The 56,301-nt window shown below is 66.5% G+C and carries 54 protein-coding genes and 1 riboswitch (2 of these 55 cut by a window edge); of the genes, 29 read left to right on the top strand and 25 right to left on the bottom strand.

Features of this window, described 5'->3' with window-relative positions; all coding sequences use genetic code 11:
* Positions 1-998, bottom strand: partial view of a CaiB/BaiF CoA transferase family protein gene (locus tag VCS63_RS09220; RefSeq protein WP_063642071.1) — the 5' portion only. Its footprint begins 211 nt before the window's first position; only the first 998 of its 1,209 coding nucleotides appear in the window; the start codon lies at positions 996-998; the stop codon falls past the left edge of the window.
* Positions 999-1,154: 156 nt separating this feature from the next.
* Between VCS63_RS09220 and gcvA the strand changes: the two genes are divergently transcribed.
* Entirely contained in the window at positions 1,155-2,066 is a 912-nt protein-coding gene (gcvA, locus tag VCS63_RS09215) for a transcriptional regulator GcvA (RefSeq protein WP_042796742.1), read from the top strand.
* Positions 2,067-2,114: 48 nt separating this feature from the next.
* Here gcvA and VCS63_RS09210 read toward each other — a convergent pair whose 3' ends face one another.
* The 3 genes from VCS63_RS09210 to VCS63_RS09200 all read right to left on the bottom strand — a co-directional run bounded on the left by VCS63_RS09210 (position 2,115) and on the right by VCS63_RS09200 (position 5,276).
* Entirely contained in the window at positions 2,115-3,362 is a 1,248-nt protein-coding gene (locus VCS63_RS09210; protein ID WP_112966515.1) for a metal-dependent hydrolase family protein, read from the bottom strand.
* A 64-nt stretch (positions 3,363-3,426) separates the two neighbouring features.
* Positions 3,427-3,921: a hypothetical protein gene (locus tag VCS63_RS09205; protein ID WP_042796739.1), complete on the bottom strand. Its 495-nt coding sequence runs from the start codon at positions 3,919-3,921 to the stop codon at positions 3,427-3,429.
* A complete protein-coding gene (locus tag VCS63_RS09200) occupies positions 3,918-5,276 on the bottom strand; it encodes an MFS transporter (RefSeq protein WP_042796737.1) in 1,359 nt (452 codons plus the stop codon). Before VCS63_RS09200 ends, VCS63_RS09205 begins: the two co-directional genes overlap by 4 nt.
* A gap of 124 nt (positions 5,277-5,400) precedes the next feature.
* On the opposite strand from VCS63_RS09200, the gene VCS63_RS09195 reads away from it, so the two are divergent.
* Positions 5,401-6,339 carry a LysR family transcriptional regulator gene (locus tag VCS63_RS09195; protein WP_112966517.1) on the top strand — a complete coding sequence of 313 codons (939 nt, stop codon included), beginning with the start codon at positions 5,401-5,403 and terminating at the stop codon, positions 6,337-6,339.
* 14 nt (positions 6,340-6,353) lie between these two features.
* Here the strand turns inward: VCS63_RS09195 and VCS63_RS09190 are convergent, their stop codons facing one another.
* From VCS63_RS09190 to VCS63_RS09140, 11 genes are all read right to left on the bottom strand, one after another.
* Positions 6,354-7,700, bottom strand: a complete 1,347-nt coding sequence (locus VCS63_RS09190; protein WP_323879401.1) for an alpha/beta fold hydrolase — start codon at positions 7,698-7,700, stop codon at positions 6,354-6,356.
* 17 nt (positions 7,701-7,717) lie between these two features.
* Positions 7,718-8,170 carry a VOC family protein gene (locus VCS63_RS09185; protein ID WP_042796734.1) on the bottom strand — a complete coding sequence of 151 codons (453 nt, stop codon included), beginning with the start codon at positions 8,168-8,170 and terminating at the stop codon, positions 7,718-7,720.
* Between the two features lie 28 nt (positions 8,171-8,198).
* The gene (locus VCS63_RS09180; RefSeq protein WP_323879398.1) at positions 8,199-10,427 is read right to left on the bottom strand and encodes an alpha-ketoacid dehydrogenase subunit alpha/beta; all 2,229 of its coding nucleotides are present in this window, start codon (positions 10,425-10,427) and stop codon (positions 8,199-8,201) included.
* Positions 10,428-10,438: 11 nt separating this feature from the next.
* Positions 10,439-11,257, bottom strand: coding sequence for an ABC transporter ATP-binding protein (locus VCS63_RS09175; RefSeq protein WP_042796733.1), 819 nt, complete (start codon positions 11,255-11,257; stop codon positions 10,439-10,441).
* A gap of 36 nt (positions 11,258-11,293) precedes the next feature.
* The gene (locus VCS63_RS09170) at positions 11,294-12,376 is read right to left on the bottom strand and encodes an ABC transporter substrate-binding protein (protein ID WP_323879395.1); all 1,083 of its coding nucleotides are present in this window, start codon (positions 12,374-12,376) and stop codon (positions 11,294-11,296) included.
* Positions 12,377-12,445: 69 nt separating this feature from the next.
* Positions 12,446-13,264: an ABC transporter permease gene (locus VCS63_RS09165; protein WP_323879392.1), complete on the bottom strand. Its 819-nt coding sequence runs from the start codon at positions 13,262-13,264 to the stop codon at positions 12,446-12,448.
* Positions 13,252-14,142: an ABC transporter permease gene (locus VCS63_RS09160; protein ID WP_323879390.1), complete on the bottom strand. Its 891-nt coding sequence runs from the start codon at positions 14,140-14,142 to the stop codon at positions 13,252-13,254. Before VCS63_RS09160 ends, VCS63_RS09165 begins: the two co-directional genes overlap by 13 nt.
* 1 nt (position 14,143) lies before the next feature.
* Positions 14,144-15,133, bottom strand: coding sequence for an alcohol dehydrogenase catalytic domain-containing protein (locus tag VCS63_RS09155; RefSeq protein ID WP_238912879.1), 990 nt, complete (start codon positions 15,131-15,133; stop codon positions 14,144-14,146).
* Positions 15,134-15,157: 24 nt separating this feature from the next.
* Entirely contained in the window at positions 15,158-15,931 is a 774-nt protein-coding gene (locus VCS63_RS09150; RefSeq protein ID WP_063642075.1) for an SDR family NAD(P)-dependent oxidoreductase, read from the bottom strand.
* Positions 15,932-15,938: 7 nt separating this feature from the next.
* Positions 15,939-17,252, bottom strand: coding sequence for a histidinol dehydrogenase (gene hisD, locus VCS63_RS09145; protein WP_112966522.1), 1,314 nt, complete (start codon positions 17,250-17,252; stop codon positions 15,939-15,941).
* A gap of 30 nt (positions 17,253-17,282) precedes the next feature.
* Positions 17,283-18,335, bottom strand: a complete 1,053-nt coding sequence (locus tag VCS63_RS09140) for an ABC transporter substrate-binding protein (RefSeq protein WP_042796724.1) — start codon at positions 18,333-18,335, stop codon at positions 17,283-17,285.
* Between the two features lie 221 nt (positions 18,336-18,556).
* Here VCS63_RS09140 and VCS63_RS09135 point away from each other — a divergent pair, with 221 nt between their 5' ends.
* The 4 genes from VCS63_RS09135 to VCS63_RS09120 are packed head-to-tail and all read left to right on the top strand — an operon-like array spanning position 18,557 to position 22,136.
* Complete coding sequence (locus VCS63_RS09135; protein WP_042796722.1) at positions 18,557-19,609, top strand: substrate-binding domain-containing protein; 1,053 nt, start codon at positions 18,557-18,559, stop codon at positions 19,607-19,609.
* Positions 19,610-19,628: 19 nt separating this feature from the next.
* On the top strand, positions 19,629-20,552 hold the full coding sequence (locus VCS63_RS09130; RefSeq protein ID WP_323879387.1) for an NAD(P)-dependent oxidoreductase: 924 nt from the start codon (positions 19,629-19,631) through the stop codon (positions 20,550-20,552).
* Positions 20,545-21,354, top strand: coding sequence for an ABC transporter permease (locus VCS63_RS09125; protein ID WP_042796720.1), 810 nt, complete (start codon positions 20,545-20,547; stop codon positions 21,352-21,354). Before VCS63_RS09130 ends, VCS63_RS09125 begins: the two co-directional genes overlap by 8 nt.
* Entirely contained in the window at positions 21,342-22,136 is a 795-nt protein-coding gene (locus VCS63_RS09120) for an ABC transporter permease (RefSeq protein ID WP_063642079.1), read from the top strand. Before VCS63_RS09125 ends, VCS63_RS09120 begins: the two co-directional genes overlap by 13 nt.
* A gap of 130 nt (positions 22,137-22,266) precedes the next feature.
* Here the strand turns inward: VCS63_RS09120 and VCS63_RS09115 are convergent, their stop codons facing one another.
* Entirely contained in the window at positions 22,267-23,154 is an 888-nt protein-coding gene (locus tag VCS63_RS09115; RefSeq protein ID WP_301877640.1) for a LysR family transcriptional regulator, read from the bottom strand.
* Positions 23,155-23,253: 99 nt separating this feature from the next.
* On the opposite strand from VCS63_RS09115, the gene VCS63_RS09110 reads away from it, so the two are divergent.
* Both VCS63_RS09110 and VCS63_RS09105 read left to right on the top strand, forming a co-directional pair.
* On the top strand, positions 23,254-24,585 hold the full coding sequence (locus tag VCS63_RS09110; RefSeq protein ID WP_112967167.1) for an arylsulfatase: 1,332 nt from the start codon (positions 23,254-23,256) through the stop codon (positions 24,583-24,585).
* 41 nt (positions 24,586-24,626) lie between these two features.
* The gene (locus VCS63_RS09105; protein WP_076815918.1) at positions 24,627-25,592 is read left to right on the top strand and encodes a tripartite tricarboxylate transporter substrate-binding protein; all 966 of its coding nucleotides are present in this window, start codon (positions 24,627-24,629) and stop codon (positions 25,590-25,592) included.
* Between the two features lie 10 nt (positions 25,593-25,602).
* Here VCS63_RS09105 and VCS63_RS09100 read toward each other — a convergent pair whose 3' ends face one another.
* On the bottom strand, positions 25,603-26,343 hold the full coding sequence (locus tag VCS63_RS09100) for an SDR family oxidoreductase (RefSeq protein ID WP_042796717.1): 741 nt from the start codon (positions 26,341-26,343) through the stop codon (positions 25,603-25,605).
* A 39-nt stretch (positions 26,344-26,382) separates the two neighbouring features.
* Positions 26,383-27,723 carry a CitMHS family transporter gene (locus VCS63_RS09095; RefSeq protein WP_063642089.1) on the bottom strand — a complete coding sequence of 447 codons (1,341 nt, stop codon included), beginning with the start codon at positions 27,721-27,723 and terminating at the stop codon, positions 26,383-26,385.
* Positions 27,724-27,889: 166 nt separating this feature from the next.
* On the opposite strand from VCS63_RS09095, the gene VCS63_RS09090 reads away from it, so the two are divergent.
* The 5 genes from VCS63_RS09090 to VCS63_RS09070 all read left to right on the top strand — a co-directional run bounded on the left by VCS63_RS09090 (position 27,890) and on the right by VCS63_RS09070 (position 33,092).
* The gene (locus VCS63_RS09090; RefSeq protein ID WP_042796715.1) at positions 27,890-28,597 is read left to right on the top strand and encodes a response regulator transcription factor; all 708 of its coding nucleotides are present in this window, start codon (positions 27,890-27,892) and stop codon (positions 28,595-28,597) included.
* Positions 28,554-30,026: a sensor histidine kinase N-terminal domain-containing protein gene (locus VCS63_RS09085; protein WP_323879381.1), complete on the top strand. Its 1,473-nt coding sequence runs from the start codon at positions 28,554-28,556 to the stop codon at positions 30,024-30,026. Before VCS63_RS09090 ends, VCS63_RS09085 begins: the two co-directional genes overlap by 44 nt.
* Complete coding sequence (locus VCS63_RS09080) at positions 30,016-31,104, top strand: ABC transporter substrate-binding protein (RefSeq protein ID WP_323879378.1); 1,089 nt, start codon at positions 30,016-30,018, stop codon at positions 31,102-31,104. Before VCS63_RS09085 ends, VCS63_RS09080 begins: the two co-directional genes overlap by 11 nt.
* Before the next feature lie 284 nt (positions 31,105-31,388).
* Complete coding sequence (locus tag VCS63_RS09075; protein WP_149065072.1) at positions 31,389-32,474, top strand: helix-turn-helix transcriptional regulator; 1,086 nt, start codon at positions 31,389-31,391, stop codon at positions 32,472-32,474.
* Between the two features lie 297 nt (positions 32,475-32,771).
* Positions 32,772-33,092 (top strand): hypothetical protein, encoded by a 321-nt coding sequence (locus VCS63_RS09070; RefSeq protein ID WP_042796713.1) that lies wholly within the window; start codon positions 32,772-32,774, stop codon positions 33,090-33,092.
* A 6-nt stretch (positions 33,093-33,098) separates the two neighbouring features.
* On the opposite strand, the gene VCS63_RS09065 is transcribed toward VCS63_RS09070, so the two are convergent.
* Positions 33,099-34,064, bottom strand: a complete 966-nt coding sequence (locus VCS63_RS09065; protein ID WP_042796712.1) for a helix-turn-helix domain-containing protein — start codon at positions 34,062-34,064, stop codon at positions 33,099-33,101.
* Positions 34,065-34,230: 166 nt separating this feature from the next.
* On the opposite strand from VCS63_RS09065, the gene VCS63_RS09060 reads away from it, so the two are divergent.
* From VCS63_RS09060 to VCS63_RS09020, 9 genes are all read left to right on the top strand, one after another.
* Positions 34,231-35,079, top strand: a complete 849-nt coding sequence (locus VCS63_RS09060) for a phytanoyl-CoA dioxygenase family protein (protein WP_063642092.1) — start codon at positions 34,231-34,233, stop codon at positions 35,077-35,079.
* The gene (locus VCS63_RS09055) at positions 35,076-36,620 is read left to right on the top strand and encodes a class I adenylate-forming enzyme family protein (protein WP_323879375.1); all 1,545 of its coding nucleotides are present in this window, start codon (positions 35,076-35,078) and stop codon (positions 36,618-36,620) included. Before VCS63_RS09060 ends, VCS63_RS09055 begins: the two co-directional genes overlap by 4 nt.
* A gap of 22 nt (positions 36,621-36,642) precedes the next feature.
* Complete coding sequence (locus VCS63_RS09050; protein ID WP_063642094.1) at positions 36,643-37,572, top strand: phytanoyl-CoA dioxygenase family protein; 930 nt, start codon at positions 36,643-36,645, stop codon at positions 37,570-37,572.
* Position 37,573: 1 nt separating this feature from the next.
* Positions 37,574-38,800: a serine hydrolase domain-containing protein gene (locus VCS63_RS09045; RefSeq protein ID WP_323879372.1), complete on the top strand. Its 1,227-nt coding sequence runs from the start codon at positions 37,574-37,576 to the stop codon at positions 38,798-38,800.
* Positions 38,801-38,847: 47 nt separating this feature from the next.
* Positions 38,848-40,107, top strand: coding sequence for an ABC transporter substrate-binding protein (locus VCS63_RS09040; RefSeq protein WP_323879370.1), 1,260 nt, complete (start codon positions 38,848-38,850; stop codon positions 40,105-40,107).
* A gap of 66 nt (positions 40,108-40,173) precedes the next feature.
* Positions 40,174-41,055 (top strand): branched-chain amino acid ABC transporter permease, encoded by an 882-nt coding sequence (locus VCS63_RS09035; protein ID WP_063642097.1) that lies wholly within the window; start codon positions 40,174-40,176, stop codon positions 41,053-41,055.
* Positions 41,052-42,068 carry a branched-chain amino acid ABC transporter permease gene (locus VCS63_RS09030; RefSeq protein ID WP_313379452.1) on the top strand — a complete coding sequence of 339 codons (1,017 nt, stop codon included), beginning with the start codon at positions 41,052-41,054 and terminating at the stop codon, positions 42,066-42,068. The genes VCS63_RS09035 and VCS63_RS09030 overlap by 4 nt, the downstream gene beginning before the upstream one ends.
* Positions 42,065-42,781 (top strand): ABC transporter ATP-binding protein, encoded by a 717-nt coding sequence (locus VCS63_RS09025; RefSeq protein ID WP_063642099.1) that lies wholly within the window; start codon positions 42,065-42,067, stop codon positions 42,779-42,781. The genes VCS63_RS09030 and VCS63_RS09025 overlap by 4 nt, the downstream gene beginning before the upstream one ends.
* Positions 42,781-43,485: an ABC transporter ATP-binding protein gene (locus VCS63_RS09020; RefSeq protein ID WP_042796709.1), complete on the top strand. Its 705-nt coding sequence runs from the start codon at positions 42,781-42,783 to the stop codon at positions 43,483-43,485. The genes VCS63_RS09025 and VCS63_RS09020 overlap by 1 nt, the downstream gene beginning before the upstream one ends.
* A gap of 78 nt (positions 43,486-43,563) precedes the next feature.
* On the opposite strand, the gene VCS63_RS09015 is transcribed toward VCS63_RS09020, so the two are convergent.
* Positions 43,564-43,992, bottom strand: a complete 429-nt coding sequence (locus VCS63_RS09015; protein ID WP_042796708.1) for a VOC family protein — start codon at positions 43,990-43,992, stop codon at positions 43,564-43,566.
* A 149-nt stretch (positions 43,993-44,141) separates the two neighbouring features.
* Positions 44,142-45,527, bottom strand: coding sequence for a PLP-dependent aminotransferase family protein (locus tag VCS63_RS09010; RefSeq protein WP_323879602.1), 1,386 nt, complete (start codon positions 45,525-45,527; stop codon positions 44,142-44,144).
* Positions 45,528-45,645: 118 nt separating this feature from the next.
* On the opposite strand from VCS63_RS09010, the gene VCS63_RS09005 reads away from it, so the two are divergent.
* The 5 genes from VCS63_RS09005 (at position 45,646) to VCS63_RS08985 (ending at position 49,765) form a co-directional block, all read left to right on the top strand.
* On the top strand, positions 45,646-46,506 hold the full coding sequence (locus VCS63_RS09005) for a DMT family transporter (RefSeq protein ID WP_323879367.1): 861 nt from the start codon (positions 45,646-45,648) through the stop codon (positions 46,504-46,506).
* Positions 46,507-46,582: 76 nt separating this feature from the next.
* Positions 46,583-47,458, top strand: coding sequence for a leucine-rich repeat domain-containing protein (locus VCS63_RS09000; RefSeq protein WP_164793324.1), 876 nt, complete (start codon positions 46,583-46,585; stop codon positions 47,456-47,458).
* Between the two features lie 14 nt (positions 47,459-47,472).
* Complete coding sequence (locus VCS63_RS08995; RefSeq protein ID WP_323879365.1) at positions 47,473-47,952, top strand: hypothetical protein; 480 nt, start codon at positions 47,473-47,475, stop codon at positions 47,950-47,952.
* 67 nt (positions 47,953-48,019) lie between these two features.
* The gene (locus tag VCS63_RS08990; protein ID WP_323879364.1) at positions 48,020-49,240 is read left to right on the top strand and encodes a hypothetical protein; all 1,221 of its coding nucleotides are present in this window, start codon (positions 48,020-48,022) and stop codon (positions 49,238-49,240) included.
* 153 nt (positions 49,241-49,393) lie between these two features.
* Complete coding sequence (locus VCS63_RS08985) at positions 49,394-49,765, top strand: hypothetical protein (RefSeq protein ID WP_112966531.1); 372 nt, start codon at positions 49,394-49,396, stop codon at positions 49,763-49,765.
* A gap of 14 nt (positions 49,766-49,779) precedes the next feature.
* On the opposite strand, the gene VCS63_RS08980 is transcribed toward VCS63_RS08985, so the two are convergent.
* Complete coding sequence (locus tag VCS63_RS08980; RefSeq protein ID WP_323879362.1) at positions 49,780-51,099, bottom strand: D-serine ammonia-lyase; 1,320 nt, start codon at positions 51,097-51,099, stop codon at positions 49,780-49,782.
* Between the two features lie 91 nt (positions 51,100-51,190).
* Here VCS63_RS08980 and VCS63_RS08975 point away from each other — a divergent pair, with 91 nt between their 5' ends.
* Complete coding sequence (locus VCS63_RS08975) at positions 51,191-52,141, top strand: LysR substrate-binding domain-containing protein (RefSeq protein WP_323879359.1); 951 nt, start codon at positions 51,191-51,193, stop codon at positions 52,139-52,141.
* A 36-nt stretch (positions 52,142-52,177) separates the two neighbouring features.
* Here VCS63_RS08975 and mntP read toward each other — a convergent pair whose 3' ends face one another.
* The 3 genes from mntP to VCS63_RS08960 all read right to left on the bottom strand — a co-directional run bounded on the left by mntP (position 52,178) and on the right by VCS63_RS08960 (position 55,585).
* Positions 52,178-52,750, bottom strand: a complete 573-nt coding sequence (gene mntP, locus VCS63_RS08970) for a manganese efflux pump MntP (protein ID WP_238912866.1) — start codon at positions 52,748-52,750, stop codon at positions 52,178-52,180.
* Positions 52,751-52,757: 7 nt separating this feature from the next.
* A riboswitch (yybP-ykoY riboswitch) is annotated at positions 52,758-52,947 on the bottom strand.
* 36 nt (positions 52,948-52,983) lie between these two features.
* Positions 52,984-53,952 carry a tripartite tricarboxylate transporter substrate binding protein gene (locus tag VCS63_RS08965; RefSeq protein WP_323879356.1) on the bottom strand — a complete coding sequence of 323 codons (969 nt, stop codon included), beginning with the start codon at positions 53,950-53,952 and terminating at the stop codon, positions 52,984-52,986.
* Between the two features lie 49 nt (positions 53,953-54,001).
* Entirely contained in the window at positions 54,002-55,585 is a 1,584-nt protein-coding gene (locus VCS63_RS08960) for a sulfatase (RefSeq protein ID WP_238912864.1), read from the bottom strand.
* Positions 55,586-55,718: 133 nt separating this feature from the next.
* On the opposite strand from VCS63_RS08960, the gene VCS63_RS08955 reads away from it, so the two are divergent.
* Positions 55,719-56,301 carry the 5' portion of a LysR family transcriptional regulator gene (locus VCS63_RS08955; RefSeq protein ID WP_042796699.1) on the top strand. 323 nt of this gene lie beyond the right edge of the window, so 583 of the gene's 906 nt are visible here — the first part of the coding sequence; it begins with the start codon at positions 55,719-55,721; the stop codon falls past the right edge of the window.

The raw sequence follows: 56,301 nt of genomic DNA, 5'->3' as shown, positions 1-56,301 counted from the left end.
TCTTCCACCATGCCGCGCGACGCCGCCAGCGGATGGGCCAGCGCTTCATCCACGCCCAGCACCAGCGCGGCGGGCACGCGCCGCGCCTCGAAGATGTCCAGCCATTGCTGCGCGCTGCGCGCGCCGATGGCACCCGACAAAGCCTCGGTCAGCGCGTCCACGTTGGCCACGCGCGCCGCGGGCGTGGCATAGCGCGGGTCGGCGGCGAGTTCGGGGAGCCCGATGGCGCCACACAAGGCCTGCCAAAATGCCTCGCCCGTGGGCGCCAGCGCGATCCACCGTCCGTCCGAGGTGCGATAGATGTCGCTGGGCGCGATCATTCCGTGGCGCGCGCCCGCCGCGCGCGGCACGTGCCCGCCTTGCAGATAGCCCTGGGCCTGCCACGTCAGCATCGCCATCTGCGCGTCGAACAGCGACACCTGCACAGCCTCGCCCGCGCCGCTGGCCTGCGCCTGTGCCAAGCCGGCCGCCACGCCCAGCGCGAGGTACAGCCCGCCCGCCAGGTCCGCCACCTGATAACCCACGCGCACCGGCTTGCCGCCCGCCTCCCCCGTGATGCTCATCAGCCCGGACATGGCCTGCAGCATCAGGTCAAATGCGGGCGCGCCCGCATAGGGCCCGCGGTCGTCCAGACCGATCAACTGGCCGACCACAATGCGCGGATTGATCGCGGCCAGGGTCGCGTGGTCCAGCCCCAGCCGAGCCGGAACGTCCGAGGCGAAACCGTAGATCACCGCGTCCGCCTCGCGCACCAGATCCTGGAACGCCTGCCGGCCCAGCGGATGCTTCAGGTCCAGCGCCACGCTGCGCTTGCCCCGGTTTACCGACAGGAAGAACGGCGAATCCTGCGTTTCGGTGACCGGAGGCACCGAGCGCGCGTAGTCGCCGCTGACGGGCTCCACCTTGATGACCTCGGCGCCCAATTGCGCCAGCAACTGGCCGGCGAATGGTCCGCCCAGCACCCACGTCAGATCCAGTATGACCTTGCCCTGCAGCATGCCCGCTCCCTTACGGTGAGTTAAATTCACAGCGTTCCCGGGCGCGACATCCATTGCCGCGTTTTTCCGGCCTGCAACCATGCGGCGTATTCCAGCACGGGAGCGGGCGCCGGGGCCAGGCATCATTTCTCGCGACTGTTGTGAGGTAATTTCACAATGAAACCCAGACTGCCGCCCTTGACCTCCATCCGCGCCTTTGAATCCGCGGGCCGTCAGCTGAGCTTCACGCAAGCCGCCGACGAGCTCTCCGTCACGCATGGCGCAATAAGCCATCAGATCAAGGCGCTGGAAGATTGGCTGGGCGTGAAGCTGTTTCGCCGCCTGGGGAAGAAGATCGAGCTGACCGACCAGGGGCGTCTCTATCTGGACACCATCAGCCCCGCACTGAACGCGATCGCATCGGCCTCCCGAAGCCTGCGCACACGCGAAGTGCTGCGCGTGAACGCGCTGCCCACATTCACCATGCGCTGGCTGTTTCCTCGGCTGGCGCGCTTTCGCGAGCATTACCCCGAAGTGGAGGTGGAAATCTCCACCGGGCTGGAGCCCTACAGCCGCCTGCCCTCGAACCTGGACGTGGTGATCCGGCGCGAGGCCGAACCCGTGCCCGGCCTCTACAAGCGCCGCGTGCTGAACGAGAGTTTCTTTCCTGTGTGCGCCCCCGGCCTGCTGCAGCGGCTGCCGCTGGAACGCATCACCGACCTGTCGCGCCACACCTTCCTGCATTGCCGCGCGCGGCGCAGCGCCTGGAACGACTGGCTGGCCAGCGTGCAGCACAGCCGCGTCGTGCCGGCCGAATCGCTGGAGCTGGAACACCTGTATTTCGCATTGCAGGCCGCGCTTGACGGGCTGGGCATGACCATCGGCTATTCCTCGCTGGTGGCCAGCGACATCGAGGACGGAAGGCTGCTGGCGCCGTTCGGCCCGCTGACCGTGCAGTCGCCCGGCTACTTCCTCATCATCCGCGAGGACCGGCGCCACGATCCGTTGCTGAAGACCTTCTGCGACTGGCTGATGGTCGAAGGCGAGCGCTTCAACAAGCACATGGAAACGCTGGTGCCCGGAGGCTGAAGTCCGCCGCCCTGCCCGCCGCCGCGGCGCAGGGCGTTGCGGCAGACCTCAAACCGCGAGTTCGTCGAACTGTACTTTGCCGCCCTGCATCACCAGCGGAATATGCTCGCCCTGGCCCAGCAGGCAAGACAGGTCGCGCAGGGGGTTGCCGTCCACCACCAGCATGTCGGCGAACGCGCCCGGCGCGATGCGGCCCAGCTTGTCCTGCATGCCCAGCACCTCGGCTCCCACCAGCGTGGCGCTGGCGATCACGGCCTGCGGTCCCAGCACCTCGGCGCGCAGGCGGAACTCGTCGCTCTGCAGTCGGTGCGACGGCCCCAGCAGGTCCGTGCCGAAGCCCATGGAGACGCCCGCGTCGCGGTAGATTTCCAACGAGCGCAGGCCGGCGTTGCGCACCTGCGCGATCTTGGCCACGCTGTCCGCGGGCAGGCCGAGATCCGCGCCTTCCGTGGCCAGCGCCTCGTAGGTCACGAGCGTAGGCACCACGTAGGCCCCGCTATCCGCCATCAGCCGCGCGGCCTCGGCGTCGACCAGATTGCCGTGCTCGATGGTGCGCACGCCGCAGCGCACGGCCCGCGCAATCGCGTCCGCGGTGTAGGCGTGGGCCAGCACGTAGGTTTGACGCGCGCGGGCCTCGGCCACGATCGCGCGGATCTCGTCTTCCGAATAGCCCCAGGCGCCCACCGGATCGGTCGGGGAAGCCACGCCGCCCGATGCCATGATCTTGATCTGGTCCGCGCCCATCTGCAGCTCCTGGCGCACCGCGCGGCGCACCTCGTCCACGCCGTCGGCCACGCGCGCCAAAGCTCCGACCCGCACGCAACAGGGGCAAGGTGAATCGCCCGGCATGAAGTCGGTGCGTGCGCGCCCGTCGCCATGGCCGCCCGTCTGGCTCAAGGCCCGGCCGGACACGAACAGGCGCGGCCCCTGCACCAGGCCCTGCTCCACTGCCTGCTTGAAGGCATGACCCGCGCCGCCGGCGTCGCGCACCGTGGTGAAGCCGCGCCGCAGCATGTCGCGCAGTATGGGCGCGGAGCGGAACGTCACCAGCACATTGGGCATCGCCATTTGTTGCGGCAGATTGAGCTGCACCGCGATTACGTGCACGTGCAGGTCGATCAGGCCGGGCATCAGCGTCTTGCCCTTCAGGTCGATGACGCGCGCCCGCGCCGCGGACAAGGGCCGGTCCGAGACTTCCTTGACCAGGCCGCCCTCGACCAGCACGTCGTGGCCTTCCAGCAGCTCGGACCGGGCCGGATCCAGCAGCGCGGCGTTCTTGAACAATATGCTTTCCATGATGCTCCCTTGGTTCGGATGATGAATGCGTGTAGAAGTCCTGGCCGGCGTTGCGGCGGCCGCGTCAGGCGCAGCACAGCGCCGGCAGCACCAGCTGGGCATAGGGGCGGCACGCGGCCGCGTCTTCCGCCCCGTACCAGTGCGCGGCGTGCAGCAGGTTCAGCGAGCCCACGGTGCGGCCGCGCCAGCGTATCGGCATGTTCAGCACGCTCTGGCAATCCAGCGATGCGATCAGCGCATGGTCGGAAAAGACCGCCTGCAGATCGGCGGGCGTGCGGCCGATATAGGGCTCGCCCCGGTCCAGCACAGTTTCGGTCCAAAGCCCCGGAGCCAGCGTCTTGCTGCCGCCGGCGGGATAGGCCTCGGGCAAATTCGAGTACAGCCGTGTCGCCACGCCGGTGCGCGGATCGTAGGAGAGGATGGTGAACAGGCGGTGGCCGATGGCGGCGGCCAGGGCCTGGTCCACCGCCGCGTACACCGCCTGCGGCTGGGCGACCTCGGCATGCGCGCGCGCCAGGGCGTCCAGTGTCGGAATCACGCCCGCGCGGGTGCCGCTCATTTCACGCCTCCGGCCGCGATTTCCTCCAACGAGCGTCCGCGCGTGGGCACGCCCATCAACACCACCACCAGCGCGCCCAGCAGCAGGGTCACCGTGGTGGTTCCAAACACGCCCAGGAAGCCGAAGTTCGGGTACAGATACCCCACCAGGATGGGCGAGACGATGGCTCCTACCCGACCGATGGCGGACGCCAGCCCCGCGCCGGTGGTCCGCACCGCCGTGGGAAACACTTCCGCGGTGTAGGCGTACACGCCCGCATAGGTGCCGTTCATAAAGAACGACATAAGCACGCCGGCCAGCATGATCTGCCCGTCGCTGTGCGACAGCGCCAGGCCCAGCGCGCTGGCACCGCCCAGCAGCATGTAGCTGGCGATGGTGGCCTGTCGGCCGATCTTCTCGTTGAGCCAGGCGGCGCTGAAATAGCCCGGCACCTGCGCGCAATACATGGCCAGCGAATACGAAAAGCTCTTGGTGATGCTCATCCCGCTCTCGACCAGCAGGCCGGGAATCCAGACGAAGAACGAGTAGTAGCTGAACGTGATGGACAGCCACATGATCCAGGTCATGAAAGTGATGCGGGCCTGCCGGCCGGTGACCAGCAGCGCGAAGTTCTCGCGCAGGCTGCCGCCGCCGCGCGCGGGCTCGGCCGGCTCGGGCCGTGGCTCGGCCAGCGCGTGGCCGCGCCGCGTGAAGTCGGCCTCGATGCGGTCCAGGATGACGCCGGCCTCCTGTTCGCGGCCCCGGCTTTCCAGCCAGCGCGGCGACTCGGGCAGCGCCCGCCGCCACCACAGCAGCATCACGACGGGCAACGCCGTGATCACCAGCACAATGCGCCAGCCGCTGGCGTGCGCCGGCACGATGAAATAGCCCAGCAACGCGGCCGCCACGAAGCCGAACGAGAAGAAGCCCGCCAGCGCCCCGGTGAAGCTGCCGCGAAAGCGCCGCGCCACGAATTCCGCAAGATAAGGCGCGATGATCGCGCTCTCGGCGCCCGTGCCCATGCCCGCGACCACCCGCGCCACAAAGAACGGCGGCCAGCTGTCCACCCAGGCGCTCACCAGCGACGCCACGCAATACAGCGCCAGCGCCCACATCATCACCGCGCGCCGGCCGATCAGGTCGCCCAGCGTGCCTGCCAGCAGCGCGCCGAAGAAGAAGCCGATGAAAGTGCTGCTGCCCAGCAGGCCGATCTGCACGCTGCTCAAGCCCCACTCCGTGCGCAGCACCGGCAGGATGAACGCCAGCACGGCGGCGTCCATGGCGTCGAACATATAACCCAGGCCGCCCATCAGCAGCAGGTGTTTATGAAAACGTGCGAAAGGCAGGCGCTCAATCCGCGCCGAGATCATGGACATGCGATTCCCCTGTAGCCGACGGTTCGGACCGTACTTGATGAGAAAGCGCATGATAGGCACGCGTGATTTCATGAATCCAATTTATAGTAATGATGCCCTCTATCATTGATGTGAATATCCTTCCATGACCTTCCGCACCCTGGACCTGAACCTGCTCAAGGTCTTCGAAGCCCTGATGACCGAGGGCAGTGTCACGCGCGCGGCCAATGCGCTGTTCATGACCCAGCCCGCCGTCAGCAATGCGCTGGCCCGTCTGCGCGAAAGCCTGGGCGACCCGCTGTTCGTGCGTGCCGGCAACGGTGTCATGCCGACCCAGCGCGCGGCCGTGCTGTGGAACGAGCTGGCCGAGGCGCTGGACCGCATGCGCAGCGCGCTCGACCCTGACGCCTTCGACCCGGCGCGCGCCAAGGTCGAGTTCAGTCTGTCCATGTCGGATTACACGGCGGGCATCGTCATGCCCCCGCTATGCGGCCTGCTGGCGCGCGCGGCGCCCCAGGCGCGCGTGCGCACCCTGCCCAACAATGTGGTGGATATTCCCGATCAGCTGGAAGACAACCGCGCCGACTGCGTGCTCAGCGCCTACATCAACGAAGCCCAGTACCCGGGCCACATCCGCTCGCGTTCGCTGTGGCTGGTGGAGTACGCCTGCTTCATGCGCCGCGACCATCCGCTGGCCTCCATGAAACGCCTGAGCACGCGGGCCTTTCTCTCGGCCCGCCACGTGGACGTGAGCCTGGGCGGGCAGACGCCGCCCTCGTATGACGTGTACCTGTCGGCGCGCGGCCTGTCGCGCGACGTGGCGGCCCTGGTCAACCACTACAACGTGGCCTACGAAATGCTGCGCCATACCGACATGATCGCGGTGTTGCCGCGCCATCTTGGCGCGCTGACACCGCATGCGCCCTATCTGCACGCCATGGCGCTGCCCATGCTCGCGCCGCCCCGCACCATCACACTGTTCTGGCACCAGCGCAACGACACGGTGCCGGCGCAGCGCTGGCTGCGCCAGACCCTGGTGGACTTGTTCGCCAGCGGCGAGAACACGGCGACGCCGGTCCCCTGAACGCTGGCGGCCGCTCAGCGCGCCGCTGCCAGCGCGTCCAGCACAATATCCGCCACCAGCTTCGCCGCTTCCCATTGCGGCATGTGGCCCGCGTCCGGCAGCAGATGCAGCGCGGTGCGGGGCGGCGCGTTCAGGGCGTGGCGCCACGGGATGACAGCGTCGCGCCGCCCATGGATCAGCGTGCAGCGGCACGCGAGATGGTTCAGGTCCTCGACGATGCTCAGCTGCTGCACACCGTCCCAGCTCGCTTCCCTGCACAACTCGATCAGGGGTTCGCGCCGCGCCTGGGTGCTTTGCCGCAAGGCATCGATGAAATTACCCGACGGCGTCATGCCCGAAACAGTGAGCTTTTGCAGTTCACGCTGCGCCGCCTCGTTAGTACCGGCATACGCCATGCCCGTAAGAAAGCTCTGGTTTATCTCCGTGCCCAATCCGACCGGCGCGATGAGGATCAGGCCGTCCACCGCCATGCCGGGCCGGGACGCGGCGCGTGCTGCCACGGCAGCGCCGAATGAATGGCCGATCAGGGTCACGGGTCCGCCGCACTGGGACGCGACGGTATCGACCACAGCGTCGACGACCTGTTCGAAGCGTGTCGCCTGCGAGCGCGTCGCGCCATGGCAAGGCAGATCCATCGCCAGCACACGCAGCCCCGCACGGCTGAGCGCATGCGCCAGGCTGGCCCAGGCGTCGCGGTCGCCGAACATGCCGTGTATGAGCACGGCGGTCTGGCTGTCCGGGCTGCTTGCCTCCCAGACCGTGAACCGGACGTCGCCATGGGGGGTTGTCGCCCAGCCCTCGCGCTTGTCGCCCTGCGCTCCCCGCAACTGCATGCGATCCTGCCCGCTTGTGCCCGCCTGACCGAGGTCGGCCACGGTCACGCGGCCATTGGGGCCCGACCCCTCCACCCCATCCAGCGCGATACCGCGCTCGGCCGCGACGCGCCGGGCGGCGGGGGTGGAGAACTTGCGCACGCCCGACGGTAAAGCATGCGCCGGCTGGACCGGCCGGACCGGCTGCGCCGCCGCGGGCGCGGGGGTCGGCGAGGCCGGCGGCACCTGCGTGCCACTGGGAGGGGCCGATGCGGACTGCGGCTGCGACTTGGGCGGCGCCTCCCCCTCCATCTGGATTCTCGCGATTACCGTGTCCGCGTTGACTATGCCGTCCACGGCGACCAGGTGTTCCACCATGATCCCGTCATCATGCGCCGGCACCTCGATGATGGACTTGTCCGTTTCAATCTCGACCAGCACATCGCCCGTCTTAAAGGCCTGGCCAGGCGCCACGATCCAGGCGACCAGGCGGGCGGCGTCCAGGGCTTCGCCCGTCGGCGGGACGACCATATCCAGCGTTCTCGTCATGCTCGTTCCTTCAAAGGTCAGGCCGCCGGGCTCATGAACTGGATGAACTCCGTGATGGCCCCTTCGGGCTCCATCAGATAGAACACCTTGGTGCGTCCCTGCCGCATGACCCGCGGCGACGATACGCTTTCATAGCCCGCCTGCGTCGCCTGCTCATATACGGCGTCCACGTCCTCCACTTCGAAAGCCATATGGCTGTAGCCGAAGTCACATTGGCGGCGCGGCTGCTTGTCGCCGTCCGGCGTGTAGTACTTGAACAGCTCGACCCGGTGCCCGCCATGGCGCAGCATGGCCCAGCGTATGGTCGCGCCCGGCAGGCCGACCACTTCGCCCAGCGCGGGTTCGGAGCGATGGTCCATTTCGCCCTCCAGCTCGAAGCCCAGAAAGCCGGTGTAGAAGTTCCGCGCGCGCTCGAAATCGTTGACGCATACGGCGGTGTGGTGGGTAGCGAGCAGTTTGTCTTTCAGCATTGGTCTCTCCCAGGCTCGGGCGCCTGCATCAGCGGGATCCGCCGCGGCGGCTGTCCATGGTTTTCAGGGCCGTTTCCACGGCTTGAGCGTCCGCCAGCGCCGCGCGCTCCAGCACCTTGGACACCACCGGCGAGGAGTTGGCGCCCGTGACATGCACGATCTCGTGGTCCAGCCAGTCGAACAACCGGGACTGGGCCTCGCTCGCCACTCGCGAGCCGATCGAGGTGCCACGGGTGGTCTGCTCGACGATCATCAGCGCCTGCGTGCGCTTGACGCCAGCCCCGATGGTTTCCCAATCGATGCCCAGCGGGTCCAGCGTGCGCAGGTCTATCACCTGGGCGTCTACGCCCGTCCGCTCCGCCGCCTGGCAGCAGACCTCGACCATGACGCCGTAGGTCAGGATGGTGCAGCGCGCGCCCTCGCGCGCCACTCGGGCGCGGCCGATGGGCACGATGTAGTCCCAGGTCTCGGCCGGCACCTTGTCCACTTTCTTGAACAGTTCGTTGTATTCCACCATCAGCACCGGATCGTCGCAGCGCAGCGCCGCATTGAGCAGCCCGATGTAGTCATAAGGCCGCGACGGCGCCAGGATGCGCCATCCGGGGTACTGGGCGAACAGGCCGCTGGCGTCCATGGAATGCTGCGACCCATAGCCTGTGCCCGCGGTGACCCGGCTGCGCACCAGCACTGGCACCGCGAACTTGCCACCGAACATGTGGCGCACCTTGGCAATCTGATTGAACAGCTGATCCGCCGCCACCAGCGCAAAGTCCGGATACATGATCTCCACCACCGGGCGCATGCCATTGAGCGCCGCGCCCAACGCCAGGCCGGTAAAACCGTTCTCGCAGATGGGCGTGCCGATGAGGCGCTGCGGGAAATGATCGCCGATGTCCTTGGTGGCGCCGGCCGTTCCGCCCTTCAGGCGATGCACGTCCTCGCCCAGGATGAAGATACCGTCATCGCGCTGCATGTTCAGCAACATGGCGCGCGAAATCACGTCCTGGAACTTGGCGTCCACCAGGGCTGCCGGCGCCTGCTCCTCCAGCTCCACGGCGCGCTGGCCGGCAAGCTCGCGCAGATCGCCACGAATGCCGCTGTCCACGCTGGCCGGGTCTGGCCACAGCTCGGACCGGATGCGCTGCGCGGCCTCGTCGCCGTAGTTTTCAAGCAGCCGTTCCAGCGCGCCGTCTATCAGTTCGTCGGCGCGGCGCTCCAGGCGGCTGATGCCGGCGTCGTCGATCAGGCCCAGCGATTTCAGCTGCGCGGGAAAGGCCAGGATGGGGTCGCGCGCCCCCCAGGCCTCTTCCTCTTCCTTGTCGCGGTAGCGGAAGGCGCTGCCCTTCAGGGCGCCCGACTGGTGCAGATAACGGTACGTCTGCGCCTCCAGCAGCACCGGCCCGCCCTCGCGGCGGATGATGGCACGGGCCTCCTGCATGGCCAGCCGCGCGGCCACGACGTCCATGCCGTCGAACTCGATGGCCGGCACGCCCAGGGACAGGCCGCGCGCCGACAGACGGGTCTCGCGGGTCTGCTCCGAAACGTGGGTCGAGACCGCGTACAGATTGTTTTCCACGAAGAAAATGGTGGGGGTGCTGTAGAGCGCCGCCAGGTTCATGGCCTCGTACGCGGCGCCGCTCTGCATGGCCCCGTCGCCGAAGAAGGCCACGGACACGTGGTCGCGCCCCCGCAGCTTGTCGGCGAAGGCGTAACCCACCGCATGCGAGGGATTGCCGCCCACAATGGCGTTGGAGCCATAGATGCCCGCCTCCGGATAGCGCAAGTGCATGGACCCGCCGCGGCCGCCGCAATAGCCTGGCGTGAGGCCCAGGATTTCGGCATAGGTCCGGTAGACCACATCGCGGTGCGAGTCCAGGGTTTGCGATTCCAACGGCGCATAATCCGCCGGCGTGGCGTGGTTCAGCGCCTTGGCAAGGAATTGGTGGTGCATGCGGTGGGTGCCGTTGATCTTGTCAGCCGACTCCAGTACCGACATGGCGCCCACGGCCGCGCCGTCCTGGCCGATGCTGGAGTGCGCCGGCCCATGCAGAATGCCGGCAACACTCAACTTCAGCAGCTTCTCCTCGAAGCGGCGGATCACGATCAACTGCTCCAGCATGCGGACCATTGCGCGCGGCTCGATGGCCCCCGCATCGGCGGCGCTGGGGGCAAGCCTCCACCACGGCGTTTCGGTATGCAGGGCGGCCAGCCGCGAGGTCTTCGCGGCAGGCGCCGCGCCTTCATTGATATGCTTCATCGGGCTTCCCTTCAATGAGCCGCGGCCAAGGCGGCGTCCAGCGGTTCGGTCTCCTGCGCGCGCAGCAGCTTCCAGATGTGCGTGCGCAGATGCACGAACGCCTCCATGTCCATCACGTCTTCGATCCGCTCCATGCTGTCCCAGTCCTCGCGCTTGCGCACGTCGGCCACGTTGATGATTTCCTTGATCTGGCCCGGCCGCCCGGTCAGCACCACCACGCGGTCCGACAGGTACACGGCTTCCTCCACGCTATGGGTGATGAACAGCACGGTGCGCGGATTGAGCCGGGACAGCTTGACCAGTTCTTCCTGCATGACCACGCGGGTCTGGGCATCCAATGCGCCGAACGGCTCGTCCATCAGCAGCACATCGGGATCCAGCGCGTAGCTGCGCGCGATGGCCACGCGCTGCTGCATGCCGCCGGACAACTGGTGCGGATACGCCTGCTCGTAGCCAGACAGGCCCATGAGCTCGATATAGCGCGCCACGGTCCGTGCCCGCGCCTCGCGCGAAGCGCCCTTGCACTTCAGGCCGAAGCCGATGTTTTCGGTCACGGTCTTCCAGGGAAACAGCGCGAACTGCTGGAACACGACGGCGCGGTCCGGGCCGGGCTCCTCCACTTCCTTGCCCCCCACACGCACGCTGCCTGCCGACGGGAATTCCAGGCCCGCCGCCATGCGCATCAGCGTTGTCTTGCCGCAGCCGGAGGGCCCGACGATGGAAACGAACTCCCTTTCGCCCACCTCGAAACTGACGTCATCCAGCGCGAGAAAGCGCTCCCCGCCCCGGCTGAACGTGCGCTGCACCCGCTCGAAAGTAATCTGACTCATGCTTGCGTTCCTTTGTTGAGAACCGCGGCCGCTGGCCTACTTTGCGACATCGGCGACGAAGGCCCTGAGTTTGGGATCGTCCTGGATCATCTGCAGATACTTGCCCGTGACCATGGTCTTGGGATCGGGGATCTTCTTGACCACGCCCACGGACACCATGAATTCGCCCACGCTGTTCCACCACCCCACGATCTCGGAAGTGCCGCCGGGACCTGGGGCGAACAGCCTGGTCTGCTCGGCCAGATCGAAAGCGGGCCGATCGCGCAGCTCCTGCTCCAGGTACTTGTCGGGGAATTTCACGCCCACGCTGCCGAAGAACGCCTTCAGATATGCCTTGGCCTCCTCGGGATGCGCCCGCTGCCAGGCCACCGCGCGCAGATAGACCGCCAGGAAGCGAGCCACCTTGTCCGGATGCTGCCTGGCGAATCCCGGCGTGGTGAAGAGGTAGCTGTGGATGGGCATCTTCAGCTCGGCGCCCGTGCAGATCACCTTTGCGCCGATGGCTTCCTCCAGGATGTAGGTATTGGGCGCCCACACGGACGAGATGTCGTACTTGCCGCTCATCACCGCGGCGTTGATGTCCGGCGGAGACAGATTCACGAAGCGGTAGTCATCGGGTTTGAGCCCGAACTTCTTCGACAGGCATTCGGCGGCTCCCCAATGGCCCGTGGAATTGCTGGTGACGGGTATGGTCTTGCCTTTAAGCAGCGCCGGGTTCTTGAGATATTCGTCCGCCCGGTCCTTGGTCGCCATCAGCGTGATGATGGCGGCCTCGCCATCAGCAATGCCGATGGTCTGCAAGCCGTACTTCGACGCCCCGAGCAGCGAGGGAATATTGCCCGCCCCGCCTACGTCCCAGGACCCCGAGGCGCCCGCCGCAATCTCCACGGCCCCGGAGGCGAAGGTCGAGATCTCGGGCTTCAGGCCCACTTCTTGCCACCAGCCCCTCTCGCTGGCGATGTACCACTCCAGCGCCCACCGCTGCGGCTGCTGCCCGATGCGGATGGTGAACAGTTCCGCGCCCGCGGGCGCGGCCTGGGCCGCCGCCTGTCCGGGTCCCCCCAGCCAGCACCCGATCACGAGCGCTGCCAAGGCCTTGAGGCCTTTGTATGGTTTCATCTGTCTCTCTCCAATATGGAATGCCGCTACTCGCACTGCCTGCCTGTATCCCCTCCTTCTCCGTTCCGATCAGCGCGACCAATCGCGCTGCACCCGCCGTTGCAAGGCCCGCATGGCGAAATCAATGCCCGCGCCTATCAAGCCGATGGTGATCATTCCGCTGATTACGATGGCGGGCTCAAGATTGCTGCCGCCCTGCACGATCATGTAGCCCAAGCCGGTGGAACCCACGATCAGCTCGGCACCGATCAGTGATTGCCAGCCGAACCCCGCTCCGACTCGGATGCCGGCAACGATGTGCGCCAGCGAGGCCGGCAGCAGGATTTCCGTCAGCGTCGCCCATCGTCCGGCCCCCAGCATCTGGCCTGCTTCGATCAAGGCGCGGTCGATCTGCTTGGCGCCGCGGTAGGCGTTCAATACGCAGGGCGCGAAGGCTCCGGCGAAAATCACCAGCGTGGGCGACAGGAACCCGGTGCCGAACCAGAAGATCGCGAACGGCACCCAGGCGATGGGAGGAATGAAGCGAAAAGCCTCGAACACCGGCGCCACCACCCAGTCCAGCGCCTTGAAACGTCCCATGAACAAGCCCAGCGGCACGCCCAGGAGGACGGCGATGGAGAAACTGATCAGGAATTTCTCCAGGCTGGCCAGCAGGTGCATCTGCAGTACCGAGCCCGCATAGGGTTCGCGCGTGTGCTCGACCATGCTGCGCAACACGGTCAGCGGTCCCGGCAGGAAGGCTGGCGACACCAGGCCCAGGCCGGAGAGCAGCGCCCAGCCGCCGAACAGAGTAGCGATGCCCAGCGCCGGCATCAGCCAACGTTCCGCCGTGCGGCGGGACACCAGGCAGCGCCCGCGGGCCAAGCCAGCGCTGTTCAGGCTTTCCATGGCATCACCCTGCGTTCGACTTGCGCGAGCAGCGCGGACATCAACATGCCCATACCCGCCACGGCGGCCATGGCCACCACGATCATTCCCGAGTTCAGGTCCCGGGTGGCGATGATCAGCACGTGGCCCAGGCCGACAAAGGAGCCGACCAGTTCGGCCGCCACCAGCACCATCCAGCAGGCCTGCAGCGACGTCCGCAGACCGGTGAAGATAGCGGGCAGCGCGCCCGGGACGATGACGTCCAGCAACATCAGGCGGCCAGCCGCCCCATTCACCCGCGCCGCCTGGATCAACGTATCGTCGATATTGCGCACGCCGGTGTAGGTGTTGATCACAGTGGGCGCGAAGGCCGCCAGCCAGATGACGAAGACCTTCGCGCTGGTGCCCAGCCCGAACCACAGTATCGTCAGCGGGATCCAGGCAATGGGCGCAATCGGGCGGATGATCTGGAACACCGGATTGACGTAGGCTTCGACCAGCCGGCTTTGCCCCATCAGGATGCCCAACGGCACGCCCGTCAAGGCCGCCGCCGCGAAGCCGTATAGCACCAGCATGCTGCTGGCCGCGATGTGTTGCAGCAATGTGCCGTCGGCATAGCCTTCACCGGCGATCTCCCGCAAGGCGTCCCAGGCATCGACGGGCGACGGCAACTGCACCGCGCTCAGCAGCTCCAGCGGTCCTGTAGCCAGATACCAGGCCAAGAGCAGCGCCGCGACCGATGCGCCGCTGACCAGCCAGCGCAGGGACAGGCGCCGGCGTGCCGGCGTCGGGGGGTGGGCGGGGGGCCTGGCAATGGTCATGACGGCGCTCCGGTCGAGCAGGCCCAGGACGGCCTGGGCGCCGGCGATGGCGCGGGGTGAAAGTGGATGGCGCGCCATGTCAATGCGCCCTCAGCACGATCTTGGCCGATGCCGCGCGTCCGCCGTCCAGGTCGGAGAAGGCCTGCGCGCCCGCGCCCAGCTCACGCTGCTCGATCCAGGACAGATCGCCGAAAACGCCGCGATGCAGCGCGTCCACGGTCGCGCGCAGATCCGCGCTGGTGTAGGTGTAGGCGCCGATCAGGGTGATCTCGTCCAGAGTCAGCCGCCGCATGTCGATCTCGCTGGCCCAATCCTGCAGGCCGATGTGCAACATCACGCCGCCCGGCTGCACCGCGGCCAGCGCGGCCGGCCTTGTAAGCTTGCCACCCACCGCGTCCACCACCAGTTCGTACGCCCCCGCCTCGGGCGTCGTGTCGCGTGGATCGAAGGCCATGCAGCCAACATGCCGTTCTGCCGAGGCGCGCCGCAACGGATTGGTTTCGGCCAGGCTGACGCGGCAGCCCTGGCTGCGCAGCAACAGCGCCGTCAAAAGACCGATGGCACCGCCACCCACGACCAGCGCGCGGGCTTCGGCCAAGGGTCGGAACAGCGCCCGCTGCGCCAGCGCCACGCCGTGCAAGGCCGTGGCCGCGGGCTCGGTCAGCGCCGCCGCGGCGGCTGGCATGTCCCGCGGCACGGGGATCAGGCAACGCTCGGGTATGGCCATGAACTCGGCGAATGCGCCGGGACGGGTCATGCCCACCATGCCCCGGTTGCGGCACAGGTTGTTGCGGCCCTGCACGCAGAAATCACATAGGCCGCAATGGATCAGCGGATTACCGGTGACCCGCTGGCCCGCGCGGCTGCCGCCCACCAGCGTGCCGACGAACTCATGGCCCAGGATCAGCGGCGGATTACGGCGCGGATCATGCCCGTGATAGGCGTGCATGTCCGAGCCGCAGATGCCCACGGCCTCGATGCGCAAGAGCGCGTCGCCGTCTCCCGGCACAGGATCCGGTTCCTCGCGGAACATCATCTGGCTGGGCGCGGTGTAGACAAGGGCTTTCATGGCGGAACTCCACGGAGATGCCGATCAGCGGGCCGAAAAGCCGCCATCTACGAACAAGGTCTGCCCGGTGATGTAGGCCGACGCCTCGCTTGCCAGGAAGACGGCGGCGCCGTGCAGGTCATCCAGCCGGCCGTTGCGACCCATCATGGTGCTGGCCGCAAGAGCCTGAACCCGGGCCGGATCGCTCATCACCGAGGCGGTCAGCGGCGTCTCGAAAAAGCCTGGCGCTATCGCGTTGCAGGTGACGCCATGGCGCGACCAGTACTCGGCAATGGCGCGGGTCAGCTGCATCAGGCCACCCTTGGAGGCGCCATAGGGCGCGCTGTCCGGAAAGGCGCGCACGCATTGCAGCGAGGTGATATTGATGATGCGGCCCCAGCCCCGCTCTCGCATGGCAGGGGCCAGCGCGCGAGTCAGCAGGAACGGCGCGGTCAGGTTGATCGCCAGGGACCGGTCCCAGTCCTCGTCGGCGGTGTCCTCGAAAGGCTTGCGCACATTGATGCCCGAAGCGTTGACCAGGATGTCGGGCGCGCCGAACGGTTCGGCCGCGCGGGCCGCAAGGGCGCGCAGCGCCTCGCGGTCGGTCAGGTCGCAGGTCAAGGCACGCGCCCGCAAGCCCGCCGCCTCGAACTCGCCAGCGGCGCAAGCAAGCTCCTGCGCGCGCCGTGCCACCAGCACCACGCTGGCGCCCGCCCGCGCCAGCGCCAGGCCGATGGTCTTGCCTATGCCGGAGCTGCCGCCGCTTACCAGCGCAACGCGGCCGTCCAGGTCGAACAGGCGGGACATGTCGTTCTGCATGATGGCTTCACTCCCGCACGGGTTCGCCCAGTTCGAAGGATTCCTGGGGAAAGTACTTGGCCAGGCGATCGTCCGCCGTGCGGGCGTGCGCCTCCATCCCCTCCAGGCGCGAAATCCGGGCGGTGACCTGGGCGGTATCGCGGCTGGCCTGCCGCGTCATGCGTTGCCACGTCACGGTCTTGATGAACTTGTGCACGGACAGGCCGCCCGAATAGCGCGCTGCGCCCTTGGTGGGCAGGATGTGGTTGGTGCCGCTGGCCTTGTCGCCGAAAGCCACTGTGGTTTCCTCGCCCAGGAACAGCGAGCCGTAGCAGGTCAGGCGCCTGAACCACCAATCCAGGTCCTCGCAATGGACTTCCAGATGTTCGCTGGCGTAGCGGTCGGAGACCTCGACGGCCTCTTCGCGCGTATCGCACAGCACGACCTCGCCATAGTCGCGCCACGCGGCGCCGGCGGCGTCCCTAGCGGTGGGAGGCAAGGCGGCAATCAGTTCCGGCACCCGTGCGAGCACTGCTTCGGCCAGGGCGCGATCGGTCGCGATCAGCCACGCGGGCGACTCGTGGCCGTGTTCGGCTTGCCCGACGAGGTCCGAGGCGACGATGGCGGGATCCGCCGAAGCATCCGCGATGATGCAGACCTCGGACGGACCGGCGAAGACGTCGATGCCCACGCTGCCGAACAGCATGCGCTTGGCTTCTGCCACAAACTTGTTGCCCGGCCCGACGATGATGTCTGCCGGCTTGCCGGTAAACAGGCCGTAGGCCATGGCGGCGATTGCCTGCACGCCGCCCAGCGTCATTACGGCGTCCGCGCCCGCCACTTGCATGGCGTAAAGCACCTGAGGATGTATGCCTTCGCCTCGGTAGGGCGTAGAGCACGCGATGACCGTGGGCACGCCGGCCGCCTTGGCGGTGGCGATGCTCATATAGGCCGAGGCGATGTGCGCATAGCGCCCCGTGGGCACGTAGCAGCCCGCGACGTTGATGGGTATCAGCCGTTGTCCGGCGACGAGGCCCGGCGCAAGCTCCAGCTCGAACTCGCGCACCGAGGCCATCTGCGCCTGCGCGAACTTGCGCACCTGGCTGGCGGCGAATTCGATGTCGCGCTTGATGCCGTCGGGGATGCTTGCCGTGCGCCGTTCGATCTCGGCGGCGCCGACGATGATGTCCCCCTCCCATTTGTCCAACCGCCGGGCATAGTCGCGCACCGCGGCTTCGCCTCCGGATTTGATGTTCGCCAGCATCTCGGCGGCGACCTCGCGCGCCGCGGCCTCATTGCCCTGGGGCTGTTTCGACGCGGACTTGAGCTTGCTTACTGCCATGGCATGACCTCGCGGAAGTAGGGATGAAGCTCAGTTGGCCTTGTTGGCAAAGGTCTTGAGCGCCGGGGTCTGGTCGACGCGCTTCATGTAGTCGTCCGTGATGTAGGTCTTGGGATCCGGCACCTCGGTGAGCGTGCCCACGCTCTTCAGGTAGCCAGACAACGCCTCGTACGCGTTGTCCAGCGTGGACTTGCCGCCTGTCCGCGACATCAGCTTGAGCTGCTCGTCCAACGTGAAGATCGGCCGTTCCAGCTCCTGCCCGAGGTAACCGTCGTTGAGCTTGATGCCATTGGCCTGGAACAGTTTGCGCAGGTAGCCCATGGCTTCCGCCTTGTTGTTCTTCTCGAAGCTGACGGCCCGCAGGTACACCGCCAGGAACTTGGCGACGGCGTCTGGATTCTGTTGGGCGAACTCACCTCGCGCCACCAGCGCCCCCGGAATCATCACGCCGGCGTCCTTGCCGCTGCACACGACCTCCGCGCCGCTTTGCTCGTTCAACGTGTAGAAGTTCGGCGCCCAGGTGCCGGCCAGCATGCCATTGCCTCCGATGAAGGCGGACACCAGTTGCGCCGGGGCCAGCGTCACCACGCTGACGTCGCTGCGTTGCATGCCCCACTTCTGCAGGCAGGCCATGGTCGCGTATTCCCCGGTGGAGTTCGGGCTGAGCAGGATCTGCTTGCCCTTCACTTCCTTGGCCGCGTTGCTGCGCACGGCAGCGGCGTTCTCCTTGCGCGCCATCACGCCGTTGGCGGTCGATTCGTCATTGGTGACGCCCAGCGTCACGATGCCGTAGCGCTGCGCGCCCAGCACCGCCGGCGGCGAGCCCGTGCCGCCCACATCCCAGGACTTGGACGCGGCGCCCGCGATCTGCTGCGCGCCCGCGGGATACACCACGAATTCAGGTTTCAGGCCCGCTTCGGCCCACCAGTTCTTTTCCGTAGCGATGTAGATCGGCAGCGCCCAATAGGCAATCTGGTAGCTGACTTTGATGGGGGTCGGCGCCTGCGCCGACACGGACGGGCTCAACAACAAGGCGCCCAGCGGCGCCAGGCACAAACCCAGGATGCGGGGGATTCTCGACATGCTTAGTCTCCATCAGTGGATTCCGGTCTGCATGCGCGAGCTGCCGCGGCATTCCCCGGATAGCAGGCCCGGATCTGCGTTCGGGCTCGGTTTTTTGAAAGCGCATACAAAGAATAAGCGCGCAAGAATCCCATTCAACCCCGAGAAAACCCTAGAGATAGACCATAGCGTTTCAATAACTGTATATTCACACCATCAAATTTCTGAAAGCGCTTTCAAACATGAAGCGAAAGTCTGCGCCCCTACCCGGGGACACCCTGAAGTCGATCGCCGCCGCCGGCGGCATCTCGTCGGCCACCTTGTCGCGGGTGCTGAACCATCCCGAAAAAGTGCGGCCGGACCTGCGCGCCCGCGCCATGGCACTACTTGCCGAAGCGGGCTATGTTCCGCACGGCGCGGCCCGTTCGCTGGCCTCGCGCAAGACCCGCACCATGGGCGCCATCATCCCCACGGTGGATAGCGCCCTGTTCGCCAAGCTGGTCGATGGCATGCAGCAGGCAATCCATGAACACGGCTACCAGCTACTGCTGGCCAGCACCAACTACAGCCCTGCGCGCGAGGCCGGAGAAGTACGCGCCCTGATCGAGCGCGGCGTCGACGCGATGATGCTGGTGGGACGCAGCCGCGACCCCGAACTCTACGAGTTGCTGCATTCCAAAGGCATTCCCTTCGTCACTACCTGCCACTACGACGCCGCCGATCCCTGGCCGATGGTGGGCTGGGACAACGCCGCGGCGGCGCAGCGCATCGCCGACTATCTGCTGGACATCGGCCACCGACGCCTCGGCGTGATCGCCGGCATCTCCAAGGACAATGACCGCGCGGCCGACCGCGTGGCCGGTTTCACGCGTGCGCTCAAGCGGCGCGGCATCGACCTGCCGCCGCAGTACGTCATTGAAAAGCCCTACACCGTGCCCGAAGCTCGCCGCGCCATGGCCACGCTGCTGCGTTTGCCCGAACCGCCTACGGCGGTCATGTGCGGCAACGACATCCTGGCCTATGGCGCATTGCAGGAGTGCCTGTGGCAGAACCTGCGCGTGCCCGAACAGATTTCGATCACGGGATTCGACAACATCGAAATGGCCGCCCACTGCCGGCCAGGCATTACGACCCTGAACGTGCCGGCCTTTGAACTGGGGCAGCGAGCCGCCAACATCCTGCTGGCCGCCGACGCCGACACGCCGCCCGAAAACGTCTGCATTGAACTGGAACTGATCGTCCGCGATACCACCGCCCCGCCACGCAGCAGCACCAGCGCGCGGCTAGGCAGCTGACCACACCGGAGCAAGCCCCATGGAACACACCGAATCACCCCGCATCGCATTCCTGGGCCTGGGCGTCATGGGGAGCGCAATGCTGCGCAACCTGGCCGCGCAGGGGTATGCCGTATCAGGCTACGACGTCGTGCCGGCCGCGATGGAGCGCTTGGCGGACACCGGGTTCCGTCGGGCCGCTACACCGCTGGACGCCGCGCGCGGCTGCGACGTGGCGATCACCATGCTGCCCACCTCCTCGCACGTGCACGACGCCCTGTTCGGCGCCGACGGCGCGGCCGCCGGCTTGAACCCGGGCGCGCTGGTCATCGAGATGAGCACCGGTGACGCCGTGGAGACCGACCGCATCGCCGCCGACCTCGCGGCCCTGGGCCTGCGCTGCCTCGACGCCCCGGTCGGACGCACGCCGCGCGAGGCGGCGCAGGGCAAGGCGCTGATCATGGCTGGCGGCGCGCAGGCCGACTTCGACCAGGCCGCGCCCATCTTCGCCGCCATGGCCGATGAGATCGTGCACGTGGGGCCTTTCGGCTCAGGCATACGGCTCAAGCTCGTCAACAACTACATGTCCATGGTTGGCATGGTGCTGACGGGCGAGGCGCTGATGTTCGCCGCCAAGCTGGGCCTGGACCGCGCCACCGTCGTCAAGGTGCTATCCAACACCACCGCGGGGCGCGGACAACTCCTGACGAATTTTCCGGGCAAGGTGCTGGCGGGCGACATCAGTCCCGACTTTCCCATGCGCATGGGCTACAAGGACATCAACCTGGCCATGAACCTGGCCGCCTCGGTGGGTGCGCCCCTGGGGCTCGGCGGCTATGCCCGCGAAATGTTCGCGCTGGCCAAGTCCTGGGGACGCCAGGAACAGGACTGCACCGCCATGCTGCTATTGCTGGAAGATGTGGCGAACCTGCACCGCCAAGCCGCGAGGTCCGGCCATGAGTGAGCACATCGCAACCCTGCCCGCCCGGCGGCCGCGCGTATCGCGCCGCCGCGTCACCGTCGGCGTGGCCGCGGTCGCCGCCGCCTTCGCCGCCTGGTGGATCGTATCGGCGCTGGGCCTGGTCAATGGCGCGCGCTTCCCCACGCCGCTCACTACGTGGCAGGCGGCCGTGCAGCTGTCGCGGGACTCCGGCTACGCCGGCGGCACGCTGTTCCAGCACATCGGGCACAGCCTGCGCCTGGTGTTCCTGGGTTTTCTGGTGGCTATCTGCACCGGCGTGCCGCTGGGCTTATTGATGGGATTCAGCAAGCGCATCGACGCCCTGGTCGGACCGGTGTTCTCGCTGCTGCGCCCGATCCCGCCCCTGGCCTGGATTCCTCTGGCGATCCTGTGGCTGGGCCTGGGCGACCCGGCGAAAATCTTTCTCATCTGGGTGTCCTCGTTCACGCCCGCCGTCATCAACACCTACGCGGGGGTGCGCAATATCGACCCCACGCTGATCGAAGCCGCGCGCGTGCATGGCGCGGGCAGTCCGCTTCGCATGCTGCGCGAGGTGCTGGTGCCCGGCGCCATGCCCATGATCTTCACCGGCCTGCGCCTGTCGCTGCAGACGGCCTGGATGACCCTGGTGGCGGCGGAACTCATCGGCGCCTTTATCGGGCTGGGCAAGGTGCTGGACACCGCGGCGCTGGACATCCGGCCCGGCATGATCCTCTACGCCATGGTCTGGGTGGGCCTGCTGGGAGCAGTGATGACGCGCGGATTGGAATGGATCGAAAAGAGGGCTTTGCCATGGCTACGCTGACACGCGCCTCGGGCGATACGCCCGCCTTCACCTTCGGCCTGTCGTGCCTGGGACTGGCCGGTTTCTTCCTGGCCTGGCATCTGTTGAGCGTGGGCGGTATCTTCCCGCCCAACTACCTGCCCGGTCCGCTGACGGTGCTGCAAACCATCGCGCAATACAGCAGCGAGCCGTACTCCGGCGCCACGCTCTGGACGCATCTGGGGGCCAGCCTCTACCGCTTCGCCTGCGGCTTCCTGCTAGCCGCGGCGGTGGGCATACCGCTGGGGCTGCTGATGGGCTGGTACCGCTGGCTGGATGACGTGGTCAGCCCCTTCTTCGACGCACTGCGCTTCGTGGCGCCCATCGCGTGGGTGCCGTTTGCCGGCCTGTGGTTTGGCACGGGCATCGGCGGCCCGACGCTGATCATCTTCGCAGGCGCCTTTCCGCCCTGCCTCATCAGCGCCTACCGCGGCGCCAAGTTCGTCGACACGCGCCTGCTGGAAGCCTCGCGTACCTTGGGCGCGAGCGGGCCGCGCATCGTGGCGGAAGTGCTGCTGCCAGCCTCGCTGCCGTCCATCCTGGCGGGCCTGCGCGTTAGCGCCGGCATCGGCTGGCAATCGCTGGTAGGCGCAGAATTGATCGTGGTAGGCAACGGCATCGGCTACATGATGGTGCAGGGCCAGCTCAACATCGCCACCAACATCGTCATGGCGGGCATGATTGCCATCGGCATCGTCGGCATCTGCATCGACGTCGCCCTGCGCGTGTTCGAACAGCGCCTGAAGGCGCGTTGGGGACGCTGAATAGCCGCGCCGGGACGCGCGGCGCGACCCGCCTAGCGTTCCCGCCTGCCGCAGCTTGCAGTCCAGGATGGGCTGTCCACCATAGCGGCGGCTCCCAGCAGAGATACGCCGCCCCCCCATCTAGCAAGCCCTAGCCGGCAGCCTCCAGCACCACCGCGCGGAACTCCTGCATCAGCGGCGACCAGGTGGCGCCATGGCGCGTGACCAGCGCCATGCTGCGCCGCAAGGGCCGGCCGAGCGCCACCGGCAGTTCCGCGATGTCGCCGCCCAGCGCGCTCTGCGGCATTAGCGCCAACAGATCCGACGCCGCCAGCAACGCCAGCGCACCGCCGGAAAAATGCTGCACTTCCAGCGCCGCCGGTGGTTGCGCCAGGCCCGCTTCCGCATAACGCGCTTCCAGCGCATGACGTGCCACCGAGCCCGGCATGGGCAGGATCCAGCGCTGTCCGTCCAGATCGCGCAGCGCCAGCTTGCGCCGCGAGGCCAGGTGGTGCTTGCGGCTGGCGGCCACGCACAGGCCGTCCTCGCGGATCGCTTCCTGGTGCAGCGTGCCCGGCACGTCGGCGTAGATCGGCGTTACCGCCAGGTCCAGCTTGCCTCCCGCGACCTGATCATTGAGATCGTCCGATTGCCCCTGCGTCAGTTGCACCCGCAGCGCGGGCCGGCGCGGCAGAAGGCGGCGCAGCGCCGGCATCACCACGCTATCCACCGTCGCGCCGGTGGCGCCGATCCGCAGCAGCCCCGCCTCGCCCAGCCGCAGCTCCATCGCGTTGCGCACTGCGTCGCGGTACTCCGCCCATAGGCGCTGCGCGTGCTCGCGGAACGCCAGGCCCGCGGACGTCAGGCGCAGTCCGCGGCCGCCGCGATCCAGCAACGCCAGTCCGGTGTCAGCTTCCAGCCGTTGCAGCGATTTCGACAGCGCAGGCTGGCTCACGCCGCAGGCGGCAGCGGCGCGGTCCAGGTTGCCGTGTTCGACCACGGCCAGAAAATACTCGATGTCACGCAGCGACAGATTCATGAATGTTGGTTATGCATAGACTCATCTTCAGGAATATTAAGCCCGACCCAGGCTCCTAGAATCCCTGGATAAACCCGAAGAGCGACAGGAGTGCAGCGCGTGGATAAAAAGCCCAATATCGTATTGATCGTGGCCGACAACCTGGGATGGGGCGAACTGGGCTGCTATGGCGGCGGCGCCCTGCGCGGCGCGCCCACCCCAAACATCGACCGGCTGGCATCCGAAGGACTGCTGCTGCAGAACTTCAACGTCGAAAGCGACTGCGTGCCCACGCGCTCCGCGCTGATGAGCGGCCGCCATCCCATCCGCACTGGATGCCTGCAATCCGTGCCGCCGGGCCTGCCGCAAGGGCTGGCGCGCGACGAGATCACCCTGGCTCAACAATTGTCGGGCCAGGGCTACGCCACGGCGCACTACGGCAAATGGCACCTGGGCGACATCCCCGGCCGCTACCCTTCCGATCGCGGCTTCGACGAGTGGTATGGCATTCCACGCACCACGGACGAAAGCCAGTTCACCTCGTCCATCGGTTTCGATCCCGCGGTCGCCGATATCCCTCACATCATGCAGGGCCAGGCCGGTTCGCCTTCGGAAAACGTCAAGGTCTACGACCTGGAGACGCGCCGCGGCATCGACGCCGAACTGGTCGAGCGTTCCATTGGCTTCATGCGCAAGCACGCCGCAGCCAGCCGGCCGTTCTTTCTGTATCTGCCGCTGGTGCACTTGCACTTTCCCACCTTGCCGCATCCGGACTTCGCCGGACGCACCGGCGCGGGCGACTTCGCCGACTCCATGGTGGAAATGGACCACCGAGTCGGACAGATCGTGCAGGCAGTGGACGACCTGAAGCTGCGCGAAGATACCGTGTTCATTTTCTGCAGCGACAATGGCCCGGAATTCCGCAAGCCCTACCGTGGCACCGCCGGCCCCTGGAGCGGCACCTATCACACGGCCATGGAAGGCAGCCTGCGCGTGCCCTTCATGATCCGCTGGCCTGGGAAGGTCAAGCCCGGCCAGGTTTCCAACGAGATCGTGCACGTCACCGATCTCTACACCACGCTGTCACGCATAGGCGGCGCGTCCATACCGCAGGATCGCCCCATCGACGGCATCGACCAGACCGACTTCTTTACGGGCGCCAGCCAGGCGTCGCCACGCGAGGGGTTCCTGTTCTACATCAAGAATGACCTGCGCGCGGTCAAGTGGCGCGATTGGAAGCTGCACTTTTATTGGGAGCCCGAGGTCAACGAAGGCAAGGGAAAGCTGGAGTCTCCCTATCTGTTCAACCTGAAGCAGGATCCCAAGGAAGAAAGCGACATCCTCATCTTCAACACCTGGGTCCTCGGACCCATCCTGAAAATGGTGCAGTCCTTCAACCAGTCCTGCGCCGCGCATCCGAACACGCCGCCCGGCAAGCCGGATCCGACCTGAGACTTGAGGCAGGCCGGGCCAAAAACATAAAAGGGGAAAACATGAAATTCGCTATCCGCTGCTGTGCGCTGCTGTTGGGCGCCGCGCTGACCGCCACCGCCAGCGCGGCGGACAACAAGCTGGACTGGCCCGGCAAGCAGATCACCTGGGTGGTCGGCTTCGTGCCCGGCGGCACCGCCGACGTGCTGACCCGCATCGCGGCGCAGGACCTGGCGCGGCGCAGCGGCCTGAATGTGATTGTCGAAAACCGCCCCGGCGCGGCCGGCGCCATCGCCTTGCAACTGGTGGCGCGCAGCAAGGCCAGCGACGGCTATCTTCTGACCGTGCCCGGTCCGCTCATTTATCCCACGCCCCAGCCCGAGATCGGCCGCGAGCTGGCGCCCGTCATCCTGATGGCGCAGGGCCCCATGGTCATCGTCGGTCCCGCCAAGGACGCCAAGGCGTCGTTGCAGGAGGTGCTGGCAGACGCCCGCCAGCGGCCCGAGGCCTGGAGCTATGGCAGCTCCGGCAACGGCACCTCGCAGAACCTGGCCGGAGAACTGCTCAACCAGTACGCCGGGACCCGCATCGTGCACGTGCCCTACAAGGGCGGCGGCCAGGCGGTCTCGGACGTGGCCGGCGGCCAGATACCCCTGGCCATTCTCGGTTCCGCGCCGGTCATGCCGCAAATCAAGGCCGGCACGCTGAAAGCCTATGCCGTCACCACGCCCTACCGCCTGGACAGTCTGCCGGGCGTGCCCACGGTGGAAGAGTCCGGCTTCAAGGGCTACGCCGCCACCCAGTGGTTCTCGGTTGCGGCGAGCAAGGAAATCCCGGCGGCGCAGCTGGATCAGGTCAACGCCGCGTTGCGCGCCGCCGTGGCCACGCCGGAGTTCAAGGCTGCCCTGGAAAACGCCGGCATGGTCGCTGGCGGCGGCTCGCGGGATGAATTGCAGTCGTTCATCCAGGCCGACAGTGCCAAGTGGCAGAAACTGATCGACAGCGGGGCGGTGAAGCTGGCGAATTGAGGCCCCGCCCTCAGCTCATGTACACGCCGCCATTGATCGCGTAGTTCGCGCCCGTAACGAACGCCGCCTCATCCGACGCCAGCCAGGCGCACAGGCCAGCCAGGTCCTTGGCCGTGCCCAACCGGCCTACCGGCACGCTTTCGACGATGCGGTCCAGCAGCGCCGGCGGAAACGCCTTCACGGTGTCATCGGCAATGAACCCCGGCGACGCCAGGTTGACGGTTACGCCCCGCGCCGCGACCTCCTGCGCCAGCGAACGCGTGAAGCCGATCACCGCGCCCTTGGCGGTGGCGTAGTTGATCTGGCCGATCTGGCCCTTCTCCGCCGCTACCGAACCGATATTGATGATGCGGCCCCAGCCTCGGTCCGCCATGCTGTCGACGACCTGCTTGGTCGTGTTGAACAGCGTATCCAGATTGCTGCGCAGCACCGCCGACCAGTCGGCATGGCTCATCTGCCGGAACCGCATATCCAGCATGGTGCCGGCATTGTTCACCAGCACGTCGATCTCGCCGACTTCGCGCCGCACCTTGGCAAAAGCGGCCTCGGTCGACGCCCAGTCCGTGGCATCGCCCTCGGACGCGATGAAGTCATAGCCCAGGGACTTCTGTTCCTTCAACCAGTGATCCTTGCGCGAGGAGCGCGGACCGCAGCCCGCCACCACGCGATGTCCCGCGTGGTGCAGGGCCTGGCAGATCGCGGTGCCCGTGTGGCCCATTCCGCTGGTGACGTAAGCAATGCGCAAAGCCATGAACTTCCCCTTTTGAAATAGACGGTCAGGCGCCGCCGATCAGGCCACTTGGCCAACCAGCGGGAACAGGCCGAAGGCCAGCGCGGCCGCCAGCATCACCAGGCAGACCATCGTGGCCCACTTCAGCGAATAACGCTGGTGGTCGCCAAAATCCACCCCGGCCAGGCCGACCAGCAGATAGGTCGACGGCACCAGCGGGCTCAGCAGATGCACCGGCTGGCCGACCAAGGAGGCGCGCGCCATCTCGACCGGCGAAATGCCGTAGCCCTGCGCCGCCTCGCTCAGGATGGGCAGGACGCCGAAGTAGAAGGCGTCGTTGGACATGAAGAAAGTGAAAGGCAGGCTGACCAGCGCGGTGATGCCGGCCAGATAGGGGCCCATGGCGTCCGGGATCACGGCCAGCAGGCTGCGCGACATGGCCTCGACCATGCCGGTGCCCGACAGGATGCCCGTGAAGATCCCGGCCGCGAAAATCAACGACACCACCGACAGCACATTGCCCGCGTGCTGCGCGACGCGGCGGCGTTGCTCCGCCAGGTCGGGGTAATTGATGACCAGCGCGATCGCGAAGGCGATCATGAACAGGACGGGCAGCGGCAGCACGCCCATCACCAGGCTCACCATCAGGGCCAGCGTCAGGCCGGCGTTTACCCACAACAGCTTCGGGCGGCGCAGATCCTGGTCGACCTCGATCTCGGGCAGGTTCTTGGGGCCGTCCTCGTCATAGCCCGCATGCACCGAGGCGCCGTCAGGCAAAGAAAGCACGCCCAGCCGGCGACGCTCGCGCAGGCCCAGGCAGAATGCCAGCACCAGAATGGCCACGATAGCCACGCCCATCACCGGGACCAGCGGCACGAAGATGTCGCCCGCATCCACGTGCAAGGCGCTGGCGGCGCGCGCGGTCGGGCCGCCCCAGGGCGTCAGGTTCATGACCCCGCTGGCCAGCATCGCCAGACAGGTCATGGACAGCGCATTCATCTTCAGGCGGCGGTACAGCGGCAGCATCGACGCCACCACGATCATGTAGGTGGTCGAACCGTCGCCATCCAGCGAAATCACCAGCGCCAGCACGGTGGTTCCCACCACGATCTTCAGCGGATCGCCTTTCACCGCGCGCAGGATGCGGCCAACGATGGGATCGAACAGGCCCGCGTCGATCATGACGCCGAAGTACAGAATGGCGAACATCAACATCACGCCCGTGGGCGCAATCTTGCGGATGCCATCCAGCATCATCTTGTCGATGCCCGACCCGAACCCGCCCAGCAAGGCAAAAATAATGGGGACAAGGATGAGCGCCACCAGCGGCGACAGGCGCTTGGTCATGATCAGCGTCATGAACGTGATCACCATGCCGAAGCCAAGCAGGGTCAGAAGCATGAAGGTTATCTCCGGCTAGTCGTTGTTATGCGTGAACCGCGCCTCCGGCGGGGGAAGAGCGCGACCGCAAGACTAGAAATAAAAGCTGTCGACAACCTGTCGTTTTTGGACGCGAGCGCAGCGAGTGCAGCGTGGGGGTCGTCCCCCTCATGCGACAATCGCCCCCATGCGCATACTGGTGATCGAAGACGACGCGGACCTTGCCGACGCACTCGTGCGCCGGCTGCGCCGTCTCGGCCATGCGGTCGACTGCCAGAACGACGGCCTGAGCGCCGACGGCGTCCTGCAGTACGAAGTCTTCGATCTCGTCATCCTGGACATCGGCCTGCCGCGCATGTCGGGCTTCGACGTCCTGCACCGGCTGCGCGACCGCGGCAGCAAGACCCCCGTGCTGGCCCTGACCGCCCGCATCGACATCGAAGATCGCGTCCACGCCCTGGATACCGGGGCCGACGACTACCTGGCCAAGCCCTTCGATTTCCGCGAATTGGAAGCCCGTTGCCGCGCCCTGCTGCGGCGACCCAGCGCCCAGGCCGCCGGCACCATGCGCTTTGGCGAACTGGTCATCGACAGCGCCGCGCGCCAGGTCACGCTGGCCGGCCAGCGCATCGAACTGCCCAAGCGCGAATACAGCCTGCTGGAGATCCTGCTGGCCGGCATGAACCGCGCCGTCAGCAAGACCGAAATCGCCAACAAGCTGTTCGCCTTCGACGACGATGCCGCGCCCAATGCCATCGAGGTCTATATCGCCCGGCTGCGCCGCAAGCTCGAAGGCTCGCCGCTGCGCATCGAAACGCAGCGCGGCACCGGCTATCTCCTGACCTCCACCGATGACCACGACAGCGCCACCGCGCCCGGCATCCGCCGGGACTGATCCCGCCCACCCCGCCGCCGCGCAGGGTCGCATCTCGATCAAGCGCCGCTTGCTGGCCATGCTGCTGGCGCTCTTCATCGCCGCCCTCGCCACGCTCTATCTGCTGGTACGCGGTTACGCCCAGCAGACTGCCGACACCACCTACGATCAGCTGCTGCGTTCTTCGGCGCTGTCCATCGCCGACAGCCTGCAACTGGTGCAGGGGGAATGGCGCATGGACATGCCCTACGCCTCGCTGGCGCTGCTGGAGCAGGCCCCGCGCGATCGCGTGTTCTACCGCGTCGGCGATGCCGGCGGCGCGCTGATTTCCGGGTACGCCGATCTGCCCGCGCCGCCCGGACGCGGCAACGACGGCGCCGCCTATTCCCCGCGCCTGTACGACGCCCGCTACCAGGGCGCGCCGGTACGCATCGCCTGGATGGAACGCAAGATTGCCGGTCCCCGCAACGCCGAGACCGCGCTGATCCAGGTCGCCCAGACCCGCGAAGCCCGCAACGCGCTGGCAGAAAGCATTCTGTGGCGAGGCACCCTGGCGCTGATCGGCTTCACCGCTGCTGCGCTGGCGTTGGCCTACTGGGGCTTGCTGCGCTCTCTGGCGCCCATCCGTCGCATCGAACGCGAGCTGGCCGCCCGCAGCGCCTCCGACCTGCACCCCATCGCCGCTCCGGTACCCGAGGAACTCGACACCCTCGTGCACTCGCTGGACGGCTTCATGGCGCGCCTGTCGGATAACCTGGACACCCTGCGCCTCTTCATTGCCGAGGCCGCGCACCAGTTGCGCACGCCGCTGGCCGCGCTGCACGCGCAGATGGAAATCGCGCTGGACGAGGACGATCCCGCCGAACAGCGCCGCAGCCTGATGGCCGTACTGCGCAATGCCGAAAAACTCTCGCGCCTGGTCAACCAGTTGTTAAGCGACGCCAGCGTCATCCACCGCAGCAACGTGCGCCATTTCCAGCCCGTGGACCTGGCCGAACTACTGCGCCAGGCGGTGTACGACACGGTCCCGCAGGCGGATCCGCAACCCGACGTGCGCCTGCATCTGCCCTCCCATGCGCCCGGCGGCAATCCCCCCACCGTGCTGGGCGACAGCCTGATGCTGCGCGAAGCCTTCAAGAACCTCATTGACAATGCGCTGCGCCACGGCGCCACGGATGACGGCCATATCGACGTACGGCTGGAACGACAGGACCGGGGATGGCGCGTCTCCGTTTCGGACCAGGGGCCCGGCATTCCCCCGGCGCTGGCCAACGCGGCCTTCGAGCGCTTCGTGCGCGGCCCCAATCCGCGCTCGCCAGGCGCCGGCCTGGGCCTGTCCATCATCAAGCGCGTCGTCGACATCCATCAAGGCCGCCTTGCCCTGAGCAACCGCGTCAACGGCGGCCTGGAGGCCGCGATCACGCTGCCCGCCGATCCTCATGAAGATTGATTTCCTGAAATCCCTGCGCCTATTGACGACCTTGGCAGCCCTGCTGACGGCCCTGGCCGGCCATGCCGCGGAAACCAGCGCCGAAGGCCTGACGCTGGGTCCCGCCGGCAGCAAGAACGTGCTGGTCGTCCATGCCTCCAATAGCGTGCAGGTGTTCCGCGGCGTGCTGGAAGATTTCAGCAGCCTCAACCCCGGCCTGCGCCTGGAATACACCGAACTGTCCACGCAGGAGCTGTATGCCGGCACCCTCTCCCGCGCCACGCAGGCCCCGGCGTCCAAGACCGGCCCCGACATCATCATCAGCAGCGCCATGGACCTGCAGACCAAGCTGGTCAACGACGGCTACGCGCAACTCCATCTCTCGCCCGAAACCCGCGCGCTGCCCGCCTGGGCCAACTGGCGCGACGAGGTCTTCAGCATCGGCACCGATCCGATCGTGATGGTCTACAACACCGGCAAGCTTGCACCCGGACGGGCGCCGCGCACGCGGCGTGAACTGCTTTCCCTGCTCCAGGCACCCGACCAGCCGCTGGCTGGCGCCATCTCCACCTACGACGTCGAGGGCAGCGGCATCGGCTACCTGGCTGCGACGCAGGACACGCGCCTGGACAGCATGGCCGGCGCGCTGCTGGCCGAAATGGGTCGCAACCGCGTGGCGGTCCATGCTTCCACGGAAGACGCGCTGGACAAGCTCGAACGCGGCGAGATCACACTGGCCTACAACCTGCTGGAATCCTATACACGGCACCGTATCGACCAAGGCGCGCCGCTGGCCATCGTCTATCCGCAGGATTACACGCTGATGCTGTCGCGCTCGGCCATCATCCCCAGGCAGGCCCCGCGCGCGGACCTGGGCGCGATGTTCCTGGACTACCTGCTGTCGGCCCGTGGCCAGGAGATGGTGGCCCGCCAGTCCGGCATGCGGCCGGTGAGCGCCTCGGCCAACCCGCAGGCCGGCGTGCGCCCCGTGGGACTGGGCGTGGGCCTGCTGGTGTATCTGGATCCGCTCAAGCAGCGGCATTTCCTGGATTTGTGGCGCGCGGCCATCCATCCTCGCGGCGGCAGCGTCCAACGCTGACCGTATTGCGACGGGGGCTGGTAAGCATGGCCCGGTATATCCGCACCATTTTCCGCGGGTCGGCCGCCTGACACCGGCAGGCGGCCATTTTTTTGGTCTGACCCGGGATTTTGCGAGGATAATTTCTTTTCAGGGCGGTGGCTGCCGGCCCTCTGTGCCGCCCAGCCGCCTCGCGCCGGCAGACCATGGCCGCGCAGCGCTCCCCCTATCTGGCAGGAGCCACCTCTACAACGATCTGTGATGCGTGACAGCGTTTGCGTCTGAACCAGAGTTGGAGGCACGAAATGGCTGAACACCAGATTGCCGTCCGGCGCGCGATCGAGGCCCTGGACCACCTGACGGATCCCGAGCCGCCCTGGCATGACATCCTCCTGACCGCGCGCGACATGGTGGGCGCCGACAGCGGCACGCTGATCGTCTTCGACGCTAGCCACAAACTGCTCAACCTCTCTTCCGTGAGCTTCCCCGAAGAGGGCACCCTGGACTATCGGAACCACTACTACAGCTGCGACATCGTCGAACAGGACTCGCGGCTGCTTCCCGTGGGCACGTGGCTGGACACCGCGACGATGTGCGACCACGGGCGCTTGCAGCGTTCCGAGTTCTACACGGACTTCATGCTCAAGCACCATATGGCGCAAGTCCTTTGCCTGGTGATCGAATCCAGTGCCATGTTGCGCGCTGCTATCGCCTTTCAACGCGCGAAGGTGGACAGCAAGGCCAGCGACCGCCTGCGATCCGGCGACTTTGCCGAGTACTTCCGCCTGCTCCAACGCCAACTGGCGCAGCGGGAGAAGGCACGCGCGATCGGATGGGCCACCATCGAAAGCGCGCTCTCGGATGTCGACGAGGCCGTCCTGCTGGTCAGCCACGACGCAATGGTCGAAAAAATGTCCGCGCTCGCCATGCGTTACCTGGACCATGGACACGGCTGGCACGTGCGCGGGGGCAAGCTGCGCCATCCAGACGCCAAGATCCAGGCGCTGTTCGACGCCTATTGCCTGGCGGTCTCGCGCGACGGCAAGGCGCGGTCGCTGGCGGCGGCAGCCGGATGGGGCGAATTGACGTGGGTAGACATCGGCGCGGCGCCGCAGGCGCTGAGCCTGATCGGCAACCGCATGCTGCTGGTGCGCATGCGGCGCAAGAGCGCCTTCGCGCAGCCGGATGTGGACCGGCTGGAGTCCGTCTTCGCCATCACCCATGCGGAAGCCGCGGTGCTGGCCGGACTTGCCATGGGCCACAGCGTGGAGGAAGTCGCGACATTGCGCCACGCCTCCGTGCTGACGGTGCGAAAACAGGTTGCATCCCTGCTCAGTAAGATGGAATGCAACCGACAATCCGAGCTGGTTCGGCTGGCCTCGCTGCTATAGGGGCGCCCAGCCGACGCCTGCATGACGTACCCAATATTGAGTATGTGGCGCCCACCAGGGGCGTCCTACGATGAGCACGAAGGCATGAGGCCCGGACGCCCCATCCGGCCCGAGTCGTAAACCTGGTGGCGTTTCCCCGCGCCAGGCATGCGTGCGCTCGCGAGCCGGCCTGCCCAAGAAGAACACCAATGCGCCAATCCGGTTGCGCAGCTGTCCCTGCGTCGGGCGGCATAGCCGCACGCCCCCATGGACACCGGTTTCCAATGCTGCGGTCACTCACGTCATCAGGAGCATTTCATGAAAACTGCCCTAACCGTCCGCGCCATGATTCCCGTCGTTCTGGCGGCCTTCGCCCTGCTGTCCGGCCCCGCCGCCGCCCAAACGGCCGTCGCCCCCACCACCGCGGCTCCGCCCTCCGACGTCCAGCTCAGCCGTGACCAGGTAGAACGCGACCTGGCCGCGTGGAAGCAATCTGGCGTCGAAAGAAGCTGGGATAGCGACAGCACCCCGGACATCAATAGCCCCGAGTACGTTGCGGCCTACCGGAAGTACGTGGACACGGTCAGGCCGGCCAACGCGCCGCAGATGCAGCAATCGCAGGGCCAGAGCAAGTGGTAATGCCCGTTACCCTGCCCGTGAGGGCGCACCGCCGCGCTCGCTGCCTGGCGAGCGGCCATAGTGCGCGCGGTACGCCCGATTGAACGTGGAAACTTCCTCGAATCCCCAGCTGGCGGCAATGTCCGCAATGGATCGGCCCGGCTGGGTTTCGATGGCCTGGCGGCACTTTTCCAGGCGGCACTGCCGCACATGGGCGCTGAAGCTCAGTCCGTGCTCGGCCAGGATCTTGAACAGATAGCTGCGGGAAATGCCGAGTTCTTCGCTAGCCGAAACCGGCGTCAGGCCACGGTCGGCCAGACGGCGCTGCACCAGCGCCAGTATGCGATCAAGGACCTCGTGCCGCACCCGCTCGGCGACCTGCGCGGCGGCATCCACGCCGTCGATCTGCGTGCGTGACAGCAGGTCGCTGCAATGCCTGACCATCAAGGCCTGGACCTGCTGCAGCTCGTTCGCCGGCAATTCGCTGACCAGGCGCATATAGCTGGCCAGCACACGCCCCGCCCCTGAACCGCCGTCCAGCACTGGCGTGGCCAGGCGCCCGCGGCGGCCCAGTTGCGGCCGAAGCAGGCCTTCGGGGATTTCTATGCAGAACATGCGGAAATCGGTGCGGAAATCGACTTCCCAGGGCGACGCGCAATCCACTACGTAGACGTCGCCCGCCCGCGCGCGCATGGCGCGACCGCCCTGCGACACCACCGCCTCTCCCGCGCACAGCAGGTTGGCGAAAAAAGGAGATTGCGTGCGGGCCGAAAGGCCGGCGGCGGACAACCTGACCACATGGGACTGCGCCGTGATGGTGGAGCCGTGCAGGTCTGGCAGCAGCAGGCCGTCTATCTGGCCGCGGAAGCTGCGCGCGGCGTCGCGCTCGGGTTCGAGAGGCACGTAGGCATCGCAGATCGCATCGCGCCAATACGCGAACTGATCCTGCGGCGCTATGACATCGGTGGTGTGGTGGTAGGCCTGCGCGCTCATCTTGAGTACCGGATCATGCCGACGGGGCCGCCATCTTCTGTGGGGATGGACGCTTTGCGCCACTGCCGTGGACGCTACGCGCTGGCAGGGCGAAGACTACCGGCCGATTATACGCACAGACCTATATCGCCGGACGTTGATCCAGGCCCCCATCAGGAGACAAAAGATGTCCACGCCCGAGCCGCTCGACGAGCGGATCGCCGCCTTTGAACGCGACGGATTCGTGGTGCTGCCCGGGATCATCCCGCCCGAGCAGGTCAGCCAGTTGCAGGAAGCCCTGATACGGATCGAAGCCGAACACAACCTCGGCTACGCCAAGACCTCGTTCGAGGGCCACAAGACGGTGCGCATCAATAACCTGCTGGTCTACGACCCTCGATTCTGGGACGTGCCGCTGCAACCCGAGGTACTGGCGCTGGCCGAACGCCTGCTGGACCGGGAACTGCTGCTGTCCTCGCTGTGTTCACTGACGCTGGCGCCTGGCCAAGGCGCCCAGCCCCTGCATGAAGACACTCAGCAGCTGGCGCTGCCCCGGCCCCGCCCGCCGCTGGCGGTCAACGCCATCTGGGCCCTGAGCGACTTCACGGCCGACAACGGCGCCACCCACATCGTGCCTGGCAGCCACCGCTACGATGCATCGCCGCCCTATGGCGCGCAGGACATAGAAACCGTGCAGGCCACCATGAAGGCCGGCAGCGTCATGCTGTTCGACAGCGCGCTGTGGCACAAAGGCGGCGCCAACAACAGCAGCGCGCGCCGCTATGCGCTGTCGTGCTACTACTGCGCAGGCTGGATGCGCCAGCAGGAAAACCTGCAACTGGGCATTCCCGCCGACCTTGCGCGGCAGTTCCCGCGCCGTCTGCAGGAACTGTGCGGCTACAGCATCTACAAGGGGCAATACGGCCACATCGACAACGCCGACCCCATCACCCTGCTGGGCGGCGAGGGACGGCCCACGGTCTGGCAGGCCAGCGACGCCAAGGCCGCCCGCAAGGCCGCAGAGCGCAAAGCATGAGCGCCCCTGTCTTGCCCGCCGTCCCCGACTCGGTGGTCCACCTACTGCGCGACGCCGCCCGCGAAACGCCCGATCTGCCAGCCTTGTCCTTCGAGGGCACGCGCCTGAGCTATGCGCAATACGCCGGCCTGGCCGGGGCGTTGGCGCGCCGCCTTGGCGAACAGGTCCGGCCCGGCGACCGGGTCGCCTTGCTGATGCAGAACTCGCTGGACCTTGCCGTCGCCACGTTCGCGGTACATGCGCTGCGCGCGCAGGCGGTCCCGCTGAATCCCGGTTATCGCGAACGCGAGCTGGCCTATATGCTGGAAGACGCCGCGCCCCGCATGCTGCTGCATGACGACAGCGTGAAGCTGGACCTGGGCGCCCTGTGCCCCGGACTGGATGCCGGCGCCATTCTGTGCACAGGCAACGGCGCGGGCCTGATCGCCATGCTGCCGCAAGCCTGCGCGCTGCCCGACGACCTGCCGCGGCACGAGGACCTGGCCACGCTGCAATACACCGGCGGCACGACGGGGCTTCCCAAAGGCGTGAACATCCTGCACCGGCAAATCGCCTACAACATCGCGCAACGCGAAGCCTGGCTCCCAACGCGACGCAACAGTGAAGTCGTGCTCTGCGTAATGCCGTTGTTCCATGTTTCGGCGGTCTCGATGTCGCTCTACCTGAGCCTGCACGCGCGGGGCGAACTGGTGTTGATGCGGCGCTTCGACGCCGCCCGCACCATCGAGGCCATTGCGACTCACGGCGTCACCCTGCTGCCGGGCGCGCCCGCGATCTTCCACGATCTGCTGCTGAGTCCGGCCCTGAGCCTGGAACGCCTGGCCAGCCTGCGCGCCTGCTTCTCCGGCGCGGCGCCCCTGCCGCGCGAAACCCTGGCGCGCTTCGAACAACGCGCCGGATGCCCCATCTACGAAGGCTATGGCATGAGCGAGGCCGGCCCCTGCCTGGCGTTCAATCCCATGCATCTTCCCCGCAAACCCGGATCGGTCGGCCTGCCCGTGCCGGGCGGCGAACTGCAGGTGGTGGACCTGGACCACGGCGGCCGGGTCCTGCCGCCGGGCCAGCCGGGCGAGATCCGCGTGCGCGGCCCGCACGTGATGGCGGGCTACCGGCAGCCGGCGCCGGATGCCGCGCAGGCATTGCGCGAGGGCTGGTTCTATACCGGCGACGTGGCAATGCTGGACGACGAAGGCTATCTCCACCTGCAAGGCCGCCGGCACGATTGCATCAATGTCGGCGGCTTCAAGGTCTATCCGCTGGAAGTGGAGCAAGTGCTGTTGTCGCGCCCTGAAGTCGGCGAAGCCGCCGCCTTCGGCGTGCCGGACGAAAGGCTGGGTCAGGTGGTGCATGCCTGGGTGACGGCCGCGCCCGGCCAACGCCTGGACGCGGCCGCCCTGCAAGCCCACTGCACCGCGCACCTGGCGGCCTACAAGGTGCCGCGCCGGATCGGCGCGATGGACGCCCTGCCGCGCACCAGCATCGGCAAGCTCGCCCGCGGCGCGCTGCCCCCCGTGGCCGCGCCCGGCCCGATTTCGCAGTGACATTCAACACAAGGGGAGGAACATGAATCAACTCGATCTGCAGGCGCTGCAACACCAGCTCGCCGAAGAGGGATACGCCGTCATCGAGAACGTGCTGGACGCCGCGCAACTGGAACAGGCGCGCGCGCGCGTGGCCGCCCTGATGGCCGCCGAGCGCGCCGAGCCGTTCCCGCTGGACGACGAACGGCATGACGACGACGACGACATCCTGGCCTACTATAAGCGCCACTACACGGTGAGCGACATGGAGGCCCGGCGCATGGTGGCGCGCGTGCACCAGTACCGCCGCGACAACGAGAACACGCGCTGGCCGGTACCCATTAACAAAGTGTCGAAGAACTTCCTGCACTTGCCCACCCTGTTCGACGACGACAAGTCGCAACGCGTCTGGAATCTGCTGAACAAGGCGCCCGACATGATCCCGCTGATCGAGCACCCGGTGGTGCTGCCCATGGTGCGCAGCGTGATGGGCCAGGACTGCAATCTGCACGACTTCCAGGCCACCAGCATCGGCCCGGGCACCGGAGGCGGCGCCTGGCACGTGGACGCGCCACTGGGCCAGATCGCCGAACCGCTGCCGGAATTTCCGCTGACGCTGCAGAACGTCTGGATGCTGGACGACTTCACTGCCGACAACGGGGCCACCCGCGTCATGCCGCGCAGCCACAAGCTGCGCAAGTCGCCGCCCTGGGGGAGCGGCCCGCTGGACGGCGAGGTCACCCTCACCGCCCCTGCCGGTTCGGTCGCCATCTGGTTGTCCAATACTTGGCACCGCTCGGGCCCGAACCATACCGACCGCGAGCGCCGCGCAATCCTCTGCAACTACAACGTGTCATGGCTGCGCGGCTTCGCCGATTTCACCAGCACGCTGGCCGACGGCATTGCGGCCGGGTTGTCCAATGATGCGCGCTACCTGTTGGGCTACGGCGCGCGCGCGCCGCTGACGCGCTGACATGGCCGCCGCTACCTTGCCCCAGGCCCGCGACGCCGCGGTCACCATCCACGGTTACTGTGATCCCGCGTTTGAAGCAGTGCGCGCGGCTTTCGCACGCAACTTCCTGGACGGCGGCGAGCTGGGCGCCTCCGTCGCCATCGAGGTCGATGGGCGGCCGGTGGTCGACCTATGGGCCGGCTGGGCCGATACCGACCACAGCCAGCCCTGGCAACGCGACACCGTCTGTATCGTGTTCTCCAACACCAAGCCGGCCACGGCGCTATGCGCCCATATGCTGGCCGAGGCTGGCGAACTGGACCTGGACGCGCCCGTCGCCCGCTACTGGCCGGAATACGCGGCGGCGGGCAAGGGCGGCACCACCCCGCGCATGCTGCTCAATCACACCGCGGGGCTGCCCGCGCTGCGCGACCCCTTGCCGGCGGATGCCGCGTTCGACTGGGAAGGCATGACCGGCCGCCTGGCCGCCGCCGCGCCCTTCTGGGCACCGGGCGAACGCGTGGCCTACCACGGCCTGACCTACGGTTGGCTGGTCGGCGAGCTGGTGCGCAGGCTCGCCGGCTGCATGCCTGGCGAATTCTTCCGCCGCCACATCGCGCAGCCGCTGGACCTGGACTTCTGGATCGGCTTGCCCGCCAGCGAGGAAGCGCGGGTGGCGCCCATCGTGCCCCCGCCCGCGCCGCAAGCGCCGCTAAGCCCCTTCGAGCAGTCCCTCAAGGACGAACCCGACAGCCCCACTGCGCTGTATGCCAAGAACACCGGCGGCTGGCGCCCGTCCGGCTTCAACAGCCGCGCAGGCCACGCCGCCGGACTGTGCGCGGCAGGAGGCATCGGCAATGCGCGCAGCCTGGCGCGCCTGTACGGGACGCTGGCGCTGGGCGGTGCGCGCGACGGCGTGCGCCTGCTGCGCGAGGACACGTTGGCCGCGGCTACCGCCTTGTCCGCGCGGACGGACGACGACGCCTGCCTGCGCGTGCCCTCGCGCTATGCCAGCGGCTTCATGCGCCAGATGGACAACCGCGCGCTCGGCCTGGACAGCGCCTGCTTCGGCGAGCAGGCCTACGGTCACACGGGCGCCGGTGGATCGCTGGCCTTCGCCTGGCCGCAACGGCGGCTCGCCTTTGCCTACACCATGAACCGCATGGGCCGCACGGTGCTGCTCGACAACCGCGCGCACCGGTTGGTGCGCGCGGCGCATGCCGCGATCGGCGCGCCCCCGCCTTATTGAAGCCAGCGCAGCACACCAATCACAAAAAACACTGGAGACAAATCCTCATGAACACGCACTTCCCCCAGCGCCCCTCCGTCCTGTGGCGGCTCTTCGCCGCCGCCGGCGCGACCCTGTTGGTCCACGGCGCCTCCCTGGCCGCCGACCCGGTCAAGATCGGCTACCTGATTCCGTTGTCGGGCAGCGCCACCGCCTCGATCGGCAAAGACATGTCGCGCGCCACCCATCTGGCCGTCAAGCACATCAATGAAACAGGTGGAATCAAGGCGCTGGGCGGCGCGCAGCTGGCACTGGTCGAAGTCGACACCCGCGGCGACGCCAAGGTCGCCATGACGGAAGTCGAACGCCTGATCACGCGCGAGAAAACGCCGGTTCTGCTTGGCGCCTTCCAGAGCGGCGTGACCTTTCCCGCCACCGCCGTAGCGGAAAAGAACCGCGTGCCATGGGTGGTGGACCTGGCCGCCAAGGCCGACATCACCGAGCGCGGCTTCAAGTACGTGTTCCGTCCGACGCAGATTCCGGCTTCGGGCAACGCGGAGAGCATGGCCGAGTTCATCGACTACGCGGGCAAGACGACCGGCAAGCCCGCCAAGACCGTCGCCATGGTCTACGAGAACACCGACTGGGGCCAGGACATGGCCAACACGCTGCGCGCCAAATTCAAGGCCGCCGGCATCGACCTGGTGCTCGACGAGGGCTACCCGCCCAACTCGCCCGACCTGCGGCCGCTGGTACTGAAGATCAAGGGCAAGAAGCCCGATGTCGTCACCGTGACTTCCTACGGCGCGGACGCCGTGCAGCTGCACAAGCTGCTGGCTCAAATGCGGGTCGGCTCGACTTATGTCGGCAGCGCGGCCGGCCAGATCGACAGCACCTTCATCCCGCTGGTCGGCAAGGACATCGCCAGCCATGTCTACACCACCAATGGCTGGGCGGGCTACGAATCGTCCATCACCACGCCGTTCGCCAAGAAGTTCTGGGACGATTTCGTCGCCGCCTACAAGGTCGAACCCAACGAGCTGTCGGTCAGCGCCTACGCGGCCGTCTGGGTCATCAAGGACGCGCTGGAGCGCGCGGGCAAGGCCGAACCCGAGGCGATCCGCGACGCCCTGGCCCAGACCAAGCTGGAAGGCACCGACCTGAACAAGCTGGTGGGCTACGACATCGTGATCGACGCCAAGGGCCAGAATCCGCAGAAGCGCTACGTCATGCAGCAGATCACGCCCGAGGGCCAGTACCGCACCGTATGGCCGGAAAACCTGGCGTCCAAGTCCTACAAGATGGTCTGGCCCGCCGCCCAGCCCTGACAACCCGGCGCCGCCCGCGTCCCCGCAAGGTCGCGGCGGCGCCCCGTTACCGCTAGGAGCCTTTCCTTGACCACTACCCTACTCCAGGCGCTGCTGGGCGGTATCGCCAGCGGCGCCGTCTACGGACTGATCGCGCTCGGGCTCAGCCTGCAGTTCGGCGTCATGAAGATCATCAACTTCGCGCATGGCGCCTTCCTGATGATGTCCATGTATGTCTGCTTTGCGCTGACCAGCCATTTCGGTCTGCATCCGCTGGCCGCCATGCCCCTGACGGCCGCGGTGCTGTTCGCGGTCGGCTACGCCTGTCAGCGCTGGCTGATCGACGGCATCTACCGCAAGGAGACCTCGCGCGAGCCGATCGGCGTGCTGATCTTCACCACCGGCCTGTGGATCTTCCTGGACAACGCGTTCCTCGCGCTGGCCGGGCCCGACAGCCGCACCATCGATGCGCCCTGGGCCAATGAAGTCTGGATGCCCGGCGACCTGATCTTCACCTATCCCCAGATCGCCGGCCTGTTCTTCGCCTGCCTGATTACCGCCGCCCTGGTGCTGTTCCTGCGCCATACGCGCACCGGCCGCGCCATCCGCGCCACGGGCCAGGACCGCGAAGCCGCCAGCGTGCTGGGCATCGACAGCACCCGCGTCTACCGGCTGTCGTTCGCCATCGGGCTGCTCGTACTCGGGGCGGCGGGCGCCCTGCTGTTGCCGCTTTACCCGGTCAATCCCTTCGTCGGCGACATCTTCGGCCTGCGCGCCTTCGTCATCGTCGTGCTGGGCGGCATCGGTTCCGTCGCCGGTGCGTTCTGGGGCGGCATCCTGGTCGGCGTACTGGAATCCGTGGGTAGCCAGTTGATCCCCATCACCTACGCCGAGGCGCTTATCTTCCTGCTGTTTCTCGCCACCATGTATTTCCGGCCCAGCGGGCTGTTCGGCGTGGAGAACGAATGATGGCCAAGAAAAATATGACGTCGGCGGCCGGCATTGCCGCGCTGGCCGTGCTTGCGCTGCTGCCGCTTGCCAGCGGCAACCAGTACCTGCTGTCGGTCGGCGCCATGACGCTGCTGTATGCCTACCTGGCGCTGTCGTGGAACATCCTGGGCGGCATCGCCGGCCAGCTCTCGCTCGGCCACGCCGCCTACTTCGGGCTGGGCGCCTACACCTCCACCTGGCTGTTCGTGAACCTGGGCATCAGCCCATGGCTGGGCATGTGGGCGGGCGCCGTCGTCGCCATGGGCGCCGCCCTGATCGTGGGACTGTCCTGCCTGCAGTTGCGCGGTGCCTACTTCGCGCTGGCCACCATCGCCTCGTGCATGGTGCTCAAGACCCTGGTGGAAAACGCCGACACCCTGCTGGGCGGGCCGCGCGGCATGGAGGTCACGCTGCTGCGCGATGCGCCGCTGTACTTCCAGCACACCGGCAAGGCCTACTACTACATCGTGGCACTGGTCTTCACCATCGCCGCGTTGCTGATCAACCGCCACGTGCTGCGCAGCCGCTTCGGCTATTGCCTGACGGCGGTGCGCAATGACCAGGATGCGGCGATGGCGCTGGGCGTGCCGGTGCGGCGCTACAAGTTGACGGCCGCCATGCTGAGCGCCGCCATGACCGCGCTGGGCGGCACCTTCTATGCACAGTTCGTGCTCTACATCAGCCCGGACAAGGTCTTCGGCGCCAACCTGAGCGTGGTGATCGCCGTGGTCTGCATCATCGGCGGACGCGGCACATTGTGGGGACCGGTGCTGGGCGCCTTGCTCCTGTTGCCGGGCGAGGAACTGGCGCGCTCTCTCACCGGGGGCATGGTCGGCGCCGACATGATGCTGTACGGTCTTTTGCTGATGATCGTCATCCGCTGGGAGCCGCGCGGGCTGATGGCCATACTGGCGCGCCGCGCCAGCGTGCCCGCACGCGGCGCCAGCTCGCCGGTCAAGGCCGCCGGCCCCGCCATGGGAGGCACGCGATGAACCTGCTTGAATTCCACAGCGTCAGCCGCAACTTCGGCGGCGTGCGGGCCTCGGACGAGGTCAGCTTCGCCGTCGGCGCGGACGAGATCGTGGGCCTGATCGGCCCCAATGGTGCCGGCAAGACCACCTTGTTCGCAATGGCCTCGGGCTTCGTGCCGCCCAGCAGCGGCGAAATCCGCTTTAACGGCGCTCGCATCAACGGTCAGGATCCGGCGCGCATCTGCGCGGCGGGACTTGCGCGCACCTTCCAGATCGTCAAGCCCTTTGGCGACATGACCGTTCTGGAGAACGCCATGATCGGCGCCTTCCTGCGCCATCGCGCACCAGCCCAGGCAGAAGAAATCGCGCAGGCCGTCCTGGAACGCGTCGGCCTGGCCGGACGGGAGCACCAGGTCGCGCGCACCCTCACGCTGTCGGGCCGCAAGCGGCTGGAAGTCGCCAAGGCGCTGGCCACTCAGCCCCGGCTGCTGTTGCTGGATGAAGTGATGGCTGGCCTCACGCCGGTGGAGACCGAGGAAATGGTGGCGCTGATCCTGTCGCTGCGCGGCGACGGCATCAGCGTCCTGGTGATCGAACACAATATGAAGGCCATCATGCAACTGTCCGACCGTATCGTCGTCATCCAACAGGGGCGCAAAATCGCCGATGGCCTGCCGCAGCAGGTCGCCAACGACCCGCTGGTGGTGCGCGCCTATCTGGGGGAGGCCGCCTGATGCTGGAGATCCGTCAACTGGACGCCGGCTACGGCGACGTGCAGGTCTTGCGCGGCGTGGACCTGCGCGTGGATGAAGGCGAGATCGTCAGCCTGGTCGGCGCCAATGGCGCCGGCAAGAGCACGCTGATCCGCACCGTCATGGGCTCCCTGCCCGCGCTGGCAGGCGAGGTCCGCTTCCTGGGCGAACGCATCAGCGGTCTGCCCGCGCACCTGGTGGCCCGCCTGGGCATGGCCCAGGTCATGGAGGGCCGCCGCCTGTTCGGCCACATGGACGTCGAGGACAACCTGCTGGTCGGCGCCGACGTGCTGCGCGACAAGCGCCGCAGCCGGGACAACCTGGACTGGGTCTACCAGCTGTTCCCGCGCCTGCGCGAGCGCCGCCGCCAACTGGCACGGTCATTCAGCGGCGGCGAACAGCAGATGCTGGCCATCGGCCGCGCCCTGATGACGTCGCCCAAGCTCCTGCTGCTGGACGAGCCGTCCATCGGGCTGGCGCCCATCATGGTCAAGGACATTTTCGACAAGCTGCCGCTGATCAATGCGCGGGGTATCACCATCCTGCTGGTGGAGCAGGATGTGCACCGTTCGCTCAGCATGGCCGCCCGCGGCTATGTGCTGGAGCACGGCGAAATCGTCATGTCCGGGCCTGGCGCCGAGCTGCTGGCCGATGAAGGGCTGCGCCGCGCCTACCTGGGGGTTTGACGCCGGGGCGCCGGTCAATTCGCGACCCGGTCAACTCGCGACCCGGTCAACTCGCGACCCGGTCAATTCGCGACCCGGTCAGAATGTCACCTTGACCGAGGGCGCGCTGCGCTTGGCCTCGCCGTGGAACACGGCTTCGATATTGTTGCCGTCGGGATCCAGCACGAAGGCCCCGTAGTACCCAGGGTGATAGTCCCGGAACCCCGGCGCGCCGTTGTCCTTGCCCCCATGGGCCAATGCCGCCTGGTAAAAGGCATCGACCATCGCCTGATCCTGTGCCTGGAACGCCAGGTGATGGCGGCCGGTCAGTTGCCCCGCCGCGGCCTTGCTGTCGGCGGTGGACACGAACAGTTCGTCCGCCCAGAAGTAGCTGTCGCCCGTGCCGCCCATGGGCACCTTCAACGCATCGAAAACCGCCTGATAGAACCGCTGGCTGGCCGCCAGGTCCCGTACCACCAGCTGGATGTGATCGATCAGCCGGCCGCGATGGATTTCATTGGTCTGCATGAGGCACTCCCGTCGGAAAGAGAGCCTTTGACTATACCGCCCGCCATGCGGCCCCGTCGCGGCGGTTCATGCCAGGTACCAAACGACTTCGTCGCGCGCGTGATTGCCGCCGAGATCATGTCGCCGCCTGCGCCGCGGGCAGTGAGCCGTCACGCCGCGCTCAGCGCCTTGCCCAGCACGGTGAACACGCGCTCGTCCGTGGACTGCGCAACGTTGAACCGCAAAAAGTCCCCGGCAGCCAAGGACTGGCTGAACGCATTGCCGGGCGCCACCACCACGCCGTCCTGCAGGCAACGCCGGGCGACTGTCGCCGCGTCCTTGCCCTCCGGCAGGCGGCACCACAGGAACATCCCCGCGCGGGGCATCAGCCAGGGCTGGACGCCAAGCTTCTGCAGCCTCGCGGCGGTCCGGTCCATTTGCTGCGCCAGACGCAGCCGGGTCGACTCCATGTGCCTGCGGTAACCGCTGCCAGTCAAGGTCCTGAAGATGATGTCAGCCGCCAGCCGGCTGCTGCCAAAGGTGGTGGCGAGTTTCAGATCGGTCAGGCTTTCCATCCAGTCCGAGCGCGCGGCGATGTACCCGCAGCGCACCGACGCCGATACGGTCTTCGAAAAGCTGCCGATGTGGATGACCCGCGACAGCCCGTCGAACGCGGCCAGGCGCGGTGCAGGCGTGCTCTCGAAATCCGCGAAGATGTCATCTTCGACGATCACCAGCTCGGAATCCTCCGCAAGCTTCAGCAAACGATGCGCGGTCAGGGGCGATAGCGTCGCCCCCGTGGGGTTGTGGACGCCCGAGTTCGTGATGTACAGACGCGGAGCATGTTCCTGCAACGCCGCCTCGAACGCCCGGACGTCCGGACCGTTCGGCGTGTATGGCACCCCGACCGCCTTGACGCGGTGCGCCTTCAACAGCGCATGGAAGTTGAAGTAGCAAGGATCGTCCACCAGCACGGTATCCCCGGGTTCCAGCAGAAAGCGCAGAATCAGGTCGATGGACTGGGTGCCCGAATCGGTCAGCATGATCTGCTCGGGCCCGGCCTCTATTCCCATGCCCGCCATCCGGCGCGCCAGCAGCTGTCTCAAGGGGGGATGGCCCAATGGGGTGCCATATTCGGTCAGCTCGCCGGTGTCGGCCCGCGCCATGCCACGCATGGCGCGACGCAGCCCTTCTTCATACATCCAGCTGATGGGCAGCCAGCCGCAGCCCGGCCGCAGCGTATCCGAATCCGCCGACAGCGACTGGCGCGAAACCCAGAGCGGATCCACTTCGCGGTCCAGCTTGGGCCCCATCTCGGTAAGCGCCAAAGGCGCCACGTGCCCCGCCACATAGAAACCGGAACCGGGACGCGACACCAGCACCCCTTCGGCCGCCAGCCGCTCATAGGCCTCAACCACGGTGGACACCGACACATCCAGCGCCTTGGCCTGCATCCTCACCGACGGCAAGCGGGCGCCGGGCAGCGCGGTGCGCGCCGCAATCCGCCCCTGGATCTCGCTCATGACCTTCTTGATGAGAGTGCCGCCGCGCGCCATGGAGTTCTCCGCTGTACTGGCTACCATTGCATAACAGTTTCTTGAAATTGTACTGGATTGTGCGTAGACTCCCTGGGGCCTCCGTGCTGTACTGAAGCCCGGTATCAAGGAGCTTCAGATGGAAAAGGCCACCAGCGGCTGGGTAAACGGTTTTATCGGCGTCGTCATCTTTGCAGGATCTTTGCCTGCGACCCGGGTGGCGGTGGCAGACCTGGATCCCGTCTTCCTGACTTGCGCGCGAGCCGCCATCGCAGGTCTGCTGGGCCTGGCGCTCTTGCTGTTGCTGCGCCAACGCAGGCCGACCCTCTCCGACCTTCCCTCCCTTGCGCTGACGGCATTGGGAGTCGTGGTCGGCTTTGCCTTGCTGACGGCGCTGGCCCTGAAGCACGTCACTTCGGCCCACTCCATTGTCTTTCTCGGCCTGCTGCCGCTCAGCACGGCCATCTTCGCGGTCATACGCGGCGGCGAACGTCCGCGTCCACCGTTCTGGATGTTCTCCATCATTGGTGCCGGCTGCGTGGCGGGCTATGCCGCGTGGGGCGGACTGGAGGCTTCGCCCACGGGCGACCTGCTCATGCTCGCCTCCATCATCGTCTGCGGCCTGGGCTACGCCGAAGGCGCCAAGCTCTCCCGCAAACTGGGCGGCTGGCAGGTCATCAGCTGGGCCCTGGTTTTGTCGCTGCCCATCATGTTGCCGATCGCGCTGCTCACCATGCCGGCCTCGTTCGCGCAGGTCGGCACGCCGGCCTGGCTCGGCTTCGCCTATGTGTCTCTCTTCAGCATGCTCATCGGCTTTGTGTTCTGGTACCGCGGGCTCGCGCAAGGCGGGATTGCAGCCGTGGGGCAATTGCAGCTGTTCCAGCCATTCATGGGCTTGGGGCTGGCGGCGGCCCTGCTGCATGAGAATGTGAGTTGGACCATGCTGATCGTGACCCTCGCGGCAGTGGTCTGCGTGGCCGGCGCGAAGCGGTACGCGTAGTGATCGTGGCCGCGCAGCCGCAAGGCGAGCGCGCTCACGTCGTAAACTGGCGTGCCATGGCCCGTTGGGACGCAGCATGTCCTTCATCCCCTTTTCCAAGCCGCGCCCGGCCCGCGAACAGACCTGGCGCGTCATGCACAGCCGCCAGCTCCCGCAGGTCCCCAATCCGGATGACCGCATCGTGCTCTACGATGCCCCGCCGGATGCCGCCACCCTGGCGTCGATCGAAGACGCGCATCTTTGGGCGCCACATGGCGATCCGCTGCGCGAACTACCCTCGCTCATCGCCCAGTTGCCGTCCCTGGTCCATCTATCCATCGGTCCCGGCGCCATTGCCGCCGATATCCTGACGGCGTTGCACGCAGACATGCTGCCCGCCAGCCTGCGCCACCTTTCCATCCATCCCGAATCAGGGACTTACCACTGGCAGGGCGGCCCTATGCCCGGGCTGGAGTCGCTGACCGTGAACGCAACGTTACGGTTCGATCCGGAAGACTTCCCCGCCTTGATATCGCTATCGACGGTGCCAGACCGGCGTGGCGCGCTGCTCGATCACGCCATGCGACTATCACTCATGGAGCTGAATCTCTGGACCGTGCCATTCGATTCGTCCCTATTCGATCGCATCGCCGGATTGCCGCTGTTGGCACTAGGCCTGCTCGCCGGCCGTGGAATGAAAACCCTGTCCGGCATCGAACAGCTGAGCCAATTGCGCTCGCTACGGCTGAAGAACCAGGGCATGCTGCAGACGATAGCTCCCATTGCGATGCTCCCCGACTTGGAAAGGCTGGACATTCAGTATTGCAAACGGATTGAGGACATAGGCGTGCTGGATGCGCTGCCTCAATTGAAGGAGCTGACGCTGGTAGGTTGCGGCGATGTGGGATTGGGCCAACTGGAGCAGGCCTTGCGCGCGCGAGTGCCGCGCGCGAACATCGCGGCAACGCGATAACCGGGGCGAGCCTGATGAACCTATTGCACGAACGCTTCCTGGACCATCTTTCGGCCCGCGGCTGGACGGTACTGCGTACAGCACCCCGTGCCGTCATCCCGGCCTCCCCCGCAGGCAGCGAAGCCCATGCGGTATTCCTGTCCTTGTTCACGCAGCTGTCCAGCGCGGACGACACGCGCTGGTTCCTCAGCGCAACCGACTATGCCGGAACCGCCGAGAGCGCCTTCGATCAGGACACCTTTCGCGACATCAGCCTGGAAGCCGCCATCAGCGACGCCGACCGCCAAATGGTCGAAACGTTCTGGGCGCGCCATGTGCCACTCTTCATGAGCGTGGACGGCGAGTATGAGTTTCTGGCGCTGGACCGGGTTTCGGGCGCGGTCGTACACGGCGCCGAGCCGGAGTTCGAGGCTGTCAGTGAAATGGCCCCAAGCCTCGAGAGTCTCTTCGATCAAATGCTTGCGGGCGGCAAGGCGGCCGCGCTGCTGGGCTGATGGTTCCGGTATATTCAGCCGACTCCCCTTGGGCCGTACGCCTCAGATGATTCGACCACGCTCCCGCATGCACCGCACCCTGCTCCCGGCGCTCGCGCTGGCCATGCTGTCCTTGCCCCCCACACACGCTGCCGCCGCCCAACGCATCGTCTATACGGGAACATTGCAGGGCGCGGGTGACGTGGTGCTCGAACTGGATACCGAAGCAAGCACCGACGGCGTATTGACCGGACGCTACTTCTACGCCCGGCATGGCGTGGATATCCCCTTGCGCGGCACCGCCAAAGATTTGGTCGAGCCGAAGCCCTATGGGGAAGCCCCTCAGGGCTCCAGGCAAGCGCTGCCCGCGGCAACCTGGCAAGGCATCCGTGACACCAACGGCTACCGCGGACTCTGGGTCGACGCCGGCACGGGTCGGCAACGCCGCTTCGACCTGAAGCCGGTCGCCCAATACGACACGGACCAGCTGGAAAAAGACCGCGGGCAGGCCCGAGCCAAGCAGCTGAATCCCAGCGACATCGACCTCCATGCGGGCATCAACATCCATCGCGCGCCCTACGAAACCCTGAAGCTGGCCGGACATTCCGAGCCCGTCGGCAAAGAAACGGGCAGCGGCCCGGTGGCCTATCGCCTGTGGCGCGACCCGCGCACCAAATTCACGTATCCCCGGCTGAGCCGGCACCCCGATGCGCAGGTTCTCCAGCGCATCAACTACCTGCTCGAACAACGCCATTGGCAAAAGAGCCTGGGTGCGCTGGACTGCATGGCGTCCGCGTACACCAGCGGCAATCCTGGCGCGGGCACGCTGGGCGGGTTCGACGAAGAAGCCGTCAACGTCAGCTGGCTGTCCCGCGCGCTGATGACGGTGACCGAGTCGGGCAGCCTGGACTGCGGCGGCGCCCACCCTTACAACCATTTCGAACCCTACACGTTCGACCTGCTGCGCGGCGAATACCTGGATTGGAATCGGGTGTTCGACGCGTATGCGCTGGGCAAGCGCTTCCCGGGCGGTGAAAAGAGCCCTGCGTTGCTCGGCCTGGTATCACAGGCGGTCAAGGCGGGAACGCAAACCGCGCCATCCGAGGATCGTCCCAATCTGGAAGATTGCGCGGATCTGTGGCCCGACTATCTGGCCTTGGGCGTCCAGGCGCCCGGCGCGCTGAGCCTGTCCGTGTCCGGCGTGGGCCACGCTGCGGGTGCGTGCCTGGGCACGCATGCCAGCGTGCCATTCAAGGAACTGGCGCCTTATCTGAAGCCGGACGGACAGGCCTATCTGGTCACCGACTGAGAGGGAGCACGGGACGGCACCAGGCGCCTCGCGTGCTCCTGGAAGCCGCGCAACCGGATTACTACCTTCGGATTCATCCGCGCACCTGCTTGACCGCAAGTAAACGCGATGGCAAGAATCGCACCAAGACTGAAACGCCTGGAGTAAGCCGCGATGCCGAGAATCTTCTGCAAGTCCGCCCTGCTCGCTATGGCGTTCAGTGTTCTTACGGTGGGGGACTCCCTGGCAGCAGAATGGGAACGCGAACGCGATGACCTTGGCCTCTACAAGGAACCGGTCTGTGACTATGGCTTTCGCGTCAAAAGTGCGCTCGTCAATATTGCGAAGCAGCTCCCCACAGGTGTAACGGCGACGAACGCGCAGTGGGAAATGGAGGTATTCAACAATCCTGATTCCAAGAGCTGGACGCTAGTTGGCAAGAGCAGAGCCGCTGATGCCAACCCCTCGAAGCTATGCCGTTTGAGCAGCGGGCAGCAATCACCATACGACGCTCAGCTCTGGTTCAAGCAGTACTTCGGCAAGTAATGCGGATGAGCATTTTACGTGGCAGCGCGGCGCAAGCAGAACTGCCTCGCGTGCTCCTGGAAGCCGCGCAGCGCGTCGGAAGGGACCAGCGATCCGCCGGTAGTCCAGATGACGTGGGTGGCCTGGGACATCTCGATACCCTGCGTATACGACTGCCCCGCGGCTGAGCCGAGCAGCCACCTCGGTCCCGAGACGCCGGCGGCGGCCGATGGTTCGACCTCGACGCCCAGGATGTCTTTCAAGGCAAGCAGGTTCAGGTAAAGCTCGTCATCCGACACGGTGAAGACACCGCCAAGCTGCGGCCCCATCAACGCGGTCACCAATTCAGAAGCCTGGCCAACGGCCAGGCCGTCGGCCTCCGTGCGGTTGTCCAGGCCAAGGTCGTAGACCGACACAGGGGTATCCGATCCCGAGGCCAATTGCACCAGTACGCAGGGCGAGGCGACGGGCTCGGCGAAAAAACAATGCACGTGAGGGCCGAACAGCGCTTTCAGGCCATGGCTGATGCCACCTGGCGCGCCGCCGACGCCGCAAGGGATATACACAAACAACGGGTGGTCCGCATCGACTACGCGCCCCGCTTCGGTCAGCTGAGCCGCCAGTCCGCGCGCCGCGGCGGCGTAGCCGAAAAACAGTAGCTCGGATTGCTCGTCGTCGACGAAATGGTTGCGGGGCGCGGCGAGCGCCTGGGCCCGCCCGGCCGCGACGGCCTCGGCGTAATCGCCGGCATGCTCCACCACGCGCACGCCGCGCTGGCGCAACCGGTCCTTCTTCCATTCCTTGGCATCGGCGGACATGTGGACCACGGCATCGAATCCCAACGCGGCCGCCATGACGCCGATGCTCATGCCCAGGTTGCCCGTGCTGCCAACGGTCACGGCGTACTGGCCGAACAAGGCGCGGGCCTGCGGCGTGGCCAGGACGCGCCTGTCCGTTGACGCGTCCTGCAGCAGGCCATGCTCCAGCGCGATCGACTCGGCAATGGCCAGCACTTCGTGAAAACCGCCCCGCGCCTTGATCGACCCCGCCACAGGCAGCTCATCATCGCGTTTGAGATACCAGTTTCCCGACGCCTCACCGGCACCCAGCGCAAGATGCAGGGGTTTGGCGTCCATCAGCCGGGACTCGATATGCCCGCCTGCGGCGGCAAGCTCGGGAAACAGCGCGGCCAGCAGCGGCGCGCAACGCGCCAGGCGGCTTTCGGCCTCGTCGATCAGCGCCAGGGACGGCGCGGAGCCGGGCAAGCGCCCTCCCCTAGCCGGGTTGAGCCATAGCAACGGCGTTCTTGATTGAAGATTTTCTAATAGCTGAGGATCGAATTTTGCGGTCATCATGGACTTGCGGGTTGATGGTTCGGCGCAAATCGTAGATTCAGGAGCCATGCAAGAATAGCGATCATTTCTAATTCAGCCATTAGCCTGACTTATGCCAGTCCATTTCGACTCCACGCTGCTGGGCGCCCTGCGCTGTTTTGACATGGCCGGCCGCCATCTCAGCTTCACCAGGGCGGCGGCGGCCATGAACCTCACGCAAAGCGCGGTGAGCCAGCAGATCCGGCAGCTGGAAGACCGCCTGGGCTACCTGCTGTTTGTGCGCCGGCAGCGCGGCTTGAAATTCACGCCCAAGGGCGAGTCGCTGTTCGCAACGGTCAACCGCGCGCTGGGCGATATCCAACACGAAATCGAGCGGCTGGGCTTGCCCACTTCCGCGCTGCAGGTCAATTGCCTGCCGTCGTTCGCGCTGCAATGGCTGATGCCGCGCCTGACGGAATTCCATCGCTTGCAGCCGGACGTGTCGGTGCGGTTGAAGGCGGAGTTCCAACCGTTGGACCGCAAGCTGATGGACGAAGAAGACATAGACCTCGCCGTCCGCTACGACCCAGCGCGCTACAGCCATCTGCAAGCGGATGCCCTGCTGGACGAATACTTGCTGGTGGTCGCCACGCCCGAATACCTGGCCGCGCACCCCGCGTTTCGCACCGGCCAATCACTCGACGGCGTCGAGTTCCTCCACGACGCGACGCCGTGGGTAGGCGCCGCGGAATTCATCGAATGGCGCACCTGGCTGCAAGCGCATCAACCCGGCTGGCTGCATCACCTGGACGGGCCGCAATTCAACCTGGCCAGCCTTGCCATCGGCGCCGCGCTGAATCATCAGGGCGTGGCGATCGGCCGCAGCGCGATGGTCTACGACGAAATCCGTAGCGGCCGGCTGGTAGACGTGTTCGGCAAGCACGCGCCCGCGCCGGCGCGCTACGTGCTGCTGTCGCGCCGGCCTGATGAGCGGCGCACCCGGATCTTTTCCGAATGGCTGAAATCCGAGTGCAGGAACTTCGACGTCGCGCGTTCCGAGCTGATCGGGTGCGCACAGGGGTAGCGCCGCAAGACCGGCGGCCGCCCTGCGCAGGGAGCATCAGGCAGCCGCGGCGTTCAGATGCTCATAAAGGATCGCCGCGCCTATGCCCATCAATGCCATTCCGCCCAATATTTCGGCTCGCTTGCCGGCAACGCTGCCCAGCGCCCGGCCCAGCATCACGCCTATTGTCACCATCAAGGTGGTGGCCAGGCCGATCGCGGCGGCAGCCACCACGATGTTCACGTCCACGAACGCCAGCCCCACGCCCACGGCCATCGCGTCGATGCTGGTGGCAAAGCCCGTGGCGGCCAACAACCAGAATGAATGGCGGGTGACGGGCGCGGCGTCTTCGTCCTCTTCCTTGAAGCCGTTGCGTATCATCAGCAGCCCCAGGACACAGAGCATTGCAAACGCGATCCAATGATCCCAGGCGACCACGTACTTAGCGGCGACGGAGCCCAGTCCCCAGCCTATCACTGGCGTGATGGCTTCGATCACGCCGAAGATCAGCCCTGTGCGCAAGGCTTCCGGGAATCTGGGTTTGTGCAGCGCGGCGCCTTTGCTGATGGCTGCGGCGAAGGCGTCCGTGGACATGGCGAACGCGAGAACGATGATGGCGATGGCATTCATTTGAGGAAGGATCCTGCCGGGCGCGAACCGCACGGACCTTCCGCGCCGCCCGGCGTCGCGCGAAAAATCCGTGGTCTCGCCAAGCTTGAATGCCGCTTGCGCCATGGCTGCAAAAGCCAAGAATGTTGACGCAAGCCTTTACGGAACAGGGCGCAACTGGCCGGACCGCAAAGAGGCTACTCCCCAAAGAGTAGAGGCAGTCTAGCAGACCTGGCTGACGCCTGTGTTACCCCCTACTCGCCGCGTATCCCCGCCTTCTCGATCACTTCTTTCCAGCCTTTCGCCTCCCTGTCGACCCATTCCTGCGCCTGCGCCTTGCCCGCGAAGGGCCCGCGCATGCCCAGCCCGGCCATGCTCTGCTGGAACTCCGGCATGGCGTACACCTTGGCCAGCGTCTTGTCCCAGACGTCCGCGATCTCCTTGGGGGTGCCCTTGGGCGCCATCACCAGGAAGGCGAAGGACACGTCGTAGTTCTTCAGCGCCGCCACGCCGGACTGCGCGGCGGTAGGCACCTCGGGCAGGTCGGCATCGCGTTCCTTGCCCGACACCGCCAGCGCTTTCAGCTTTCCCGCACGCACATGCGGCAGGACGCCGGGGGTGGCCAGGAATGCGGCCTGAATCTGGTCGCCCAGCAAGGCATTCACAGCCGGCGCGTTGCCGCGATAAGGCACATGCGCGACTTCCATGCCCGCCGCGAGCCTGAGTTTCTCGAAGGCAAGATTGCCCGGGCTGCCATAGCCGGCAGAAGCATAGGTGATGCGATTTGTCTTGGCATACCGCAGAAAGTCATCCAGCGTATTGATACCGAGCTCAGGGCGCACCGCCAACGCAAGGCCGAAGGATCCCGCCAGGCTCAGCGGTTCCAGCCTCTGCGTGACGTCCTTGTCCAGTCCCTTGAAGATGTAGGGGTTGACGGTCATCAGCGTGTCCAGCGTCATCAACAGCGTGTAGCCATCGGGTGCAGCTTGCGCTACCGTTTGCGCGCCGATGTTGCCGGACGCGCCAGAGCGGTTTTCAACGACGACCGTCTGGCCCAGGAGCTTGCCCGCATGCTGCGCGAGGGCGCGCGCTTCAAGGTCCAGTGGACCCGCGGGCGGAAAGTTGACAATGAGGCGGACCGGGCGCGAGGGGTAATCCGAAGCGATGGCGGATGAGGTTCCGGCCACGAGCAGCGCCGCACAGAACAGCAAGGACTTGATCATGCTTTTCTCCTGGATGGGCTGGCCGGTGGGCCAGCGTCTCTGCGAGTGGTCAGGCGATGGCCGAAGGATGCGGACTGCTCTCGGCGTGGCGGATCATGCTGCGCGACAGTTCCAGCAGCAGTTCAGCGCGCAGCGAGCCGGCCGCGGGGTCGTCCCACAGATTGCGCAGCTCGTGCGGGTCTTCGCGCAGGTCGTAGAGTTCGCCCCAGGCGGCATCGGCATAGACGCTGAGCCGGTGGCGCGGCGTTTGCAGCGTGCGCATGCGGGTGCGGCCAGGGAAGCCGAACATGGTGCGTTGCCCCTCTTCCTCGATCAAAACCGCATCGCGCACGCGCTCCGCCTCGCCGGACATGAGCGGCAGCAAGGACGCGCCCTGCATGCCGTTGTAGGCAGGCAAGCCAGCGCGCGCCAGCACTGTCGCGGCGATGTCGGCGGTCGAACACAACGCCTGGCTGCGCGCGGCGGCAGGCGCGGCCTGCGGATCCCGCCAGATGAATGGCGTGCGGATCAGGCTTTGGTAGTGGACCGGCCCTTTGAGCAGCAATTGATGGTCGCCGAAGTAGTCGCCGTGGTCGCTGGTGAAGATGACGACGGTGTTGTCGTCCAACCCGGTCTGGCGCAATGCCTGCATGACCCGGCCGATGGTGGCGTCGATATGGCTGATGGAACCATAGTTCAGCGCGATGGCTTCGCGCGCCTCGCGCTCGGTGCAGGCGAAGATGGCGGGCGTATGCTTGACGGCCTTGCCTTCGTCCCGCTGCCGATGCAGCCAGGCCACATGGGGCGGTATCTGGCGCCCGGTAGAGACGCAGGCATGAAAGGACTCCGGCAGCAGGACGTCCTCCGGGCGGTACATATCCCAGTACTTGCCATGCGGCGTGAAGGGGTGGTGCGGATCGGGAAACGAACACTGGATGAAAAATGGCTTGCCACCCGCGGCATGCTCGCGCAATTGCGCAATGGTCTGGTCGCCTATGTATGCCGTGGTGGAGCATTCTTCCGGCACACGGGTGCGCCAGGCCTGGTGATGCTCGGTCAGCACATAGCCGGGCGCTGGCATGGCATGTTCAGGGCCCCACAGGCGCCGCGCTTCCGGGTGCTCTCGCGCCAGCCAGCGTTCGTAATGGCCCCAGACCTGGTCGCCATGGTCAACCGCGAGCGCCACGCGCTCGAAACCATAAAACGGGGTGTCCAGGTCATGGGCGGGGTCTGTGCGCCAGAGCGGTCCCCATTCCTGGTCATAGTTGCCGGGCTCGGCAACCCACGCCTCGCCCCGCGCGCCGTCGCCGGCGGGCGGCCAGACCGCCGGCTTGCCCGTCATATTCTGCAGATGTGACTTGCCGATCAGCGCCGTCGCGTAGCCCGCGCCGCGCAAGCGGTCGACAAAGGTGGTCGCGCGCTGCGACAAGGGGATGCCGTTGTGGCGCACGCCGTGCACCGAGGGCATGCGGCCGGTCATCAAGGTGGCGCGATTGGGCATGCAGATGGGCGACGCCACGTAGAAACGGTCCGCCGACCACCCCTGCTCCGCCAGTGCGTCCAGCGCCGGCGTGCGCAGCATGGCGTTGCCATAACTGCCCAGATGATCCGCGCGCTGCTGATCCGTGATGAATAGCAGGAAATTCGGCTGCATCGTGTCTCCTCGCCGCCGGCTTTGCACCGGCTGGACTCTGTTTTGTGGCCATTATGGTTAGGCGAGACATAAATTGATAATGAATTAATATTACCGAGCCATAACCCTGAATTTATGTCTGAGGGACGTCTGCATGGACTGGACTCATCGCATCCGCCTGCGCCACCTGGCCATCCTGGTGCGCCTGTGCGACACCCGCAATCTGAGCCAGGTTGCCTCGGAGCTGAATATCACGCAGCCCGCGCTGTCCAAGTGGCTGAAAGACCTGGAAGAAGACATCGGCCTGACGCTGTTCGACCGCCACGCGCGAGGCATCGAGCCCACGCCCTACGGGCTGGAACTGCGCACCCATGCGCGCGAAATCCTGGGCAAGCTGGGACGCGCCCAGGACACCATGGCGCAACTTGCCCGCGGCGCCACCGGAACGCTGGCGGTGGGCGTCACGCCCAATATCGCGCCGGTGCTGCTGCCGCCCAGCATCCAACGCTTTCGCGAACGCTATCCTCGCGTACTGCTGCGGCTGGCCGAAAACACCCTGGACCATCTGCTCCCGCTGGTGCAGGAAGGCACATTCGATGTGTTGGTCGGCCGCCTGGAACAGCATTCGCTGCCCCGCAACCTGCACTACGAAGAGCTGTACGGCGAACCCATTTGCCTGGCCGTGGGCACGGCGCATCCGCTCGCGCACAAGCGCAAGGTGACATGGCAAGATGTGC

Origin of the sequence: Achromobacter sp. D10, from assembly GCF_035282245.1 — a bacterium.
GTDB classification, from domain to species: domain Bacteria; phylum Pseudomonadota; class Gammaproteobacteria; order Burkholderiales; family Burkholderiaceae_B; genus Achromobacter; species Achromobacter insolitus.
The sequence above is the reverse complement of the archived record's forward strand: the minus strand, read 5'-3'. Positions and strand labels throughout refer to the sequence as shown.

Coding starts and splice junctions, on each gene's coding strand:
- gcvA (WP_042796742.1), top strand. CDS start 1,155: ATGAAACCCAGACTGCCGCCCTTGACCTCCATCCGCGCCTTTGAATCC.
- VCS63_RS09210 (WP_112966515.1), bottom strand. CDS start 3,362: ATGGAAAGCATATTGTTCAAGAACGCCGCGCTGCTGGATCCGGCCCGG.
- VCS63_RS09205 (WP_042796739.1), bottom strand. CDS start 3,921: ATGAGCGGCACCCGCGCGGGCGTGATTCCGACACTGGACGCCCTGGCG.
- VCS63_RS09200 (WP_042796737.1), bottom strand. CDS start 5,276: ATGTCCATGATCTCGGCGCGGATTGAGCGCCTGCCTTTCGCACGTTTT.
- VCS63_RS09195 (WP_112966517.1), top strand. CDS start 5,401: ATGACCTTCCGCACCCTGGACCTGAACCTGCTCAAGGTCTTCGAAGCC.
- VCS63_RS09190 (WP_323879401.1), bottom strand. CDS start 7,700: ATGACGAGAACGCTGGATATGGTCGTCCCGCCGACGGGCGAAGCCCTG.
- VCS63_RS09185 (WP_042796734.1), bottom strand. CDS start 8,170: ATGCTGAAAGACAAACTGCTCGCTACCCACCACACCGCCGTATGCGTC.
- VCS63_RS09180 (WP_323879398.1), bottom strand. CDS start 10,427: ATGAAGCATATCAATGAAGGCGCGGCGCCTGCCGCGAAGACCTCGCGG.
- VCS63_RS09175 (WP_042796733.1), bottom strand. CDS start 11,257: ATGAGTCAGATTACTTTCGAGCGGGTGCAGCGCACGTTCAGCCGGGGC.
- VCS63_RS09170 (WP_323879395.1), bottom strand. CDS start 12,376: ATGAAACCATACAAAGGCCTCAAGGCCTTGGCAGCGCTCGTGATCGGG.
- VCS63_RS09165 (WP_323879392.1), bottom strand. CDS start 13,264: ATGGAAAGCCTGAACAGCGCTGGCTTGGCCCGCGGGCGCTGCCTGGTG.
- VCS63_RS09160 (WP_323879390.1), bottom strand. CDS start 14,142: ATGGCGCGCCATCCACTTTCACCCCGCGCCATCGCCGGCGCCCAGGCC.
- VCS63_RS09155 (WP_238912879.1), bottom strand. CDS start 15,133: ATGAAAGCCCTTGTCTACACCGCGCCCAGCCAGATGATGTTCCGCGAG.
- VCS63_RS09150 (WP_063642075.1), bottom strand. CDS start 15,931: ATGCAGAACGACATGTCCCGCCTGTTCGACCTGGACGGCCGCGTTGCG.
- hisD (WP_112966522.1), bottom strand. CDS start 17,252: ATGGCAGTAAGCAAGCTCAAGTCCGCGTCGAAACAGCCCCAGGGCAAT.
- VCS63_RS09140 (WP_042796724.1), bottom strand. CDS start 18,335: ATGTCGAGAATCCCCCGCATCCTGGGTTTGTGCCTGGCGCCGCTGGGC.
- VCS63_RS09135 (WP_042796722.1), top strand. CDS start 18,557: ATGAAGCGAAAGTCTGCGCCCCTACCCGGGGACACCCTGAAGTCGATC.
- VCS63_RS09130 (WP_323879387.1), top strand. CDS start 19,629: ATGGAACACACCGAATCACCCCGCATCGCATTCCTGGGCCTGGGCGTC.
- VCS63_RS09125 (WP_042796720.1), top strand. CDS start 20,545: ATGAGTGAGCACATCGCAACCCTGCCCGCCCGGCGGCCGCGCGTATCG.
- VCS63_RS09120 (WP_063642079.1), top strand. CDS start 21,342: ATGGCTACGCTGACACGCGCCTCGGGCGATACGCCCGCCTTCACCTTC.
- VCS63_RS09115 (WP_301877640.1), bottom strand. CDS start 23,154: ATGAATCTGTCGCTGCGTGACATCGAGTATTTTCTGGCCGTGGTCGAA.
- VCS63_RS09105 (WP_076815918.1), top strand. CDS start 24,627: ATGAAATTCGCTATCCGCTGCTGTGCGCTGCTGTTGGGCGCCGCGCTG.
- VCS63_RS09100 (WP_042796717.1), bottom strand. CDS start 26,343: ATGGCTTTGCGCATTGCTTACGTCACCAGCGGAATGGGCCACACGGGC.
- VCS63_RS09095 (WP_063642089.1), bottom strand. CDS start 27,723: ATGCTTCTGACCCTGCTTGGCTTCGGCATGGTGATCACGTTCATGACG.
- VCS63_RS09090 (WP_042796715.1), top strand. CDS start 27,890: ATGCGCATACTGGTGATCGAAGACGACGCGGACCTTGCCGACGCACTC.
- VCS63_RS09085 (WP_323879381.1), top strand. CDS start 28,554: ATGACCACGACAGCGCCACCGCGCCCGGCATCCGCCGGGACTGATCCC.
- VCS63_RS09080 (WP_323879378.1), top strand. CDS start 30,016: ATGAAGATTGATTTCCTGAAATCCCTGCGCCTATTGACGACCTTGGCA.
- VCS63_RS09075 (WP_149065072.1), top strand. CDS start 31,389: ATGGCTGAACACCAGATTGCCGTCCGGCGCGCGATCGAGGCCCTGGAC.
- VCS63_RS09070 (WP_042796713.1), top strand. CDS start 32,772: ATGAAAACTGCCCTAACCGTCCGCGCCATGATTCCCGTCGTTCTGGCG.
- VCS63_RS09065 (WP_042796712.1), bottom strand. CDS start 34,064: ATGAGCGCGCAGGCCTACCACCACACCACCGATGTCATAGCGCCGCAG.
- VCS63_RS09060 (WP_063642092.1), top strand. CDS start 34,231: ATGTCCACGCCCGAGCCGCTCGACGAGCGGATCGCCGCCTTTGAACGC.
- VCS63_RS09055 (WP_323879375.1), top strand. CDS start 35,076: ATGAGCGCCCCTGTCTTGCCCGCCGTCCCCGACTCGGTGGTCCACCTA.
- VCS63_RS09050 (WP_063642094.1), top strand. CDS start 36,643: ATGAATCAACTCGATCTGCAGGCGCTGCAACACCAGCTCGCCGAAGAG.
- VCS63_RS09045 (WP_323879372.1), top strand. CDS start 37,574: ATGGCCGCCGCTACCTTGCCCCAGGCCCGCGACGCCGCGGTCACCATC.
- VCS63_RS09040 (WP_323879370.1), top strand. CDS start 38,848: ATGAACACGCACTTCCCCCAGCGCCCCTCCGTCCTGTGGCGGCTCTTC.
- VCS63_RS09030 (WP_313379452.1), top strand. CDS start 41,052: ATGATGGCCAAGAAAAATATGACGTCGGCGGCCGGCATTGCCGCGCTG.
- VCS63_RS09025 (WP_063642099.1), top strand. CDS start 42,065: ATGAACCTGCTTGAATTCCACAGCGTCAGCCGCAACTTCGGCGGCGTG.
- VCS63_RS09020 (WP_042796709.1), top strand. CDS start 42,781: ATGCTGGAGATCCGTCAACTGGACGCCGGCTACGGCGACGTGCAGGTC.
- VCS63_RS09015 (WP_042796708.1), bottom strand. CDS start 43,992: ATGCAGACCAATGAAATCCATCGCGGCCGGCTGATCGATCACATCCAG.
- VCS63_RS09010 (WP_323879602.1), bottom strand. CDS start 45,527: ATGGCGCGCGGCGGCACTCTCATCAAGAAGGTCATGAGCGAGATCCAG.
- VCS63_RS09005 (WP_323879367.1), top strand. CDS start 45,646: ATGGAAAAGGCCACCAGCGGCTGGGTAAACGGTTTTATCGGCGTCGTC.
- VCS63_RS09000 (WP_164793324.1), top strand. CDS start 46,583: ATGTCCTTCATCCCCTTTTCCAAGCCGCGCCCGGCCCGCGAACAGACC.
- VCS63_RS08995 (WP_323879365.1), top strand. CDS start 47,473: ATGAACCTATTGCACGAACGCTTCCTGGACCATCTTTCGGCCCGCGGC.
- VCS63_RS08990 (WP_323879364.1), top strand. CDS start 48,020: ATGCACCGCACCCTGCTCCCGGCGCTCGCGCTGGCCATGCTGTCCTTG.
- VCS63_RS08985 (WP_112966531.1), top strand. CDS start 49,394: ATGCCGAGAATCTTCTGCAAGTCCGCCCTGCTCGCTATGGCGTTCAGT.
- VCS63_RS08980 (WP_323879362.1), bottom strand. CDS start 51,099: ATGATGACCGCAAAATTCGATCCTCAGCTATTAGAAAATCTTCAATCA.
- VCS63_RS08975 (WP_323879359.1), top strand. CDS start 51,191: ATGCCAGTCCATTTCGACTCCACGCTGCTGGGCGCCCTGCGCTGTTTT.
- mntP (WP_238912866.1), bottom strand. CDS start 52,750: ATGAATGCCATCGCCATCATCGTTCTCGCGTTCGCCATGTCCACGGAC.
- VCS63_RS08965 (WP_323879356.1), bottom strand. CDS start 53,952: ATGATCAAGTCCTTGCTGTTCTGTGCGGCGCTGCTCGTGGCCGGAACC.
- VCS63_RS08960 (WP_238912864.1), bottom strand. CDS start 55,585: ATGCAGCCGAATTTCCTGCTATTCATCACGGATCAGCAGCGCGCGGAT.